The sequence below is a fragment of the Streptomyces sp. NPDC003393 genome, from assembly GCF_053589015.1.
Genome location: NZ_JBSFRB010000053.1, coordinates 1 through 52,780, shown reverse-complemented (window position 1 = coordinate 52,780; position 52,780 = coordinate 1). Strand labels below are relative to the sequence as shown.

The 52,780-nt window shown below is 68.6% G+C and carries 40 protein-coding genes and 6 pseudogenes; 28 read left to right on the top strand and 18 right to left on the bottom strand.

Translation table 11 applies throughout. The annotated features are described in order from the left end of the window. A pseudogene (locus ACWDUZ_RS34360) lies at window positions 1–88 on the bottom strand (IS5/IS1182 family transposase); the annotation flags it as partial. A gap of 494 nt (window positions 89–582) precedes the next feature. On the opposite strand from ACWDUZ_RS34360, the pseudogene ACWDUZ_RS34355 reads away from it, so the two are divergent. Beyond that, window positions 583–804: pseudogene (locus ACWDUZ_RS34355) on the top strand (hypothetical protein); the annotation flags it as partial. Between the two features lie 273 nt (window positions 805–1,077). On the opposite strand, the gene ACWDUZ_RS34350 reads toward ACWDUZ_RS34355, so the two are convergent. The 3 genes from ACWDUZ_RS34350 to ACWDUZ_RS34340 all read right to left on the bottom strand — a co-directional run bounded on the left by ACWDUZ_RS34350 (window position 1,078) and on the right by ACWDUZ_RS34340 (window position 3,464). Beyond that, a complete protein-coding gene (locus ACWDUZ_RS34350; RefSeq protein WP_451635734.1) occupies window positions 1,078–1,701 on the bottom strand; it encodes an NADPH-dependent F420 reductase in 624 nt (207 codons plus the stop codon). A gap of 87 nt (window positions 1,702–1,788) precedes the next feature. Next, window positions 1,789–2,307, bottom strand: a complete 519-nt coding sequence (locus ACWDUZ_RS34345; protein ID WP_451635733.1) for an SDR family oxidoreductase — start codon at window positions 2,305–2,307, stop codon at window positions 1,789–1,791. Window positions 2,308–2,849: 542 nt separating this feature from the next. Further along, window positions 2,850–3,464: a TetR/AcrR family transcriptional regulator gene (locus ACWDUZ_RS34340; protein ID WP_451635732.1), complete on the bottom strand. Its 615-nt coding sequence runs from the start codon at window positions 3,462–3,464 to the stop codon at window positions 2,850–2,852. Between the two features lie 89 nt (window positions 3,465–3,553). Between ACWDUZ_RS34340 and ACWDUZ_RS34335 the strand changes: the two genes are divergently transcribed. The 5 genes and pseudogenes from ACWDUZ_RS34335 to ACWDUZ_RS34315 form a co-directional block, all read left to right on the top strand. Next, the gene (locus ACWDUZ_RS34335) at window positions 3,554–4,780 is read left to right on the top strand and encodes an alpha/beta hydrolase family protein (RefSeq protein ID WP_451635731.1); all 1,227 of its coding nucleotides are present in this window, start codon (window positions 3,554–3,556) and stop codon (window positions 4,778–4,780) included. 337 nt (window positions 4,781–5,117) lie between these two features. Beyond that, entirely contained in the window at window positions 5,118–5,951 is an 834-nt protein-coding gene (locus ACWDUZ_RS34330) for a CPBP family glutamic-type intramembrane protease (RefSeq protein ID WP_451635730.1), read from the top strand. After that, window positions 5,948–7,102 carry a sensor histidine kinase gene (locus tag ACWDUZ_RS34325; RefSeq protein ID WP_451635729.1) on the top strand — a complete coding sequence of 385 codons (1,155 nt, stop codon included), beginning with the start codon at window positions 5,948–5,950 and terminating at the stop codon, window positions 7,100–7,102. The genes ACWDUZ_RS34330 and ACWDUZ_RS34325 overlap by 4 nt, the downstream gene beginning before the upstream one ends. Beyond that, window positions 7,099–7,761 (top strand): response regulator, encoded by a 663-nt coding sequence (locus tag ACWDUZ_RS34320; protein ID WP_451635728.1) that lies wholly within the window; start codon window positions 7,099–7,101, stop codon window positions 7,759–7,761. Before ACWDUZ_RS34325 ends, ACWDUZ_RS34320 begins: the two co-directional genes overlap by 4 nt. Window positions 7,762–7,938: 177 nt before the next feature. After that, a pseudogene (locus tag ACWDUZ_RS34315) lies at window positions 7,939–9,004 on the top strand (ISAs1 family transposase); the annotation flags it as partial. Between the two features lie 271 nt (window positions 9,005–9,275). Here the strand turns inward: ACWDUZ_RS34315 and ACWDUZ_RS34310 are convergent. Together ACWDUZ_RS34310 and ACWDUZ_RS34305 are read right to left on the bottom strand one after the other, a co-directional pair. Continuing rightward, the gene (locus tag ACWDUZ_RS34310; RefSeq protein WP_451635727.1) at window positions 9,276–9,662 is read right to left on the bottom strand and encodes a DUF6640 family protein; all 387 of its coding nucleotides are present in this window, start codon (window positions 9,660–9,662) and stop codon (window positions 9,276–9,278) included. A gap of 236 nt (window positions 9,663–9,898) precedes the next feature. Next, window positions 9,899–10,741, bottom strand: a complete 843-nt coding sequence (locus ACWDUZ_RS34305) for an NmrA family NAD(P)-binding protein (protein ID WP_451635726.1) — start codon at window positions 10,739–10,741, stop codon at window positions 9,899–9,901. Between the two features lie 139 nt (window positions 10,742–10,880). On the opposite strand from ACWDUZ_RS34305, the pseudogene ACWDUZ_RS34300 reads away from it, so the two are divergent. From ACWDUZ_RS34300 to ACWDUZ_RS34280, 5 genes and pseudogenes are all read left to right on the top strand, one after another. Further along, window positions 10,881–11,405, top strand: a pseudogene (locus ACWDUZ_RS34300) (ISAs1 family transposase); the annotation flags it as partial. Between the two features lie 38 nt (window positions 11,406–11,443). Continuing rightward, window positions 11,444–11,641 (top strand): fumarylacetoacetate hydrolase family protein, encoded by a 198-nt coding sequence (locus ACWDUZ_RS34295; protein ID WP_451635725.1) that lies wholly within the window; start codon window positions 11,444–11,446, stop codon window positions 11,639–11,641. A gap of 110 nt (window positions 11,642–11,751) precedes the next feature. Next, entirely contained in the window at window positions 11,752–12,180 is a 429-nt protein-coding gene (locus ACWDUZ_RS34290) for a nuclear transport factor 2 family protein (protein WP_451635724.1), read from the top strand. Window positions 12,181–12,229: 49 nt separating this feature from the next. After that, window positions 12,230–12,448, top strand: coding sequence for an SDR family NAD(P)-dependent oxidoreductase (locus ACWDUZ_RS34285; protein WP_451635723.1), 219 nt, complete (start codon window positions 12,230–12,232; stop codon window positions 12,446–12,448). 39 nt (window positions 12,449–12,487) lie between these two features. After that, window positions 12,488–12,697, top strand: coding sequence for a hypothetical protein (locus ACWDUZ_RS34280; protein ID WP_451635737.1), 210 nt, complete (start codon window positions 12,488–12,490; stop codon window positions 12,695–12,697). Here ACWDUZ_RS34280 and ACWDUZ_RS34275 read toward each other — a convergent pair. The 3 genes and pseudogenes from ACWDUZ_RS34275 to ACWDUZ_RS34265 all read right to left on the bottom strand — a co-directional run. Next, window positions 12,607–13,079: pseudogene (locus tag ACWDUZ_RS34275) on the bottom strand (IS701 family transposase); the annotation flags it as partial. The gene ACWDUZ_RS34280 and the pseudogene ACWDUZ_RS34275 overlap by 91 nt on opposite strands. 448 nt (window positions 13,080–13,527) lie before the next feature. Further along, window positions 13,528–13,671: pseudogene (locus ACWDUZ_RS34270) on the bottom strand (IS256 family transposase); the annotation flags it as partial. A 66-nt stretch (window positions 13,672–13,737) separates the two neighbouring features. Further along, the gene (locus ACWDUZ_RS34265) at window positions 13,738–15,387 is read right to left on the bottom strand and encodes a PucR family transcriptional regulator (RefSeq protein ID WP_451635722.1); all 1,650 of its coding nucleotides are present in this window, start codon (window positions 15,385–15,387) and stop codon (window positions 13,738–13,740) included. Window positions 15,388–15,607: 220 nt separating this feature from the next. Between ACWDUZ_RS34265 and ACWDUZ_RS34260 the strand changes: the two genes are divergently transcribed. From ACWDUZ_RS34260 to ACWDUZ_RS34215, 10 genes are all read left to right on the top strand, one after another. Then, window positions 15,608–17,194 carry an amidohydrolase family protein gene (locus ACWDUZ_RS34260; RefSeq protein ID WP_451635721.1) on the top strand — a complete coding sequence of 529 codons (1,587 nt, stop codon included), beginning with the start codon at window positions 15,608–15,610 and terminating at the stop codon, window positions 17,192–17,194. Beyond that, a complete protein-coding gene (locus ACWDUZ_RS34255) occupies window positions 17,191–18,357 on the top strand; it encodes a M20 family metallopeptidase (RefSeq protein ID WP_451635720.1) in 1,167 nt (388 codons plus the stop codon). Before ACWDUZ_RS34260 ends, ACWDUZ_RS34255 begins: the two co-directional genes overlap by 4 nt. Before the next feature lie 92 nt (window positions 18,358–18,449). Beyond that, on the top strand, window positions 18,450–19,286 hold the full coding sequence (locus tag ACWDUZ_RS34250; RefSeq protein WP_451635719.1) for a GNAT family N-acetyltransferase: 837 nt from the start codon (window positions 18,450–18,452) through the stop codon (window positions 19,284–19,286). A gap of 13 nt (window positions 19,287–19,299) precedes the next feature. Beyond that, window positions 19,300–20,406, top strand: coding sequence for an o-succinylbenzoate synthase (gene menC, locus ACWDUZ_RS34245; RefSeq protein ID WP_451635718.1), 1,107 nt, complete (start codon window positions 19,300–19,302; stop codon window positions 20,404–20,406). Between the two features lie 615 nt (window positions 20,407–21,021). Beyond that, window positions 21,022–21,912: a serine hydrolase gene (locus ACWDUZ_RS34240; protein ID WP_451635717.1), complete on the top strand. Its 891-nt coding sequence runs from the start codon at window positions 21,022–21,024 to the stop codon at window positions 21,910–21,912. Window positions 21,913–22,309: 397 nt separating this feature from the next. Then, window positions 22,310–23,959 (top strand): ABC transporter substrate-binding protein, encoded by a 1,650-nt coding sequence (locus tag ACWDUZ_RS34235; RefSeq protein WP_451635716.1) that lies wholly within the window; start codon window positions 22,310–22,312, stop codon window positions 23,957–23,959. Beyond that, a complete protein-coding gene (locus ACWDUZ_RS34230) occupies window positions 23,959–24,951 on the top strand; it encodes an ABC transporter permease (RefSeq protein ID WP_451635715.1) in 993 nt (330 codons plus the stop codon). Before ACWDUZ_RS34235 ends, ACWDUZ_RS34230 begins: the two co-directional genes overlap by 1 nt. After that, complete coding sequence (locus ACWDUZ_RS34225) at window positions 24,951–26,897, top strand: dipeptide/oligopeptide/nickel ABC transporter permease/ATP-binding protein (RefSeq protein ID WP_451635714.1); 1,947 nt, start codon at window positions 24,951–24,953, stop codon at window positions 26,895–26,897. Before ACWDUZ_RS34230 ends, ACWDUZ_RS34225 begins: the two co-directional genes overlap by 1 nt. Next, window positions 26,894–27,883: an ABC transporter ATP-binding protein gene (locus ACWDUZ_RS34220; protein ID WP_451635713.1), complete on the top strand. Its 990-nt coding sequence runs from the start codon at window positions 26,894–26,896 to the stop codon at window positions 27,881–27,883. Before ACWDUZ_RS34225 ends, ACWDUZ_RS34220 begins: the two co-directional genes overlap by 4 nt. Next, window positions 27,880–31,245, top strand: coding sequence for a serine hydrolase (locus ACWDUZ_RS34215; protein WP_451635712.1), 3,366 nt, complete (start codon window positions 27,880–27,882; stop codon window positions 31,243–31,245). Before ACWDUZ_RS34220 ends, ACWDUZ_RS34215 begins: the two co-directional genes overlap by 4 nt. A 323-nt stretch (window positions 31,246–31,568) precedes the next feature. Here the strand turns inward: ACWDUZ_RS34215 and ACWDUZ_RS34210 are convergent, their stop codons facing one another. Beyond that, window positions 31,569–32,549: a helix-turn-helix domain-containing protein gene (locus tag ACWDUZ_RS34210; RefSeq protein ID WP_451635711.1), complete on the bottom strand. Its 981-nt coding sequence runs from the start codon at window positions 32,547–32,549 to the stop codon at window positions 31,569–31,571. A 151-nt stretch (window positions 32,550–32,700) separates the two neighbouring features. Here ACWDUZ_RS34210 and ACWDUZ_RS34205 point away from each other — a divergent pair, with 151 nt between their 5' ends. Then, the gene (locus tag ACWDUZ_RS34205; RefSeq protein ID WP_451635710.1) at window positions 32,701–37,038 is read left to right on the top strand and encodes a carboxypeptidase regulatory-like domain-containing protein; all 4,338 of its coding nucleotides are present in this window, start codon (window positions 32,701–32,703) and stop codon (window positions 37,036–37,038) included. A gap of 227 nt (window positions 37,039–37,265) precedes the next feature. Here ACWDUZ_RS34205 and ACWDUZ_RS34200 read toward each other — a convergent pair whose 3' ends face one another. Further along, the gene (locus ACWDUZ_RS34200) at window positions 37,266–37,463 is read right to left on the bottom strand and encodes a hypothetical protein (RefSeq protein WP_451635709.1); all 198 of its coding nucleotides are present in this window, start codon (window positions 37,461–37,463) and stop codon (window positions 37,266–37,268) included. Window positions 37,464–37,706: 243 nt separating this feature from the next. On the opposite strand from ACWDUZ_RS34200, the gene ACWDUZ_RS34195 reads away from it, so the two are divergent. Further along, on the top strand, window positions 37,707–37,922 hold the full coding sequence (locus tag ACWDUZ_RS34195; RefSeq protein ID WP_451635708.1) for a hypothetical protein: 216 nt from the start codon (window positions 37,707–37,709) through the stop codon (window positions 37,920–37,922). A 59-nt stretch (window positions 37,923–37,981) separates the two neighbouring features. Continuing rightward, window positions 37,982–38,131: a hypothetical protein gene (locus ACWDUZ_RS34190; protein WP_451635707.1), complete on the top strand. Its 150-nt coding sequence runs from the start codon at window positions 37,982–37,984 to the stop codon at window positions 38,129–38,131. Window positions 38,132–38,782: 651 nt separating this feature from the next. Here ACWDUZ_RS34190 and ACWDUZ_RS34185 read toward each other — a convergent pair. From ACWDUZ_RS34185 to ACWDUZ_RS34160, 6 genes are all read right to left on the bottom strand, one after another. Next, window positions 38,783–40,234 (bottom strand): M1 family metallopeptidase, encoded by a 1,452-nt coding sequence (locus ACWDUZ_RS34185; RefSeq protein WP_451635706.1) that lies wholly within the window; start codon window positions 40,232–40,234, stop codon window positions 38,783–38,785. Between the two features lie 374 nt (window positions 40,235–40,608). Continuing rightward, a complete protein-coding gene (locus tag ACWDUZ_RS34180) occupies window positions 40,609–41,034 on the bottom strand; it encodes a serine hydrolase (protein WP_451635705.1) in 426 nt (141 codons plus the stop codon). A 534-nt stretch (window positions 41,035–41,568) separates the two neighbouring features. Beyond that, entirely contained in the window at window positions 41,569–42,360 is a 792-nt protein-coding gene (locus ACWDUZ_RS34175) for an SDR family NAD(P)-dependent oxidoreductase (protein WP_451635704.1), read from the bottom strand. Further along, on the bottom strand, window positions 42,357–43,241 hold the full coding sequence (locus ACWDUZ_RS34170; protein WP_451635703.1) for an alpha/beta hydrolase: 885 nt from the start codon (window positions 43,239–43,241) through the stop codon (window positions 42,357–42,359). The genes ACWDUZ_RS34175 and ACWDUZ_RS34170 overlap by 4 nt, the downstream gene beginning before the upstream one ends. Before the next feature lie 521 nt (window positions 43,242–43,762). Then, on the bottom strand, window positions 43,763–44,356 hold the full coding sequence (locus tag ACWDUZ_RS34165; protein WP_451635736.1) for a malonic semialdehyde reductase: 594 nt from the start codon (window positions 44,354–44,356) through the stop codon (window positions 43,763–43,765). A gap of 99 nt (window positions 44,357–44,455) precedes the next feature. Continuing rightward, the gene (locus tag ACWDUZ_RS34160; protein ID WP_451635702.1) at window positions 44,456–44,716 is read right to left on the bottom strand and encodes a hypothetical protein; all 261 of its coding nucleotides are present in this window, start codon (window positions 44,714–44,716) and stop codon (window positions 44,456–44,458) included. 14 nt (window positions 44,717–44,730) lie between these two features. Here ACWDUZ_RS34160 and ACWDUZ_RS34155 point away from each other — a divergent pair, with 14 nt between their 5' ends. After that, a complete protein-coding gene (locus ACWDUZ_RS34155; protein ID WP_451635701.1) occupies window positions 44,731–45,105 on the top strand; it encodes a hypothetical protein in 375 nt (124 codons plus the stop codon). Window positions 45,106–45,657: 552 nt separating this feature from the next. On the opposite strand, the gene ACWDUZ_RS34150 is transcribed toward ACWDUZ_RS34155, so the two are convergent. Further along, window positions 45,658–45,960, bottom strand: a complete 303-nt coding sequence (locus tag ACWDUZ_RS34150) for a hypothetical protein (protein WP_451635700.1) — start codon at window positions 45,958–45,960, stop codon at window positions 45,658–45,660. Window positions 45,961–46,147: 187 nt separating this feature from the next. Here ACWDUZ_RS34150 and ACWDUZ_RS34145 point away from each other — a divergent pair, with 187 nt between their 5' ends. From ACWDUZ_RS34145 to ACWDUZ_RS34135, 3 genes are all read left to right on the top strand, one after another. After that, complete coding sequence (locus tag ACWDUZ_RS34145) at window positions 46,148–47,416, top strand: IS701 family transposase (protein ID WP_451635735.1); 1,269 nt, start codon at window positions 46,148–46,150, stop codon at window positions 47,414–47,416. A 1,740-nt stretch (window positions 47,417–49,156) separates the two neighbouring features. Continuing rightward, window positions 49,157–50,995, top strand: coding sequence for an N-acetylmuramoyl-L-alanine amidase (locus tag ACWDUZ_RS34140; RefSeq protein ID WP_451635699.1), 1,839 nt, complete (start codon window positions 49,157–49,159; stop codon window positions 50,993–50,995). A 466-nt stretch (window positions 50,996–51,461) separates the two neighbouring features. Then, on the top strand, window positions 51,462–52,679 hold the full coding sequence (locus ACWDUZ_RS34135) for an IS110 family transposase (protein ID WP_451635698.1): 1,218 nt from the start codon (window positions 51,462–51,464) through the stop codon (window positions 52,677–52,679). Window positions 52,680–52,780 lie beyond the last annotated feature (101 nt).

Sequence of the window (52,780 nt, the reverse complement as noted above, 5' to 3'; positions counted from 1 at the left end):
CCGTGACCAGCTTCCCGAAGGCACGCGGGCTCAGCCCGGTGAACGGGGCTATCCAGGACGGCTCCGACGCCGTGATCACACCAGTCACACCAAGATCATCTCACTATGACCAGCAGTTACGGGACAGCCCTTAGACCCAGAACTCCCAGCCCAGACGCCGGCCGAAACGCAGCCGCCCGAGGGGGTTTCATGAGTGTTCGCCTGTGAAACACCGCCCCGCCACCGCTGTAGCCGCCGCGCATGCGGGCGGGGCTCGTTCCGCACGCCAGCCAGAGCCGACTTGAGTTCCCTCCCGTTCGGACACGGCCTCGACTGGTGGACTGGTGGGCTCGCATGTTGAGGTGTCGCGTATTCGCCAAGCGGCCGCAAGCTTCGATCACGCCCTGTGATGGTGGCGGTAGGTACAACGGAACAGCGGTTGGCGCTAAGCGACTTATCTTGTTCAGACCGGATTTCCGAGGCCGGTGACGCGGTTCTCGTACTCGCGCCGGGCTTTGCGCTGGGCCGGGACGGCAGGGACACCCTGGCCGCCATCGAACGGTTGGCAGCGAAGGCGTCCACGTCGGCCGTAAACGCGTTGAACGGCTCATGCGCCAGGCCGGCCTGGCCGGGATCGGCCCCCGGCGGAGCAAGGGCTTCACCCGACGTGACCCAGGCGCCGATCTGGCCCCTGACCTGGTGCAACGCGACTTCACCGCAAACGGGCCGAACCGGTTGTGGGTCACCGACCTGACCATGACGCGTTCTCCCGCCGGGTGGTGGCCTGGGAGACCTCCGCCCACGCGGACGCCAACCTTGTCCTGACCACGCTGGAGTATGCCCTGGCCAGCCAGTCAGCCGCCCCCACGCAGCGGGGGAACTTCAGGTCGTCGGGCAGGGTGCTGCCGGATGCGGTGCCGCGGGCATAGGAAGGCCGGGCGGAATCGGACACTTCTGTGGTGCTGATGCGACACCTCACGTTGACGTTTGCGGGGGGTGGTGGGTGGTTCGGGTGCGCATCAGCCCTTCTCGGCCCCATGCCAGGCCCCAGGCATGGCGCCTGGCATGGGCGAGGGCAGGTCGCGGGGGCGGGTGTGCTCAGGCGGACGTGTTGACGCCGAGGGTGAAGTTGAAGTTCCCTGCGCCGTGGCGGCCCAGGCCCATCATCAGCAGGCCTGTTCCCTCCAGCGAGCGCGCCATTTCCAGGGAGCCGGTGTCCAGCGGCCGCAGCCCGAGGCTCTCGATGAATGCCGCCACCGTTGCCTTGGCCTGGGCGTCGTCGCCGGCGACGAGTACGTCCAGCGGGCGGCCCTGGGCCAGGACGTGGCCGAAGACGGTGTTGAACGCCTTCACGACGTGCGCGCCGGCGGGGGCGACCTTGGCGATCTCCTGCGCGATGGAGGTGCCGAAACCGGTGGTCAGCCCGGTAGCGTCGGAGTTGAAGGCGTTGGTGATGTCGATGATGACCTTGCCTGCCAGCAGGTCGCCGTACTGGGCGACGACCGGCGCCGCGTTGCCGTGCGGCACGGCGAGTATGACGATGTCGCCAGCCGGTGCGGTGCCGAACGTCCCGGCCGTGGTGCCGCTGCCGAGGGCTTCGGCCAGCTTCTTGGCCCTGGCCGCGTCGCGGCCGATGACCTCGACAGTTTTGCCGCCTGCGACCGCCCGGGCGGCGATGGTGCGGGCCATGTTTCCCAGGCCGATGATGCTGATGTCGCTCATGATGTATCTCGGTCCTCAGTCGTGACAGATGTGGTGGGGACGCGATCTGCTTTGTCGCTCTTTCGCCTGTGCCGCTCGTGCCGGGGGTCAGGCCCAGCGCGCTCCGCCGTCGACGTGGAGGGTCTCGCCGGTGATGAAAGGGTTGGTCAGCAGCGCGCGGGCGGCGGCCGAGACGTCGGAGGGCTCCCCGACACGGCGCGCCGGCGCGGAAGCCGCGACACGCTGGAACAGCTCGTGCTTGTCGGGTACCGCGGTGTCCCACGCGCTGGTGGTGACCACTCCGGGCGAGATGGCGTTGACGCGCGTGGGCGCCAGTTCAACCGCGAGGGCGGATGCGAGCGCGCTGACGCTGCCGTTGGTGGCTGCCATCGCGACGCCTCCCGGTGACGGCCGCCACGCGCCCAGGCCGGAGAAGAACAGCAGCGATCCCTCTTCGGCGATCATCGGGGCGAAGTGCTTGGCCAGCAGGATGGGTCCGAGGACCTTGGCATCGAAGGCCGCGAGCAGCGCGCGGCGCTCGACGGAGACGACCGGCCCGCCGGCCCGCTCCGCGGCGACGCTGACGAGGTGGTCGAGCGCGCCGGCGGCCCTGACCTGATCTCGCATCAGTCGGCAGTTGAGGGGACGAAGCCGGGACCGCGCTCCTGGCCTGCGGACCGCCGCCGTGCGCGCCTGATTGCCGCCGGCCGTGCGGAGTTGCCCGGGCGCGCCGAGTTGCCCGGGCGCGCCGAGTCGTGGGACGGCGATGCCGTACGGCTCGTCTGCGTCGTCGGGCAGGGCGCCGGTGCGCCCTCCGGGCGGTCGCCGCAGCAACGCCGGCCCGTGCGGGCGTCGATGCGTCCAGGTCCGGCCTTCGCAGAGTCGATGGGTGCTGGCGCCGCCCCCCGCTGTCTGTCGCCGGCGAACGACCTGGTCGCCTACCGCCTCGGCGGCGATCCTTCAGGAGGACGGTCGCGCCTTGGCGGGAGTCGAGTTGTCCCCTCCGAGTTGAGTTCGCACGTCGCGGGGCACGTGCACGCCGTGCCTGCGCATGTTGGCGATGAACCGCGCGGCGAGCGGGTCGATTGTGGTGGAGGTGACCGCCACCAGTTGTCTGCGCGACAGTCCAGCGGCCCGACACTCCAGGAACTTCCGCGCAGTGGCACGGGTCAGGGCGAGTCCGGACGGCGGCGGAGGAGCGGGAGGAAGAGGTCGTCGACGATCGAGCGGATGCGGGCAGGCTGCACTGGTTTGAAGTGCATGAGCAGGTCGTGGCGCACCAGGTCGAACGGCATGGCGAGCACTGCGGAGGGCGTCCGTTCCAGGTCGATCTCACCGCGGTCGTGGGCGCGCTGGTAGACGGACCGGACGGGAGGAAGGGTCTGGGCGCCCATGATCTTGTCGCGTGCTTGCGCGGGGGTGAGGCCGGCCTCGCTCAGCAGTCCGGAGAAGGCGGCAGCCGCGGCGACGGCGAAGAAGGCGGCACGGGCCTCACTCATGATTGTCAGTTGGGCGAGCAGATCACCTCGCAGGGAACCGGTGTCGGGAACATCGACCGGGTGGCTGTTGCGGTAGTGCTCGATCGCGGCGAGCACGAGCTGGTCCTTGTTGGTCCAGCGCCGGTACAGCACGGCGACGCCAGTGCTGGCGCGGGCGGCGACGGACTCCATGGTGAGCTTCGCGAAGCCGACCTCGACCAGCTCGTCCCAGGCGGCTTGGAGCAATGCCGCCTCCAGCTCGGGCCCACGGCGCCGGCGAGAAGGTGTGTTGGCAGATGTGGTCACGCCCCCAGTATAGGGAAGGTTTGCGTTCCTTACGCGGGCGCCCTACTCTCACAGGAGATGAATTCAACTCTTATTTGGGAGACGGGACGATGAGCACCACAACAACGGCAGAAAACCGTGTCACCTTCTTCGTCGACCCCTCGATGAACTCGATGGCCCGGGCGATGCTGGGGCGTGTGTACACCGGTGCGGCGGATACCGGTGAGACGCTGGCGACGATCGAGCGCATCACCGACGGTGACCTCGCCTCGTGGGCACGCGAGTGGGAGGCAACGGCGGACCGCGTCGCCGAGATAGGCGAAAACTGTGTGCGGCGCGGCCACCGAGTGAGTGGCCGTAACGCACTGCTGCGTGCGGCGACGTACTACGCGTCGTGTGTTTTGGTGGTCGACGCGTGCGACGAGCCGGACGCCCTCAGGGCACGTACGTTCGCCGCCTATCGCCGGTGCTGGGAGCAGTACCTCGGCCTGCTGGACAACCCGCCCGAGCCGCTGGAGATCGCCTACGAGGGCACCACGATGCCCGGCTGGTTCTTCGCCGCACCCGGCGACGGCCTCAAGCCGACGCTGGTCATGGTCAACGGCGCTGACGGGGCGGCGAGCTACCTGTGGCCCGGCTACGGGTTCGAGGCGTCGGTGCGGGGCTACAACGTCGTGGTGTTCGACGGGCCAGGCCAGCAGCGCATGCTCTTCGAGCGAGGCGTCCATTTCCGGCCCGACTGGGAGCACGTCATCACGCCCGTCGTCGACGCGACACTGCGCCTGCCGGGCGTGGACCCGGAGCGGCTCGCCCTCTACGGCGTCAGCCAGGGCGGATACTGGACCCCGCGCGCTTTGGCGTTCGAGCACCGCTTCGCGGCCGCAGTGATCGACGACGGGGTGGTCAACGTGTCCGAAGCGTGGTATGCCATGCTGCCGCCCACGCTGAGGGGGCTGCTTGACAACGGCGAGCGTGAGGCGTTCAACGCTGCCATCGAGCTCCTCCCGTCCAACCTCAAGCGGATCTTCACTTGGCGGTCCACGCCGTTCGGCTGCCCGAGCTTCTTCGACACGTTCCTCGAGACCAGGCGCTACGAGATCACGCCGGAGCTGGCCGCACAGATCACGACCCCGGTGCTGATCGCCGATCCCGACGACGAAGCGTACTTCGTAGGCCAGCCCAGGCGGCTGTACGACATGATCCCGGGCGAGAAGGTGCATGCCCGCTTCACCGCAGCCGAAGGAGCTGCCGGACACTGCGAACCGACGGCCCGCGCCCTCGCCTCCCAGCGGTTCTTTGACTTCCTCGATGACCACGTCGGCATCACCGGCCCCTGATCTCCGGCCCGATACAACCCAGGGGCTGAACGGTGACGTAAGCGATCAGTCCAAGCTCGGGCGCCCGCTGCCCACCGTGATGCCTGGGCTCCACTGCCACACGGGCGGGGCAGGCTGCGCTTGCCAGTGATCCACTTCGGCCGATTGGTTCGCCCACCAACGCACAGCGTCTGGTTGGGGTGCCGGACCGTGTGGTCTGTCCCCCACCAGTGTGGTCTGTCCCCCGGGCGAGCTACACGCAAGTGTCCACTCTGTCGTGACGATTCCGGACCGCTGGATCCGTAGCGTTCGAGCTCAGCCTTGGTGCTCCGTCCGCGGGCCCGGCGAAGGAGTCTTCATGAGAGTCGTGTGGCAGTTGGTAGCCGTTGTCGTGGCCTTCGTGACGGGAAGCCTGGTCGTTGCCGCAGCGGATGGGCATCCGGGGCTCACGCTCGTCCTCGGCATCGTGACCTCGGTTCTCGCGGTACTTGTCTACAGGTGGGTGGTACAGCGGACCGAGCACCGCCCGGTCACGGAGGTGTCCGCGCAGGGCGCGGCGTCGGGTATCGGCCGGGGAACGCTGATGGGTGTCGGGCTGTTCGGGGCCGTCATCGCGATCATCGCCCTCCTTGGGGACTACAAGGTCAACGATCTGGGCTCGGTCACGGGCGCGGTGGGCTTGTTCGGCTTCATGGCCGCCGCCGCCGTGAGGGAGGAACTGTTGTTCCGCGGCTTTCTGTTCCGGATGCTGGAGGAACGAGCCGGCACGTGGATAGCGCTGGCACTGACCGGCGGGCTGTTCGGCCTGTCGCACCTGCTCAACCCGCACGCCAGCCTGTGGGGTGCCATCGCCATCGCCATCGAGGCCGGCGGTATGCTCGGCGCCGCGTACGCGGCCACCCGCAAACTGTGGGTTCCGATCGGCCTTCACTTCGGCTGGAACTTCGCCGCGTCCGGTATCTTCAGCACCGATGTCTCGGGTACCGACACCCAGCGGGGAATCCTGGACTCCACGATCTCGGGCTCGAATCTGGTCACCGGCGGTGAGTTCGGCCCGGAGGGAAGTGTGTATTCGGTACTGTTCGGCGTGGTGTTGACCATCGCGTTCATGTGGTTGGCTCGCCGGCGTGGCCACTTGGTACCCCGCCGCCGCGCAGACCGGGGCATGGCCACCCCTATACTCTCCCGATGATCAATTCTTGGCGGGTCCCGGGCCTGTGGCGCCGGTTCGACGTCACGGTCCGCGATCTGCCGCTCGGGCTGCTGTTCCTCGCCGCGTCGCTCCTCCTGCCGGTGTTCCACAAGCACGGGACGCAGCTCGGCGGCATACCGAACCGCCCCTTCGACGGCTTGGCCGCCGTGGCAGTCGCCCTCGAGTGTTTCCCGCTCGCCGTGCGTCGGCGGTGGCCAGTCGTCTGCGTCGCCCTGGTGTCGGTCGGCTTCGCCGTCGATCAGCTCCGCGGCTACCACCTGCTGGCGGCTGCCGCACTGCCCATCGCGCTGCTGAGCGGCGGGTTGCATCTGGAGCGGCACCGGCGCAGCACCGTACTCCTCCTCTCCGCGGCATACGTACCGCTGGCAGTCATGCTCTCCCGGCTCGGTTCGGGCGAACCGCCCGGCGAGTTCGTGACGTTCTACCTGCTGCTGGCCCTCGCCTGGGGCGCGGGGACGTGGCTCCGCGCCACTCGCGCCGCGGAGGCAGAACGCCGCCGCCGCGTCGCCGAGGAGACTCGCGTCACCGAACGCACCCGTATCGCCCGCGAGCTCCACGATGTCGTGACCCACCACGTGACGGCGATGGTCGTGCAGGTCGAGGCGGCACGCTATCTGACCGCCGCGCCCGATCGTCTGGACCAGACCCTGACCACCGTCGCCGATACCGGTCGCCGGGCCATCACCGACCTGCGCCACCTGCTCGACCTGCTCAACCCCGACCACAGCACCGAGGACAGGGCGCCGGCCGTCGGCAGGCTTCTCACGCTTGTGGAGCAGACCCGCCGCGCCGGGCAGTCGGTGGAGTTCACCGAGGAGGGCACGCCCGCAAAGTCGACCGGCAGCGCCGACCTCGTGGCCTACCGGGTCGTGCAGGAAGCCCTGACCAACGCACTCAAGTACGCCCACGGCAGCCGTACATCGGTCCAAGTGATGCACGGCGAAAGCGAGATCACTGTGGAGGTCAGCACGGACGGTTCCGGTTCGCACTCCGGGGTCCCGGGCGGAAGCGGGCGGGGCCTCGCCGGTCTCCGTGAGCGGGTCGACGTGCTGGGTGGCGACTTCAGCGCCGGCCGGCAGAGCGGCGGCGGTTTCGTTGTGCGGGCACGTATCCCCGGGGGCGCGTCGTGACCGAGCCGATCCGTGTCCTGCTCTGCGACGACCAGGTTCTGATCCGTACCGGGATGGCCACGATCATCGACGCCCAGCCCGACCTCGAGGTGGCGGGTCAGTGCGGGGACGGGCAGACCGGGGTCGACCTCGCCCAGCGGCTGCGCCCCGATGTCGTGGTGATGGACATCCGCATGCCGGTGCTCGACGGCATCGAGGCCACCCGCCTGCTGGCCGGTGCCGGGGTGGCACACCCCGGCAAGGTGCTCGTGGTGACCACGTTCAACCTGGACGAATACGTCTACGAGGCACTGCGCGCGGGGGCGAGCGGGTTCCTGCTCAAGGACGCACCTCCGGCCCAGCTGCTCCACGCAATCCGGACCGTGGCAACGGGCGCGGCACTGCTGGACCCCGAGGTGACACGCCGGCTCGTGGGCAGGTACGCCGCCCGGATCCAGCCCGCGACGGGCACCGCCGCGCCCGACGTACCGCTGACCCCCCGCGAACTGGAGGTCCTCCGCCTCATCTCGGACGGCCTCTCCAACAGCGAAATCGCCGGAGTCCTGCAGATCAGTCAGGAGACCGTCAAAACCTTCGTGTCGCGTATCCTCACCAAACTCGGCCTCCGCGACCGCGTCCAAGCAGTCATCTACGCCTTCCGCCAAGGCATGGTGACGTGAAACGCAGCGCAGAGGGCCATCCCTCTCCTCCTCCCCGCCTTCAGAGACAGGGCCCCGGCGTTTGCATGGATCGCTCCGGCCTGGCCTGGTTGATCATGCTGGCGGGCCCCGGAAGCAGATAAACGCGGCACCTGTGGATCATGGAGTTCTCCACGCTGCAAGATCCACGAAGGTGCCGTGTTGGTTCCTCCATCATTTCCTGCCGTCGTTCCCGTCTCTGCGGCGCCCCGCCTGGAGGCGCTCGGCTCGGATGCCGTGCGAGACCAAGTCCGCGGCCTGGTTGCCGAGTTCGAGTCGGTCACCGATCCTCGCGGGGCGTGCGGGGTGCGCTACCGGGTCTCCTCGCTGCTGGCCTTGGTGGTCTGTGCGATGACCCCGGCGGGCCATGACTCCATCACCGCGGCGGCGGAGTGGTGCAGACGCGCCGTGCCGGAGGAACTGGCCGCTTTCGGTCTGCCCTGGCATCCCGTTGCTCGGCCGCTACCGGATTCCGAGCGAGAAGACCTTGCGCACCGTTCTGGGGCGGCTCGATCCCGGTGAGGTCAGCGCGGCCGGCTACGACCACCTGCGGCCCCTGCTGTCCACGGTGTCCCACTCTTCCGAGCCGCTCATGCCCGACGGCGGCATCGAACGCGAACAGCGCCGCGTCCACCGGGCGGCCGCCCGCGCCGAACCGGTGCGCTTCCGGCGCCGGGCCATCGCGGTGGACGGCACGTGCCTGCGCAGTGCGAAGCGCCCGGACGCCAGCCAGGTCATGGGTGCTCTTTGCCGTCCGGCACGGCGACGGCATCACCCTCGCCTCCCGCGAGATCGGCGCGAAGACCAACGAAATCCCCGAGTGCCGACCCCTGCTCGACCAGCTCGACGACGCCGGTCTCAAGGGGGCCGTCGTCACCGCCGACGCCCTCCACGCCCCACGCGATCACGCCACCTGCCTGCACGAACGCGGCGCCCACTACCTGCTGGCCATCAAGAACAACCAGCGCAACCAGGCCCGTCAACTCCACGCCCGGCCCTGGAAGGAGATCCCCGTCATCCACCCCTGACGACGCCCGCGGCCACGGCCGCCACGAACAGCGGCTCGTCCAGGTCGTCACTGTCAAGGGCCTGCTCTTCCCCCACGCGGCCCAGGTCCTTGCGCATCCAGCGCAGACGCCTCTACGGAGCGAAGAAGTGGTCCAGTGAGACCGTCTATGCCATCACCGACCTGCCCGCCGAGGAGGCGAGTGCGGCCGAGATCGCTCGTCCAGCGGCGGACGCACCACGGATCCGGGTGGGCCGGCTCCTGGACGACGTGGCCGATCGCGAGAAGGTCTTCGTGTATCCGGCTGCCGCGCTCGACGGCATGACGGTGCGCCCCACTGCCCGGTGGACAACGACTTGTCGGTGCAGATCGACGCCAACTGACCCGGCCACCAGGCCGACGGTGCTGTGCGCGCGCTCAGCGGGGTGGATGAAGGGCGGATAACCGCATCGGCGGTGCCGGCCCCGCGGGGGCCGGCACCACCGGGACATCATTCAGCAGGCAGTTTCGCGGTACGCGTGCGTTCCAGGACATAGCCGAGTCCGATGAGTGCCAAGGACGGCAGTGCGAACTTTCCTTGGGGGAACTTGGCGGTGTCGGGCGGATCAACGGCGGCGGAGCCGGGGTAGGCGAGAGCGGAGATCTGGGTGATCCAGTAGAGGCTCGCACAGATCGCCGCGCTGTCGAGTCCTTCGCGGGTGGGTCCTTGTGCGGCCGGCCTCTTCCACAGGTGGTGGAGAGTTGTCGCGGCCAGAGACAGTCCGAGACTCATGGTCTGGGCGTTGTGGAACTTGGCGTGGGGCGGCCAGTCGGGGTTGTGGATGTGGGTCTTGTTCCAGTCGGCGATGTAGGGGCCGATGGCTGTGGTGAGGGCCACGGCAGAGATGAGGAGCCGACCGGCCCCGAAGTGTTTGCGTACATTCATGGCATCGTCGCTTTCCGCTCTCGGGAGTTCTGGCGTAGGCAGGAGGTCGCGTTGCTCCAGCGACGATTCCGAGCGTCGTCGGTCTCGCCGTACCGGGTTGGCGCCGGTGAGGTCAGCCGGTGAAGTCAGCCGGGGCGGTCCGGTGCAGCGGACGATGCGGCCCGGTGGGTGTCCCGACCGATGGCGCTTCAGGAGAACGCGGCCGTGTGATCGGTGATGAACTGCTGGTAAGTGCGGGCCTGCCGGCCAAGGACCGCCAGCACGTCATCGGACAGCCAGGCCCCCTCGCCCTCGGCGATCAGGCTGACCGCGTGGGCGTTCATCGCGGCTATCGGCTCCGGCACTCCGACGCTCACCATCGCTTGCTTATCCTCTTCGGCTGTGCGCTCGTCGAAGGCGACGGGGCGGCCGAGCACCGTTGTCAGCGTTGCCGCCACATCGGCGTAGGAAAGCAGTTCGGGCCCGGTGAGCAGGTATGTCCTGCTGATGTGAGGACCGGGGGAGGAAGCGATCTCCGCAGCCACTGCTGCGACGTCACGGGCATCGACGAAACCGACCTGCCCGGCACCGGCGGAGGACCCGAAACGGCCGGTCCGTGAAATGGCGGGTGCCAGCATGAGGAGGTTCTGCATATAGAAGTTGCTGCGCAGGAGGGTGTGGCCCAGCCCTGAGGCGATCAGACCGTTTTCGATTTCGACCTGTCCGCGTTGCCTGGCGATCGGTGACTCTGCCGATGCCTTGCTGGTGACCTTCACGACGTGGGCGACGTCGGCGCGGGTGGCGCTGGCGACCACGTTCAGTTCCTGCTCCGGTACAGCAGGGCTGACAAGCACCACGCTCGTCACGTTCCGCATGGCCGCGTCGATGGACGCCGGAACGTTGAGGTCACCTTCGGCCACGTCTACTCCGACCCGCTTCAGCGCGGCCGCCTTCGCCGGGTCTCGGGCCAGTACCCGAACGGCCTCGCCCCGCTCCGCGAGCAGACGCGCTGCTTCGGAGCCCACTTTGCCGGGTGTCGTGATGAGGATCATTGTCAGCACTTTCCTTCGACGGGTCGCTTCGTCCGCAGAGACGGACACGGGCCCTATGTTGGGGGCTCCAACGTTGGCTGGATCAACATAAGGCCTTATTGTTGGTGTGTCCAACGGATGGAATCGCGGGATGACGGCGCTCATGCCCGACGGCGGCATCGAACGCGAACAGCGCCGCGTCCACCGGGCGGCCGCCCGCGCCGAACCGGTGCGCTCCCGGTGCCGGCCATCGCGGTGGACGGCACGTGCCTGCGCAGTGCGAAGCGCCCGGACGCCAGCCAGGTTTTCGTGCTCTTTGCCGTCCGGCACGGCGACGGCATCACCCTCGCCTCCCGCGAGATCGGCGCGAAGACCAACGAAATCCCCGAGTGCCGACTGCTGCTCGATCAACTCGACGACGCCGGTCTCAAGGGGGCCGTCGTCACCGCCGACGCCCTCCACGCCCCACGCGATCACGCCACCTGCCTGCACGAACGCGGCGCCCACTACCTGCTGGCCATCAAGAACAACCAGCGCAACCAGGCCCGTCAACTCCACGTCCGGCCCTGGAAGGAGATCCCCGTCATCCACCGCTGACGACGCCCGCGGCCACGGCCGCCACGAACAGCGGCTCGTCCAGGTCGTCACTGTCAACGGCCTGCTCTTCCCCCACGCGGCCCAGGTGGCCGGGACATCCGCCTGGTGCATCCCGCGCACACCACGATGGACTGCGGCCACCCTGGCGACGTGATCTTGACCGGCACCCCGGGCGGCGTGGGGGTCTCGAGTGGTCGGTTCCTGCGAGCCGGTCAAGTCGTCGAGGTCGAACTCGAAGGCGTAGGCGTGCTGCGCAATCGCGTGGTTACGGCTACAACGGCGACGACATCCCCCCTCCGGCACAATGCGGGGAACCACTCTTAAGCAGAGACGGTGCGCCGGCCAGCTCCGTTGCTCGCCAATGTGCTGGGCAATCACCTCGATCCAATAGCACCTCATCGACACACCACACACGACAAGGACGACATAGGCCAATGAGCTACCGCACCGTAATTGAAAACGTCTACAACCGCCTCGCCGAGGGCGACTTCAAGCCGATTTTCGATATCCTCTCCGCCGATGCGCAGTGGATCGAGGCCGAGAACATTCCCCATTCGCCGGGAAATCCGCTGGTAGGCCACGACGCAGTGCAGAGGACCGTCTTCGACGAACTTGCAAAGGACTTCGCGGATTTCCACATCAACGTCAGTCGCATCGTTGCAGGTGGGACGACCGTTCTGGTCGAGGGGCGCTACGTCGGCACCACAAAAGCCGGAAAGGACATCGACGCAATCTTCGCGCACGTGTGGGACTTCGACGGAGACATGATCGTGCGATTCCAGCAGTACAGCGACACGTGGCAGTGGCGTCGTGTCCTCGGTGGACGCCTGACAGTCGGCTCTACGCGCGCCGAGCACGGCTGAACAGACCGTCCGCGCATACAGCCGCAGGGTCCGAGAAGGAGGAGCGATCATGGACTTGAAACTGGTAGGCAAGAGGGCCCTGATAACCGGCGGGAGCCGGGGGCTGGGGTTTGCCGTCGCAAGGGAACTCGGCGCCGAAGGGACCCGTGTTGCGCTTCTCGCACGGGACGCCGCCGCCGTTGAGGCTGCTGCCTCTCAGCTTCGCGCTCTGGGCCACGACGCCATCGGCGTGGTGGCTGAGGTTCCCCCGAGATGCGGGAAGTGGTGACAGAGGGTCAGATGGGTTTTTGCGAGAGGAGCCCAGACGATGCCTGCACCGAGGAAGTACCCGCTGGAGTTGCGTGAGCGTGCGGTCCGGATGTATCGGACCGCCGAGCCGAAGCCCGTGATCCGCCGCATGGCCGAGGAACTCGGTGTGCACCACGACGCGGCGCGGCAGCGGTCGCGGTCATCGGTCCAAGACTTGGGCAGATACAACTCCCGGTCCACCAGGGCGCGTCCGCGTGTGGTGGCGTAGGCGGCGAATACTCCGATCTGGCAGTTTTCGGTGCGGCCGGCGGTGCCGGAGTACTGGCGCTGCACGCCGGCCGAGGTGGTGCCCTTCTTGAGGAAGCCGGTGTCGTCGAGGATGAGAATTCCATCGGGCTCGCCGAGCCGTTCGGCTACGTAGTGCTGGAGGTCGTCGCGGAGCTCGTCGGCGTCCCAGCGGGCGCCGTTGAGGAGCCGTTGGAGACGGTCGGGTGTGGGATGTCCGGCGTATTCGGCCAGCTGCCAGCGTTTTTTCGGCCGACCGGGCCCAGCAGTCCCCGGATGTAGTCACGCATCCTGCGGCGCGGCTCGACGCGCCTGAAGCGGTGGCCGGTACGCAGGAACAGTTCCTCGAGTTCGTCGTTCCAGATCTCAACTGCACGCTCGTCGATCACGCCCGGAGGCTGCCCAGATCGCTGCCACTATCAGCGGCGGCTGCACACGATCGAGGGGCGGTCCGGGAAAGAGAACACGGGCCCGGAATCAGCCCACTACACTCACCCAAACCGCCCCTGAACAGGGAAAACGTCAAAGTGCTGCTGGAGTATTAGGGGCCCCTTACGGTACGCCCTGTTCGCGCCATCGACGGTATTCGTGATTCGAATACATGCGATGAGGATTGTGAATGGCTTTTCTTCGAGCGTTGGAGTGTCTTGTCGCGGTCGCCAGACTCCCCCTCTCTGTCAGGCTTGGGTGAGACTCCTGATTCGGCGGGCCGGCCTGAGTGGGCGTTAACCTCGATCTTTCGTGAGGGTCCGCCGACGGAGTCGGTGGACCCTTTCGCTTTCCGGAGCTGATGGCGGGCAGGCCGGCGGTATCGAAGGCGTTCAACACGGTCTTCCAACGCATGGTCCAGCGGGCCTGGCCCTTGCCGGTGGGGTCGAGCGACATGATCGCCATGTAGACGCGCTTCAGGGCGGCCTGCTCGTTCGGGAAGTGCCCGCGGGCCTTGACCGCTCGCCGGAGCAGCCCTCAACAGCATCACGCTTCCGAAATCAGTGACTCTCGGCACGCACCTCCGCGGTCCACTCAGCCCACGGCGAGCGCCCCCGACCCGCCGGCCGACTCGATGAGCCGCAACTGGAGCATGGCCGCGAACCGCTGCGCGGGGTCGTCCAAGTCCAGCCCGCTCACCTCCACGACGCGGCGTATGCGGTACCGGAAGGTGTTCTGGTGCACGAACATACGCGCCGACGCCTCGATCACATCCCCGAACGCATCCAGCCAGGCCCGCAGCGTCGCCACCAACTGCGAGTTGTGCTTCGTGTCGTACGCGACCAGACGCGCGATCGGGGCTGACAACTCGTCGCCGTGCGCCTGGGCTAGATCACGCATCTCCAGCAGCAATGCATCGACGTGTACATCGGCGATCGAGGCAATCTTGCGGCCACTGCGCTCGTGTGACAGCACTCGCAGCACTCGGTCCGCGTTCGTACGTGACCTGGCCAGGGCGGCAGGCTCCTGCGCTACCGACCCCACCCCCAGCAACACCTCGTGCCCGCCCACGCGGTGCAGGAAGTCAGTCCCGACCTGCATCGGCCTCTCGTGCGCCACGGCGGAGTCACTTCCTGTCGGCATGATCGCGTAAGCCACGTCCCCCAAGAGCGCCACCGCTGACCGGGGCTGGACCGCCGTCAGATGGACACCCAACGCGCTGGCCAACCGTTGCCGCTCGGCGGTCATGACGGCATGGTCGCTGTCCTCGTGCGAGGCCAGCGCGAGCGCCATCACCAGCGTCGGCTCCTGCGCGAGACCGAGCCGACGCAACGCCTCCGCCGCGCCGGCGCCTCCCTCCAGTGCGGTCGTCACCAGATCGGCCCGCAACCGGTTCTCGGCGTCGGCGCCCGCACGGGCCCGCAGCATGTGCAAGGCGACCAGCTTGGCGGCCTCCTTGAACGCCTCTTCCCGTTCCGGGCTCAACGGTTCGGCGACCGCCGCCCACATCGAACCGAGTAGTTCGTCCCCGGCCCTGACCGCGACCGCCACCCGGGGCAGTGCCGTCTCGCCCTCCTTGATCGTCGCCGGAGTGATGTGAACCAGTTCCGAACTGCGGTAGAGCTGCCGGAACACCCCCCGGCTCTCCAAAATCCGCACGTACCCGTCCGGCACCTGACGGGCGAGGATAGCGGCCACCCGAGAGGCGTCCGCCTCGTCCTGGCGGCCCGAGAACGCAAGAATCCGCTGACATCGGTCTTCGATCGTGATCGGCGCGTCAAGGAGCGTCGAGATCGCGTTGGCCAGGGCGAACAGGTCACCCGACGGCATCCCGCCCAGCGTCTTCTCGCTCGCCTCCCCGACATCTCCTTCCGCCAGCAGCATCCGTAGCATCGCGGCCAGTTGCGCCCACGACGCTCCCCGGGTCAGCGCGAGCAGCGCCACCCCCGTTTCGGCCACGACCCTGCCGAGCTCTTCCGCCTCGGCGACCGGGGCCCGCACCACCAGGGCGGCGGCGCGCTTCGTGGCCAGCAGCCGCAGCAGCCGCTCGATCTCCTCGCGGGCCTGTACCGACACGCCGAGTACGATCGCCCGCTCGGGAAAGACCTGCTCATCATGTGGGTCGAAGATCGCGACTCCGCCGATCTCGGGCACGGCCTCCACATCGCCGTGGACAAGGTTCAGCAGGGTCCGGCCGAAGTCGTCCAAGACCCGGCCCAGACTGTGGGCGGGATACATCGACATGTGTGGGATCACCTCCGCACACTAGTGCGGACATTCCGGTGCCTGGCCCGTGCCTGCAAAAGATGAGCCTTGATCTCACATGGCGGTCCGCCGCCGGAGCCGGTGGACCGTTTCGCCTTCTGTGTTGATGGCGGACATGCCGAGGGGTGGCGAACTGCGGGTCAGCCGCCGTCCGGGAGGAGAGTGAGCCCTTGCGGGCCGTCGGGGTTCGTCCGTGCGCATGGACAGGCAGCTGCGGATTCGTCGTCTTGGACGAACAGTGGGTCCGACTCCTCTCCTAGGGTCGCACTGGAGCTCAGCGGTTCCGTGCGTCATCGAGGGAGACGAACGCATGCAAACACTTTTGCGTGGTGGCCGTGTCATTGATCCGGGTACCGGATTCGATGCTGTGGCCGACGTGCTCGTGTCCGACGGCGTGGTCAGCGCCGTCGCCGTCGGGCTCGACGCGCCGCCGGGATGCACGGTACTCGACGTGCCCGGGCTGGTCGTCGGTCCGGGGTTCGTCGACCTGCACAGTCATGTGCACTCGATGGCTGGGCAGCGGCTGCAGGCCATGGACGGCGTGACGACGGCGCTCGACCTGGAAGCGGGGCTCATGCCGATCGGGCGGGCGTACGCCGAGGCCGCCGCGGCGGGGCGTCCGCTGAACTACGGCTTCTCGGCCTCGTGGGGTGCTGCCCGGGCGCAGGTGCTCGCCGGTATCCGGCCCGACGCGCGCGTGGCGAGCGTCCTGGCGGTGCTGGGAAACCCCTCGTGGCAACGTTCCTCTTCCGATCGTGAACTCGCCGAGTGGCTGGGTTTGATCGAGGGCGAGCTGGCCGCGGGAGCACTCGGCATCGGAGTTCTCCTCGGATACGCGCCCTACAGTGAGCCTGCCGAGTTCCTCGCTGTCGCCCGGCTTGCCGCGAAGGCCGGCGTGCCGACGTACACACACGTCCGCGAGCTGGTCGAGGTGGACCGCGGCACGCCGGCGGACGGCTCCGAAGAGATCGTCACAGCGGCGGCCGAGACTGGCGCCGCGATGCACCACTGCCACGTCAACAGCACTTCGGGCCACCACATCGACCGGGTCCTCGGGGCGTTGGACAGCTCACGGCGAGCGGGATCCCGCGTGACCGTCGAGGCATACCCGTACGGGGCGGGCAGCACGGCGATCGGAGCTGCCTTCCTCGACGCCGAGCGGCTGCGGATGAAGGGCCTGTCCCCGTCGAGCGTCGTGATGCTCGAGTCGGGGGAGCGCATTGCTGATGAAGGCCGCCTGCGGCAATTGCGCAGCAGTGACCCCGGGGCGCCCTGCATTCTGGAGTTCCTCGACGAGGGCGACCCGCGCCAGCTGGCGATGCTGCACCAGGCGCTCGCCTTCCCGGACGCGATCGTAGCCAGTGACGCGATGCCCGTCCTCTGGCGTGACGGCAGCGATGACAGCACCCGATGGCCGCTGCCGCCCGGGGGGACGACACACCCGCGCACAGCGGGGACGTTCGCCAAGACCTTGCGCGTGATGGTGCGGGAAAGTGGCGTCTGGGACTGGATGGAGGCGTTCCGGCGGTGTTCCCACCTGCCCGCCAGGGTCCTCGACGAGGTGGCGCCGGGTGCCCGGGCGAAGGGACATCTCGGGGTCGGTGCGGACGCCGACATCGTGGTCCTCGACCCCACGACGATCAGCGATGCGGCCACCTACTTCGACTCCGTCCGGCCGTCGGTCGGCGTGCGACACCTGTTCGTCGGAGGTGTTCCGGTGGTCAGTGGGGGAGAGCTGCAGGTCGACGCGCTCCCGGGCCAGCCGCTGCGGGGCGAGGCGCGATGACCGCGACACACGCCGGCGTGCCGGTACGGGAACTGCTCGCGGACATCGAAACCCTGGTGCGGTGCGAGTCGCCGTCGTCCGACCACCAAGCCGTCGCCCGCAGCGCGGACGCCGTGACCGAGTTGGGGCGCAGGCTGCTCGGTGCCGAACCGGACCGCGTCGTGGTCGACGGGGCGACGCACCTGCGGTGGCGGTTCGGTGAGGCGCCGCGGGTCCTGCTGCTCGGGCACCACGACACGGTGTGGCCCGCGGGATCCCTGAAGACCCATCCGTATTCCGTCCGGGACGGAGTGCTGCGCGGGCCCGGCTGCTTCGACATGAAGGCGGGCATCGTGATGGCACTGCACGCCGCGGCGGCCGCCAAGAGCCGGGCGGGCCTTTCGATCCTGATCACAGGGGACGAGGAGATCGGCTCTCCGTCGTCGAGGAGCCTGATCGAGGAAGAGGCCCGCGGCTGCGACGCGGTGTTCGTACTGGAGGCGTCAGCCGACGGCGGAGCGCTGAAGTGCCGCCGCAAAGGCGTGTCCTTGTATCGGATCGACGTGGACGGCCGGGCCGCGCACGCCGGGCTCGAATCGGAGAAGGGGGTGAACGCCGGGGTGGAGCTCGCCCATCAGATCCTCGCCGTGGCCGGTCTCGCCGACGTGGAACGCGGCACGACCGTGGTGCCGACCGTGCTCTCCGCCGGCACCACGGCCAACACCGTCCCCGCCACCGCAAGCGTGGCGGTCGACGTCAGAGTGTGGGACGCGGCGGAGCAGCAGCGGGTCGACCGTGCCATGCGAGACCTCCGACCGGTACTGGCAGACGCGCGGATCCGCGTCTCGGGCGGCGTCAACCGCCCGCCGCTGCAGGCGGATGCGTCCTCGCCGCTCTTCGACCTCGCAACCTCGCTGGCGGCAAAGCTCGGCCTTGGCCCGCTCACCGCCGCCGCCGTCGGCGGAGCGTCGGACGGGAACTACACCGCGGGCATGGGGATCCCCACCCTGGACGGCCTCGGCGCCGTGGGTGGCGGGGCACACGCGGACGACGAACACGTCATCGTCGCCGAACTGCCACGGCGCACCGCGTTGCTCACCGCACTGATCGACGCCGTACAGGTGAGGAGAACTCCGTGCGGTACGGCGAACGAGGCGGCCGATTCGTATGCGCCGCACCTGTGACGCCGTCCGCTGGGCCCGGAAAGGACGCTCCCGTGAAAGATCTTGCAAGGAATGCACCCGGCCTGGTTTCCGAGGCAGCCAGAGCAGCCGCCGTGGCAGCCGCGACCTCGGCTGCCGCCGCGGCGAAGGTGGAGATCAGGGACATGGTCGACGTTTCCGACCTGGCCGAGGCCTCCCGGCTCTTCGCCTCGATCTGGCAGCCAGGCCCTGGTGCCCGGCCGGTGACGACGGAGCTGCTGCGGGCCATGGCGACGACGGGCAACTATGTCGCGGGCGCATACGCAGAGGGAGAACTTCTGGGAGCCTGCATCGGCTTCTTCGCCGGCCCGGACAAGGCGGGCCTGCACAGCCACATCGCCGGGGTTGCGCCCCGCGGGCTGGGGAGGGGGATCGGGTTCGCCCTCAAACTGCACCAGCGCGCCTGGGCGTTGCTCCAGGACGTCTCGCTGGTCACCTGGACGTTCGATCCCTTGGTGCGGCGCAACGCGCATTTCAATCTGGCCAAGCTCGGAGCCCACCCGGTGCTGTATCTGCCCGACTTCTACGGGCCGATGAGCGACGGCATCAACGGACTGGGCGACACCGACCGGCTGAAGGTCGGCTGGGACCTCACCAGCCCTGCCGTGTCTGCTGCTTTGTGCGGTGTGCCCGTCCGCGTCGACGCCGCTGCGCTGAGGGAGCGCGGCGCGGTCCTGGCGCTGTCGGCCACCCCCGAGGGAAGGCCGCTGACCGGACCGACTGACGGCGACGTCGTACTGGTCGCCGTGCCGCCCGACATCGAAACACTCCGGCGCAGGGACCCGGAGCAGAGCCAGGCATGGCGGCTGGCGCTGCGGGAGGTCTTGGGGGAGCTGATGGCGGAGGGAGCCAGAGTCGTCGGATTCGATCGGGCCGGCTGGTACGTGGTCGCCAAGGAACAGTCCTCGTGAAGGAGCAGTCTTCGTGAAACTCGATGGTGTGGAACTTCTGCGTGTCCGGATGCCGTTGGTCGCGCCGTTCCGGACGTCGTTCGGCACGCAGAACGTACGTGAACTGCTGCTCGTACGCGTCGTCACGCCGACAGCCGAAGGCTGGGGCGAGTGCGTCGCGATGGGACAGCCGGTCTACTCCTCCGAGTACGTCGAGGGGGCCGAGCGCGTACTGCGTGACTTCCTGGTGCCGGCCCTGCGGGGCGCCGGCGAGATCACCGCGAGCAAGGTCACGCCCCTGCTGTCCAAGTACAAGGGGCACCGGATGGCGAAGGCCGCTTTGGAGATGGCCGTCCTCGACGCCGAACTTCGCACGCATGACGTGTCCTTCGCCACCGCGCTCGGGTCAACCCGTGACTCCGTGCCCTGCGGGGTCTCGGTCGGCATCATGGACTCCGTTCCGCAACTTCTGGACGTCGTCGGCGGCTATCTCGACGACGGCTACGTGCGGATCAAGTTGAAGATCGAACCCGGTTGGGACGTCGAGCCGGTCCGGGCGGTGCGGGAGCGCTTCGGCGACGACCTGATGTTGCAGGTCGATGCCAACACTGCCTACTCCCTGTCCGATGCGCCCCAACTCGCCCGTCTCGACCCGTTCGAGCTGCTCCTCATCGAACAACCGCTGGAGGAGGAGGACCTCCTCGGCCACGCCGAGCTGGCCCGTCGCATCAGTACGCCGGTCTGCCTCGACGAGTCCATCGTGTCCGCGCGGTCGGCCGCCGACGCGATCACTCTCGGCGCGTGCAGCATCGTCAACATCAAGCCCGGCCGGGTGGGTGGTTACCTTGAGGCGCGGCGGGTCCACGACGTCTGCGTCGCTCACGGGGTCCCCGTGTGGTGCGGCGGCATGATCGAGACCGGGCTCGGGCGGGCGGCCAACGTCGCTCTCGCATCGCTGCCGGGGTTCACGATGCCCGGCGACACCTCGGCGTCGGACCGGTTCTATCGGACCGACATCACCGAGCCGTTCGTCCTCCAGGAGGGCCGCCTGCCGGTGCCCCAGGGACCGGGCCTCGGCGTCGCCCCGATCCCCGAGTTGCTGGCGGCGGTCTCCGCCTCGAAGGTGTGGCTCGGTTCATAGCATCGGCCACGATGGCGCAGAGCACTCTTCGTCCGGTCACCGGTTCACCACGACCGCGGAGCTCGGCGGCTGTCGACGGGTCCGGCGTCGACCTGCTCGGACTCGCCCGGGGCGCCTCATGGTCGCAGATCGGCGCTCGCGGTGCGAAGGGGACGATCCGCGGTCGTCCAGGTCCTGCCCTTGGCCGGCGGCGCGGACGCCGCCCGCTCTACGCAGGACGGTGTACCCGGGCTCGTGGACGCCTCCGAGCCCAGCCGCTCGCGCCACGGCGCGGACCGGGCGCCGGGGGTGCTGACAACGGGGAGAAACCGCCCGGTAGCCCCGGCGGAGAGGATGTCCACTTCGATCCACGCATGGACCCCGCCGATCTGACCGCCTTGCGCTGGACCACCGCGACCGACCCGTCACGGCTGCTTGACTGCGGCACCGTGCACCGGTCGCAGCTCGTCCACACGCCGCGACGCCGGATGGACGTGGGGTTTCGGTCTCCTCGTCGTCACCACCCTGCTCACCGCGGTGATCGTGCCTGGGGTTCCCTAACGCGCCGCGCAATTCATCTTCCCTGCGGCCGGCAAGAAGCAGACAGCCATACCTGACGGACAGGAGAGTTCAACCATGGTTACCGAATCCGAGCTGGCCGAGGTGATCAACTCTCGCGCGGCAGAGTCCGGTGTCCGGGTCTGGCTGCATGCTGCCGACCTGGACGGCTCCCGGCAAGTAGGCATCGACTCCACAGAGCCGGTGGTCACCGCATCCGTGTTCAAGGTTCCCGTCGCACTCGAACTCGCTCGGCAGGCGGCTGTCGGTGACCTCGATCTCGCCGAGCGGGTCGTGGTGGCACCGGGAGATCCGAGCGCCGGCTCGTACGGCCTTGCGACGTTTCGCCAAGAGGTCACCATCTCCTGGCACGACTTGGCCGTATTGATGATCGGTGTCAGCGACAACATCGCCACCGACCTGATCCTCGGGAGGGTGGGGAAGGCCGCCGTCGCCGAGTCGCTGCAGCGGCTGAATCTCCCGCACACGGCCGTCCCGCACGACTGCGCGGAGCTGTTGCGCACGATCGGGGAGGACCTTGGGATCGATTATCAGGACGACGAGCGGATCCTGGCGACGTTGCCGGCCGACCGGTTCGCCAAGCTGCGCGCGTTGATTCCCGAAGAGACCTGCCGGAGCACCGCCGAGGAGAGCACCCGCTTGCTGGGCTTGATCTGGCGTGACGAGGCCGCACCCGCAGTGGCCTGCGCTGACGTCAGGCGCTGGATGGAGCTGCAGGTGTGGCCGCACAGGCTGCGCTCCGGCTTCGGTGACGAGGCCAAGGTCAGCGGCAAGACCGGAACACTTCCTTCGGTGCGCAACGAGATCGGGGTGGTGGAGCACCCCGACGGCGGCCGGTACGCGGTGGCCGTTTTCACCAAGGCTGTCGACACTCGTTCGAGAGTTCCCGAGCGTGACGCCTTCATCGGGTTCGCGGCTGCCCAGGCGGTGGACTGGCTTCGGCAGTGACCGCCGACCGGCGGCGGTTTCGTCAGCCGCCATGAAGGTCGCATCCGCTGGCTCTTCTACGTCCGGCCGGCTCCGTCGTCGGAGGACCCTGAAGATCTGGCGGCAGATGTTGCGTTTTAGGCATCGCAGCACGTCGCGGGGTTCTTGTCCTCCCCACGCCCACGTGGGCCCCCGACACCTTCAGGTGCCGACCGCAGCACGACGCGGGAGTCGTGCTGTGACTCCGGCTGGCTCTCCACCACGGTGAGTGAGGACGGCGCGGGACGCGACGACGGAGAGCTGTTCGTCCGCGGCTACCGAACACGGGCCGAAGGTGTGTGGAGCCCGACGAATCGGCGGTCGGCGCCTGATGTTCATGATGAGCCCTCACAGACGACGCAGCGATACGGAGGTACCGATGGCGGAGAGAACCGCGTCGTGGGCGGTCACAGAGGAGCGCACCTGGACATCGAGGCGGCGCAAGCGGACGGCGCTGATCACGATGCTCGGCGTGATGGCGCTGACAGTGAGTGCGTGCGGCGGAGGGTCCGTCGGGAATCGGTCCGCGGACGGGCGACTGGTGGAAGGCAAGACCTTCACACAGGCGATCGCCTCCGACCCCGGCAGCCTCGACCCGCACATGACGGCCCTCACGGTCGCCATCCAGACCGATCGCTACCTCTACGACTCGCTGCTCAACCTCAACTCCGCCGGAGAGCCGGAGGCGGGACTGGCGGAGAAATGGCACGCCACGACCACGAAGGCCACCTTCACCCTGCGAAGCGGGATCACTTGTGCCGACGGCTCGCCGCTGACGGCATCGGACGTCGCGGCGAACATCAACTTCGTGGGTGACCCGGCGAACAAATCCCCGCTCGCGGGGTTTGCCGTCGCTCCGCGAACGAAGGCGACCGGCGACAACGCGAACCGTACCGTCACTCTCACCAGCGGCGCTCCGGACGCGTTCCTGCTGCGCGACGTGGGCAGCCTGCCGATCGTGTGCGCCGCGGGCCTGCGGAACCGGTCGCTGCTCGCCAAGGGCAAAGCGGGCACCGGCATGTTCACCCTCACCGATGCTGTGCCCGGCGACCACTACACACTCACCCGGCGCAAGGACTACACGTGGGGGCCGGGGAAGTGGAAGGCGAAGCAGCCGGGGCTGCCCACCAAGGTGGTCGTGAAGGTGATTCCGAACCAGACGACCTCGGCGAACCTGCTTCTGTCGGGCCGCCTCAACGCCGCATCGATCTCCAGCCCCGACAAGCGGCGGCTCTCCGCCAAGAAGCTGTTCCACGCCGACGACCTCTCCCCGCTGGGGGAGTTGTTCTTCAATGAGGCCCCCGGCCGGGCCGGCCAGGACGAGAAGGTCCGCCGCGCCCTGGTTCAGGCGCTCGACCTGGCGCAGCTCGGAAAGGTGCTCACCAGCGGCACCGGCGCGGCGGCCAAAGGAATGATCACGATCCGGCCCGAGGCATGTACGGGCGACAGCGTGACGGGCCATCTGCCGGCGCACGACCTCGCCGCGGCGAAGAAGGCGCTGGACGCGGCGGGTTGGCGGGTGGGCCCGGACGGCGTGCGCATCAAGAAGGGCAAGCGCCTCGCCCTCACCGCGGTCTACCCGACGCAACTGGGGTCGACCATGGCCTCCACCGCCGAACTGGCGCAGCAGGTCTGGAAGGGCATCGGCGTCGACGTCACACTGAAGGGCGTCGACAGCCCCGGGATCAATCAGGTGCTGTTCAGCACCGGCGTGTGGGACATCTCCATGATCCCGTTCGGGTTCGGGCTGCCGAGCCAGGCCGTGCCGTTCGTGTCGGGGGAGGCACCGCCGAAGGGCACCAACTTCGGCCACATCGCGAACGCCGACTACGCCGCGCAGGTGCGCAAGGCGGCGGCGCTGGCCGGCAAAGCCAGCTGTCCCACGTGGCTCGGGGCCGAGACGTCGCTGATCGAACACGTCGACGTCGTGCCCTATTTCAACTCGGTCAGGCCGTTCTTCGGCAGTGGCGCGCGGTTCGAGCTCAGTGTGGGTTCGATCAGTCCGTCGTCGATCCGGATGTACGGCTGATGGCCGCCTCGGCCGCGGCTCCTGCCTCGACAGCCGGAGTCCGGGGCGGCCCGTGGCTGTCGTTCGCACGCCGCAGGCTGCGGCGGTTCCTCGTTTCGCTGTGGGTGCTGGTGACCATGGCGTTCCTGATGATCCATATGGTCCCGGGGGACCCGGTCCGGGCGGCGCTGGGTATGACCGCGCCCACCGAGCTGGTCAACGCCCGTCGCCAGTCTCTGGGCCTGAACGACCCGCTCTGGGTTCAGTACGGTCACTATCTCGGCGGCCTGTTCACCGGCGACCTCGGGATATCCATGACGAGCAACCAGCCGGTGTCGCAGGTGATCGGTGACCGCCTGCCCGCGACCCTCGAGCTGGCCGTGGCGGCGTTCGCGGTGGTCCTCGTCGTGGCGATCCCGCTCGGTGTGTTGTTCGCGGTGCTGACCAGGGGTGGTCGGCGGCGAGGCGGTGAGCTTGCGTTCACCTCGCTGAGCGTGCTCCTGGCCGCTGTCCCGGAGTTCCTGGTCGCGGTGGGCCTCGTGACGGTCTTCGCCGTGCGTCTTGGCTGGTTTCCAGTGGCCGGGAGGGGCGGCACGGGCGCGTTGGTGCTGCCGGTGGCCGCACTGGCGATCGGCCCGGCCGCGGTGCTGGCGCGGGTCGTGCGGGTGGAGTTGCTGTCGGTGCTGGGCAACGAGTTCGTCCGCACCGCACGGGCGAAACGGCTGCCCGCCCGGTTGGTGTACGTCCGGCACGCGCTGCCGAACGCGCTGACCGCCACGTTGACGCTGAGCGGGCTGATGCTGACGGCGATGGTCTCCGGGACCGTACTGGTGGAGAACGTCTTCGCCTGGCCCGGTCTCGGCTCGACGATCGTGCAGTCGATCATGGTGAAGGACTACCCGACGGTGCAGGGCATTGTGCTCGTCTACGGCCTCGGAGTCCTTCTGGTGAACTTGGCGGTCGACGCGCTGCTGGCCCGGCTCGACCCACGCTCCACGGTCCGGGAGAACTGATGACGACGACATCGAAGCTGAGAAGGCGCGCCTCGGCCTGGTCGACGGTCGTGCGTACCCCGCTGGGGGCATGCTCCGCGGCCCTGCTGCTCACGCTGGTGGCACTCGCCGTCCTGGGACCGGTGCTGTGGGGCGGGCAAGCCGCCGCAGTCGACACGAACGCCATCGCCCAGGGTCCGTCCGGGGCGCATGTGCTGGGCACCGACTCTCTTGGCCGCGACATTCTCTACCGGACGCTTGTGGCCACCCGGTTCTCGACCGAGCTGGCGGTGATCGCGACGGCTGTCGGCGTTGCGGTCGGCCTCGTGCTGGGCATCTTGCCATCGGTGCTCCCGCGCTGGGCCGGCAGACTGGTGATCTCCGCAGTGGACATCGCGGTGGCGTTCCCCGGACTGCTGCTGGCATTGTTCTTCGCGGTCATCTTCGGCGCGGGTACCCGCGGCGCGGTGCTGGCGATCGCGTTCGCGACGGCACCCGGGTTCGCGCGGCTGGTGCGAACGCTCGCCGCTTCGGTGGTGGGCCGCGACGTCGTGTCGGCGGCGCGGGTCGCCGGCGTCGGCAGGACCCGATTGCTGGCCCGACACGTGCTCCCCAACATCGGGGAGCCCCTGGTGGTGAACGTGACCATCAGCGCGGGCGTGGCCCTGCTCGCATTCGCCTCGCTCTCGTTCCTCGGCATCGGCGTACAGGCCCCCGACTACGACTGGGGGCGGCTCCTCGGTGAGGGACTGGACGGCATCTATGTGAACCCGGCCGCGGCACTCGCTCCCGGGGTGGCGGTGGTGCTTGCCGGGTTGGCGTTCAACCTGTTCGGTGAGACCGTCGCCGCGGTGGTCGGCGTGCGCATCCCGCCCGCGCGGATTCGCGCCCGGCCGGTGCCGCCGGTCCGTGCCGCACCGGCCGGGGAACCCGGCGAGGAACCGGTGCTGGTGGTGGAGAACCTTCAGGTGGCGTTCCCGCGTGCGGACGGGTGGACGGTGCCGGTCCGAGGGGTGACTTTCACCGTGCACGCCGGCGACATGATCGGCGTGGTCGGGGAGTCCGGGTCGGGCAAGAGCCTGACCGGGCTGGCGGTGTCCAGGCTTGTCGAGAGTCCGGGCGTGGTGAGCGCGGATCGGCTGGAGTTCCTCGGGACTCCGGTGCTGACGACCCCCGAGCGGGAGCTGCGCAAGCTGCTCGGCACGTCGCTGGCCATGGTCTTCCAGGATCCGATGACCTCGTTCAACCCGACCCAGCGGATCGGCCGCCAGCTGGCGGAGGTGTCCGAGCAGCACCACGGGCTCTCCCGGCGCGAAGCGTTCGCCAGGGCCGTGGACCGGTTGGGAGCGGTACGGATCGCCGCCGCGGAACGACGTGCGCGGCAGTACCCGCACGAGTTCTCCGGCGGGATGCGGCAGCGCGCGATGATCGGCATGGGTCTGATGGGCGAGCCGAAGCTGATCGTCGCGGACGAGCCGACGACGGCGTTGGACGTCACCGTCCAACGTCAGGTGCTGGGCCTGCTGGCCCGAACCAGGGAGAGCGAGAAGGCGGCGATCCTCCTCATCAGTCACGACATCGCGGTCATCTCGCAGACCTGCGACCGGGTGCTGGTCATGTACGCCGGGCGAGTCGTGGAGGAGCTGCCCACCGCCGATCTGGCGTCCGCGTCGCGACATCCGTACACCCGGGCATTGTTGGCCGCGACGCTGGCGCTGGACACCGATCGTGACGAGCCGCTGGCGGTCATCCCCGGCCGGCCGCCCGAACCGGATCAGGTGCCCGTGGGGTGCGCGTTCGCCGCCCGCTGCCCGCGGGCCACGGACCGGTGCCTGGCCGAGGACCCGGTGCCGGAGCGGGTCGGACGGGCGCACCGGGTCGCCTGCTGGCATCCGTACGAAGAGACCGGGTCCGAGACCGGGTCCGAGACCGGCTGGGAAACCGCCGCTGCTGGAGGTGCCGAATGACCGAGTTGGTGTTCGACGCAGTGAGCGTGCGTTACGGCGGGCGGCGCGCCGGTCTGACCGCTGTCGACCAGGTCAGCCTGACCGTCCCGGCCGGTCAGGTGGTCGGGCTGGTCGGGGAGTCGGGGTCGGGCAAGTCGACACTGGCACGGGCCGCGGTGGGGCTGGTGCCGGTCAGCGCGGGCCGCGTCCTGCTCGGCGGAGTGGACGTGCGGCGCCTGCCTCGACGACGTCCCCTGCAGATGGTGTTCCAGGACCCCTACTCCTCGTTGAACCCGCGGATGAGTATCGGTGAGTCCATCACCGAGGCCATGCCGCGGGATGCCTTCGGCGGGGCGGCGGCCAGACGCGCCGAGGTGGCCAGGCTGCTGGAACTTGTCAATCTGGACCCGGGCCGGGCGGACATGCTGCCGAAGCACCTGTCCGGCGGGCAGCGGCAACGTGTCGCGCTGGCCCGCGCGCTGGCCGGCCGACCGAAGGTGCTGATCGCCGACGAGATCACCTCCGCGCTCGACGTGTCGGTGCAGGGTGCTGTGCTCAACCTGGTGCGCACAGCACAGCGGCAGCTGGACCTGTCGATGCTCTTCATCTCACACAATCTTGCCGTGGTGCGTTACGTCAGCGATGTGATCGCCGTGATGTACCTCGGCCGGATCGTCGAGGTGGGCCCTACCGAGTCGGTTCTCACCGACCCGCAGCACCCCTACACGCGCGACCTGCTCGCTGCCGCGCCGTCCGCCGGCGCCGCCCTGTTCGACGGTCCGGGTGAGCTCGGTGACATCGAACCGGCGGACCCGCTCCACCCGCCCACCGGCTGCCGCTATCACCCCCGGTGCCCGATCGGTCCGCTCGCTCACGCGGAGCGCACCGTCTGCCTCAGCTCGGACCCGGCCGCTGACGCGGCGAACCGCCGCCACTGGGCGGCCTGCCACTTCACCACGAGCGGCAGCGAACAACCCGCGATCGCCCAAGGACGCACCCTGCGATGACCCGACGCCTTGACATCGAAGACACGTACGAGTTGATGCTTCCGGAGCAGCCGAGTGTCTCGGCGGACGGCAGCCGGATCGTGTACGTGTTGCGTTCCGCCGACCGCGAAGCCGACCGGGACGTACGCTCGCTCTGGCAGGTCGCCACCGCAGACGGCGAGGCACGGCAGCTCACTCAGGGCACCGCCGACACGGCGCCGACGTGGTCACCGGACGGCACACGGATCGCGTTCCTGCGCGCCCGGGACTCGGCCCCGCAGCTGTGGATCCTGCCGGCGACCGGGGGAGAGGCCGAGCAGGTGACCAACCTTCCGCTGGGCGCCGGCGCTCCGGTCTGGAGCCCGGACGGCAGCAAGATCGCCTTTGCCGCGCCGGTCGACCTCGCCGCGGTGGACGGCGAGGACGATGCCGCCCGCGCGCGCCGGACGCATGCCCCAGTGGTGGCGGACCGGCTGGACTTCAAGGCCGACGGCAAGGGGCTGCTGCGTACCGTGCGCGGGCACCTGCACGTCCTCGACGTCGGCGAGCGGGAGATCCGGCAGGTCACGTCGGGGGACTGGCACGCTGGTGATCCCGCCTGGTCACCGGACGGCACCCGGCTGGCATTCCCCGGGACCGCCGGCGCCGATGCCGACCTCACGCTGCGGTCCGCCGCCTACGTTCTCGATCTCTCCGAGCACGCCGCTGAGCCACGGCCGACGGGTTCCGGCGACGGCACGGCCACCACGGTCACCTGGGCCGACGACGGCCGGGCGCTGCTCGTCGTCGGGCGTGCAGACACCGAGGCCGGGCACGCCGGGTTGCTGCTCGTGCCGCTGGACGGCGGTGACACCATCGACCTGACGGCCGCCCTCGACCGGAACGTGATGCCGGGCGCCGCCGGCTACCCCGGCGCGCAGCCGCGGATGACCGAGGACGGCCGTGTGCTGTTCTGCGTCCGAGAGCGCGGCTGCACCCACCTGTACGCAGTCGGTCTCGATGGCGGCGCACCGCGGCCCGTCGTGAGTGGCGAGGGGAACAACGTCGGCGGACTGGACGTCGCGGGGGGTACGGCGGCGATCCTGTACAGCACGCCGACCTCGTTCGGCGAGATCGCGACGGTCGACCTTGTCGACGGAACGGTCGAGGTGCGCACGCGGCACGGCGCCGGCGTCGCCGATGTCGAGCTGTTCCCCCGTCAGGAGCGGGAGTTCAGGATCTCCGACGGCACCGTGGTACACGGCTGGCTGCTGCGCGACCCGGCCAGGACCGGTCCTGCGCCGCTGTTGCTGGACATCCACGGCGGCCCGCACAACGCGTGGAACGGCACGGCCGACGCCACCCATCTCTACCACCAAGTACTCGCCGCGCGCGGCTGGGCGGTGCTTCTGCTCAATCCGCGCGGCAGCGACGGCTACGGCGAGGAGTTCTTCACCGCGGCACTCGGCAAGTGGGGCCAGGGCGACGCCATCGACCTCCTCGAACCGCTCGACCAGCTCATCGCCGAGGGAGTCGCCGACGAGCAGCGGCTGGCTGTGTCCGGCTACAGCTACGGCGGCTTCATGACCTGCTACCTGACCAGCCGCGACAACCGCTTCGCCGCGGCCGTCGCCGGGGGAGTGGTCAGCGACCCGACGAGCATGGCGGGCACGTCCGACGCCGCGCGTTACATCGGGGTCCGCGAACTCGGCGGCGAACCGTGGACGGCAACGGCGCGCTATCCGGCGCAGTCACCGCTCGCCCAGGTCGAGCAGGTGCGCACGCCCACCTTGATCCTGCAGGGCGCCGACGACGTGCGTTGTCCCGTCGGTCAGGCCGAGCAGTGGTTCACAGCGCTACGCCAGCGAGGCGTGCCGACCCGGTTGGTGCTCTACCCCGGCAGTTCGCACCTGTTCATCCTCGACGGCACGGTGTCGCATCGCGTGGATTTCAACCGGCGCCTGGTCGATTGGGTGGAGCGTCACGCGGGTCGACGCGGGAGCGCGACCCGGGCACCCATCGAGGCAGCGCACTGGCAGCGGCGGCTGGCCGAGCTCGCTCGCACACACCGCGTTCCCGGTGCGGTACTGGGCATCCTGCGGCTCGGCGCCGACGGTTCTGACAGCGGCGACGAACTCGTGCGGGTCGGCTACGGCGTCCTGAACAGGAACACCGGCGTCGAGGTCACCGACGACTCGCTGTTCCAGATCGGCTCGATCACCAAGGTGTGGACGACCACGGTGGTGATGCAACTGGTCGACGAGGGCCTGCTCGACCTCGACGCGCCGATCGTGGACGTCCTGCCCGAGCTGCGACTGGCAGACCCGAACGTGGTCAAGGAGCTGACCATGCGGCATCTGCTGACTCACACCAGCGGCATCGACGGCGACGTCTTCACCGACACCGGCCGCGGCGACGACTGTCTGGAGCGTTACGTTGCGCTGCTCGAGGGCGTCGCGCAGAGCCACCCGCTGGGCGCGACCTTCTCGTACTGCAATTCGGGATTCATCCTCGCCGGCCGGGTGATCGAGAAGCTGACCGGCAAGAGCTGGGACGCCGCCCTGCGCGAGCGGCTGTTCACCCCTCTCGGCCTGAACCACACGGTCACGCTTCCGGAGGAGGCCCTGCTGTTCCGCGCCGCGGTCGGGCACCTCCCGTCCGACGGCGAGCCGGAACCCGCCCCCGTCTGGGCGCTGCCGCGTTCGGCAGGGCCGGCCGGTCTGGTCACCGCGGCGACGGCGGACGTCCTCGCCTTCGCCCGGCTGCACCTGACCGGCGGCCTTGCCGCCGGCGGCGAGCGGGTGCTCTCGCAGGCATCGGTGGACGCAATGGCCGACAAACAGGCCGACCTGCCCGACAAGCACGGCCTCGGCCACTCGTGGGGCCTGGGCTGGATACGTTTCGAATGGGACGGCCACCAGGTCATCGGCCACGACGGCAACACGATCGGCCAGAGCGCGTTCCTGCGACTGCTCCCCGAACAGGGCCTGGCGGTGGTGCTGCTCACCAACGGCGGGAGCCCGCGCGACCTGTACCAGACGCTGTACCGGGAGATCTTCGCCGAACTCGCCGGGGTGGCCATGCCGCTCCCGCTCGAGCCTGGCGGTGAACCCCCTGTCGTCGATGCGGAACGGCACATCGGCGTGTATGAGCGGGCGTCGGTGCGTATGGAGATACTTCCCTTCGCGCAAGGGCAGGGCCTGCGCCTCCGCGAGACTTTCTCAGGCCCGATGGGCGAGCTCAGAGAGGAGCCGACCCAGGAGTATGACCTGGTGCCGGTCTCCGACACGCTCTTCGCGCTCCGGGTGCCGGGATCGCAGTTCTGGACGCCGGTGACCTTCTACTCCTTGCCGACCGGAGAGCCCTACCTCTACTTCGGGGCGCGGGCCGCCCCCAAGGTCTGACAGTGATGATTGCTGTGGCTCCGCTCGGCGGTCTGACCCCAGGTCTGACTGACGCTTCGGCTGTCCTTGGCCGGATTCGTCGGCCATCCGGGCCGCGAGCGGCCCAGGCCCTCACCTCCTGCACCACCTCCACCAGCCGGGCGAGCAGGCTCCGCCATGCTGTTTCGCCCTGGTGTTCTGCGGAGCCCACCGAGATGCACGGGCCTCAGGATGGGGAAGGATCCGGGCGAAGGCTCCCCCTGGCGATCCGCCGGCCGTCCTGGCGGAACGACGAAGTCGGTCGGCTCGGGCGGACGATCCCGGGCCGGCCGAACGACGTCGGGTCACAGCCAGCCGCGGCGCACCGCTTCCATGCCGATCTGGAAGCGCGTCCGGGCGCCCACCTGCTGCATCAGCTCGTGGACGTGCCGTTGCACGGTGCGGATGCTCCAGCCGAAGGTGCGGGCGATGACCGCGTCGGTGGCGCCGCTGGCGAGCAGGCCCAGCAACTGCCGGTCGAGAGGGCTCATCGATGCTTCGGTCTCGGTGGATCCGGACCTGTTGAGCGGGACCGCGCGAGCCCAGACGGCCTCGAAGAGCGCGGCGGTCATGTCCAGCAGCGACGACGCGCGGATGAGGTAGGCGACGCTGTTCTGGTAGTCGGCAGCCGAGCTCACGATCGCCAGTGTGTCGTCGCTCAGTACGAGCTTTGCCGGCAGGGACGTACCGACCTTGGCGCGTTCGCCGCGCCTGATGCCCTCCCAGATATTCTCCAGCCGACCGGGGACGGCCACCGACTCCTGGTCGTAGACGACGCGGTAGCTGACGCTGCCGGCCTCCAGCGAACGTCGTTCGTCGAGGTTGGGGCCCTCGTCGCCGTGCTCGCCCGCGGCGACGAAGTACGGAGGCTTGTCGAACGCCCTGACCTGGTGCTGAGCGCAGCGCTGTACCCGGACGAACGTGCGCCAGATCTTCGGTGCCCCTTTGATCACCTCGATGTGCTCGGCGGGATTGTGTGCCGAGGTCTCCGCGTGGAATGTCTCGTCGAGCTTGTTCAAGTGCTGCTGGAGCCGACGCAGTTCGTGTTCGCGTCTGGCGATCAGGACGGAGCCGGCCAGTGACGGCTCCACGGCGGAGTACCGGGCCGGCCTGCCGGGTATCCGGGTCACCAGGCCGCGCTGGATCAGGGCCGCGAGCGCGCGTGTGGTCCTTGCCACCGTGACATTGACACGACTTGACAGTACGTCAGCTGTCGTGTGTCCCAGCGGTATGAGCGCCTCGTACACGCGCGCCTCGGTCTCCGGTATACCGACGGTTTCCCACATGAAAACTCCCTGGCATGTTTGCGACAGCCGTCATGTACCCGAAGCCATCGAGCACTTGTGAGCGATGGCACTACTACGCCAGCGTCATACCACAGGACTTGGCGGGCCGCCCCCGGCCCACCGTTCCCTGAGGTTGTAAAGGGAGACAACGATGAAGAGCACTTCCCTGCTACGAAGACTCATGACCCCCCTGATAGTCGGAGTCGTCGTCGCGGGTATGTCCCTTACCGCCGCGACCACCGCCCGGGCCGTACCGTCCGAGCCCGCGTCGCCCAGCACGCAGTCCGCATCCAAGTCGCCCGCAACGCCGGCCAGGGCACCGGCCAAGAAGTCCACGTCGCCCACGACGACGGGCTCACAGGCTGCCGATGCCGAGCCCGCGTGTCAGCCCTCGCCCACCCGCAAGTACACCTGCTTCGCGCTGATGCGCACCGACGTCCGGAACAGGACGATGGCGGTGGGCGACACACCCGCCGGCTACGGGCCGAGCGACATCCAGGACGCCTACGACCTGCCGGCCTCGTCGAACTCGCCGACGGTGGCCATCGTCGACGCCTTCGACGATCCTCAGGCCGAGTCCGACCTCGCCGTCTACCGTGCCCAGTACGGTCTCCCGCCGTGCACCACGGACAACGGCTGCTTCACCAAGGTGGCCCAGGACGGCAGCAAGAACTACCCCCCCACGCCGCCGCCCGGTGACAACTGGGCCGGCGAGATAGCGCTCGACCTCGACGCCGTGTCGGCGGCCTGTCCTTCCTGCCACATCCTGCTCGTCGAGGCAACCACCGACCAGAATTTCGACAGCCTGCCCACGGCGGTCGAGACCGCCCGCAAAATGGGTGCGAAGTACATCTCGATGAGCTGGGGTGCCAAGGAAGACGGCACCGAGAACTCCTACGAGGACGAGTACTTCAACCACCGGGGCGTCGTGTACACCGCCTCCAGCGGTGACGGCGGCTACCAGGCCGCGAGGATCTACCCCTCCACATCGAGGTACGTGACCTCCGTCGGTGGCACGACGCTGCGCCGGAATCCGGACACCGCCAGCGGCTGGTCGGAATCGGCGTGGAGCCTCGCCGGCAGCGGTTGCTCGATGGCGGTGACCAAGCCTGCCTGGCAGAAGGACAACACGGCGTGCACCACCCGCGCGGACACTGACATATCCGCCGTCGCCGACCTGAACACCGGCCTCGCGACCTACAACACGCACGGCGGCCACGGCTGGGAGGTCGTCGGTGGCACCAGCCTGTCCGCACCGCTTGTCGCCGCGATGTACGCCCTGGCCGGTACCCCGGCAGCGGGTACCTACCCGGTGACCTACCCGTACGACGACCCGGCCCGGGCCGACGACCTCAACGACGTGACATCGGGCTCGAACGGCACGTGCACGCCGAAGGTGCTGTGCACCGCCGGCCCCGGCTGGGACGGCCCGACCGGCCTCGGTACGCCGCACGGCGTGGGCGCGCTGACCACCGGCCCGCACGGCAACGTCGAGGGCACCGTGACCGACACCGCCACCGGTGAACCGGTCGCCGGCGTCCGGGTGTCCACCTCGGACGGCAGGCACACCTCCAGCACTGATGCCGACGGAAGCTACGACCTGGTGGTGCCGCCCGGCACCTACGACCTGACGGCGACCAAGTACGGCTACGTCGACAAGAGCATCACCGGTGTGGCGGTCGCCACCGACGCGTCGGTGACCGAGAACTTCGCGATGACCGCAAAGCCCCTGCACACCGTGTCCGGCACCGTCAGCGACGGGTCGGGCCACGGCTGGGCGATGCGGGCGAAGATCACCGTCGACGGCTACCCTGACGGCCCCGTCTACTCCGACCCCTACACCGGCCACTACTCGGTGAGCCTGCCCGCCGGGGCCAGTTACAAGCTGCACGTCTCCGCCGCGGACCTGACCGGCTACACCGGCCAGAACCTCACCGTGGCCGTGGCCGACTCCGACGTGTCGAAGGACATCGGGCTCAAGGTCGACACGAGCACCTGCACCGCAACCGGCTATGCCTTCCAGCAGGCCGGCACCACCGAGGCGTTCACCGGCTGGTCCGGCAAGACCCCGAAGGACGGCTGGACCATCACCGACGCCATCGGCAACGGCCAGACCTGGAGCTTCGACAACCCCGGCAGCTGGCTGACACCCCCCGGCGGTGACGAGTACTTCGCCAACGTCAACTCCGAGGACTACGGCAAGGACGGTAAACAGGACACCTCGCTGGTCTCTCCGGTGATCGACCTGACCGGCAAGGACAAACCCGAGATCGGCTTCGACAGCGCATACATCCCCTTCCCCGACGGCTCTGCCGCCACCATCGATCTCAGCCTGGACGGCGGCAGCACCTGGTCCAACGTCTGGAAGCCCTCGGGCGGCGTCATCAAACACGTCGACGTCCCGATCCCGCAGGCGGCCGGAAAGTCTGCCGTGCGGGTCCGCTTCCACTACACCGGAAGCAACAGCCGGAGCTGGAACGTCGACAACGTACTCATCGGCACCCGCACCTGCACCCCGCAGGCCGGCGGGCTGGTGGCCGGCATCGTGACCGACGCCAACACCGGCACCCCGCTGATCGGTGCGACGGTCACCAGCGACGTCAGTGCCACACAGTCCGGCGGGACCACCGCCACCCCGGACGACCCGGGTCTGGGCGACGGCTACTACTGGCTCTTCAGCTCGCACACCGGCAGCACCGGGTTCTCCGTGAAGCAGGGCAGATACACACCCACCCGGGCGAAGGTCACGGTGCCGGCCGACGGCGTCCGGCACCGGAACTTCAAGCTCAAAGCAGGCCACCTCACCATCACACAGCAGAAAGTCTCGACGAGCCTGGTGCTCGGCGCGGCCAAGTCCAAGTCCGTGAGTTTCGGCAACGACGGCACCTCATCGGTGCACGTGAACCTCCATGACGAGGACGCGGGCTACGCCGCGATGGGCACGGCGTCCGGGGCCACCGTATCCTCGGGCGCACCGATCACGGTGACCAAGACCAAGACCAGCCTCGCGGCGCCGCCCCAGAAGACCGCGGCGCCCCGGACCGGCCCGGTCGTGCGCCCGGCAGGCACCCCGGAGGTCGGGCCCTGGACCGGTGCCGCGGACTACCCGGAGCCCATCCAGGACGCCGTGGTCGCCGGCCACGACGGCAAGGTCTACGTGGCAGGTGGCTACAACGGCACCTACGCGGTCCAGGACGCCAACGTCTACGACCCCGGCACCGAGACCTGGAGCCCGATCGCGAGTCTGCCCGAGCGTCTTGAGGCATCGGCCTCGGGATTCATCGGCGACACGCTCTACATCGCCGGCGGATTCAACGACGGCAGCGGCACCAGCACCCACACCTACGCCTACCACCCGGACACCGACAAGTGGACCCAGCTGGCCGACATGCCGGCAGGTGCCGCCGGAGCCGGCAGCGCGGTGGTCGACGGTCAGCTCTACGTCATCGGCGGCTGCACCGACGGCAGAACGTGCAGCCCCACGTCGTCCGTCGAGAGCTACGACCCGGGCAGCAACACCTGGACCAAGGCCCCTGACTACCCGACCGCCCTCACCTTCGCCGCCTGCGGAGGTGTCAACGCGGAGGTCGTGTGCGCGGGCGGCTCCGGTTTCACCTCGCTGACCAGTACCTACGCCTACTCCCCCGGAGCAGGTGGCTGGACCGCGAAGGCCGACATGCCCGTCGACGCCTGGGGCGCGGCGTCCACCACGGCCAACGGCAAGCTGGAGGTCATGGGCGGCGCCATCAACGACGGGACCGAGGTGACCAACCAGGGCTTCGCCTACGACCCCGACACCAACACCTGGTCGCCGCTGCCCAACTCCAACAGCGCCGGATACCGCGGTGGCGCGGCATGCGGCATCTACAAGGTCGGCGGCTCCGGACCCAGCGGAACCTCTTCACTGGTCGAGCACCTGCCCGGTTACGACCAGTGCGCCACTGCCGTGGGCTGGATGTCGGAGAACACCACGAGCTTTGACGTGGCACCCGGCCAGACCGTCACCGTCCGGATCACCACGGACTCCTCCACCCTCTCCCAGCCCGGCACCTACCAGGGAGTACTGGTCGTCGGCACCGACACACCGTACGGCAACGCCCAGCCGGTCGGGGTGACGATGAACGTCAAGCCGCCCAAGACCTGGGGCAAGGTCACCGGAACCGTCTCCGACAGCAGCGGTGCTCCGGTCGCCGGTGCCACGGTGGCGATCTGCACCATGTATGTCCCCGGCACCGGAAGGTGCGGACCGACGACGTACACCCTGAAGACCGACGGGCACGGCGCCTATCAGCTGTGGCTGGACAAGGGCTTCGACCCGCTGCAGATCATCGCCGCCAAGGACGGCTACACCCCGCTGATGAAGATCGCCCGCATCCGGAAGGGAGCAACCACCACGGTCGACTTCACGATGGTCGAGAACGGCGCCTTCACCCAGACGAAGACGCAGAAGTTCCTGACCGCCCACATGCACAGCAGATCGGCCGAATAACGTCAACGGGTGTCGCGCCGGGTGCCCTGCACCACCCGGCGCGACACCCGGCGTCGTCAGCACGGAGGCCGGGTCAGGACCAGGCCGGGCGGCGAGCAGACGCGCTTCGCGCCCCCGGAGTCTGGGCATTCGTGTGTGCCGGAGGCGCTTCCCATGGGCGGCCGTTCGTCGAAGCGGCCGCAGGCGCCGCGGGGATGCTGTGTGCCGGCCCGCGAACTTCGGCACCCTCAAGTGATCAATGCACCATCCGCGTCAGCACCGGGACTGACCGCCACGGACTCCTGGTGGGTGCGGACCGAGCCGGGACCAAAGGCGGTGCCGTGGCAGATGCCCTCCTCGACGTTGTCGGCAAGTCGCCGAGCATTGTCGATCTGCCCGGTGGCAGCATGCGCGTCCTTGGCCCGCGCGGGGATGACCGCCCTCATGTGCGGCGCCCCGCAGGTGGCTCGTTCCGCTTCCGTCACCGGCCTCGGCGCCACGTCGATGGCCTGCTGCAGAGTCCGCAGGCCTGCGGCATGTGCGCGCGACGAAGAAGGTCTGTGTTCGGACGTAGGCGGGCAGCAGCGGGTCGCCGGACTCGGCTGCGGCCCGGCGCATGAGTTCGACCAGGCGGGCCGACAGGTCGTGCGCCCGACAGCTTGTGGGCTGCCGCGTCTGTGGAGCGGCAGGTGCTGCACCAGGAGACGGGCCGGTTCGATGCGTTCGGCGCCCGCGGCTCCTTCGAAGGCCCGGGTCAGCGTGGTGAGCAGGCCGGGCACCGGGCGATGTGCGTGTACTGCGAGCTGAGTCTCCAACGCTCCGAACTGCCCACTTCGGTGGGCAGTTCGGCCATCGGGCGCACCGCTGCCGTCGTCGGGACAGTCGTAGTGGGTGATGGCAGCTGACAGCGCCAAAAGCCCCTCCCGCGCACGCGATTGACCGGGAACGCGGTCGTGTCGCAGGCGTGGCGGACCCCGAGATCGAGGAGCCGCCGATCCGGTTCTCCGCCGAGCGGAGCCTGATTCCCGCCCAGGGGCAGAACCCGGGACTTGAGGCCACCGTCGACCGGGAGGAGCAACCGGGGCAGGCGCGCGGCGCTCACCCGAAGCCGTAGGAGCACCGGGCCTGCCCTGATGCTGCCCTCGTCGCGTATGTGCCTGAGCGGGACCGGATCACCGGTGGCAGCGGCGGGCCAGTCACGGGCGAAGACCGGAGGCTTTCGTCTCCGCCTTTCGCCGACGCGAGTTCGATGAGACGGTGCCGCCCGCCGGGGAGAAAGCGCCCGAGTCCGCCGCACAGGATGCTCTGACGGCCCCTCGCGCACAAGGCCGACGAGCGTGAGGAGTCACCGCTCGGCGCGGGTGCGCACGCCGCGAAGGAGACGCACAGTCCCTGGGTGAGCGCCCCCGTCGACGACCCGCCGGGCGAGGAGGACACCGGGTCTCTGCCACGACATGGCCTCGTACCGGCGATACTGCTCGATGCATGGATGTGATGACCACCGTCCTGCGCGCTGAGGTGCTGCGCGACCGGTACCGCAGTCGGTTGCCCGAGCGTCTTGAGGAGCTGGCCGGACCGGGCGGGGGCACCGTCGACCTGCGGCAGACACCTGGACATCCGCCGGTGATACCGACTCGGCGGAACCTTCCACCCGTACCAACACGCCACCTGACCAGGCCGGAAGATGAAGCGGCACCCACAGTGCCCGCGGCACGGTTGAGGCGTGTGCTTCCGCGGTGGACCCGGCTCGGCCGGTCGGCGTCGGTCAGGTCGCAGGGGTGGTGTGCCAGTCGGGGTGACCGGGCATGGGTGGGGTGGTCGGGGAGTAGAGCCAGGCGTCGAGGAAGCCGGAGAGGTCACGGCCGGCCACATGGGAGGCGAGGCGGACGAAGTCGGCTGTGGTGGCCGAACCGTCCCGGTGCTTCAGCACCCAGTCGTGTTCGACGCGCTGGAATGCGTGGTCGCCGATCTCCTCGCGCAGCGCGTAGAGGACCAACGCTCCCCCGTCGTAGATGCCGGGGCGGAAGAGGCTGAGCCCGACGCCCGGGGTCGGCGCCTTGGGCGCCGCCGGTGGGCCGTCCGCGGCCCGCACCGTGTCCGAGTTCTGGTAGGCGGCCAGCATGCGATCGTCCAGCGCGGGGCCGCCCTGCTGCTCACCGTAGACGGTCTCGTACCAGGTGGCATGGCCCTCGTTGAGCCAAACGTCCGCCCAGCGGTCAGGGGAGACGCTGTCGCCGAACCACTGGTGGGACAGTTCGTGGACCATCAACGACTGGACGTACCATGCGGGCAGGTCGGTTCGGGTGAAGAGGTTCTCTTCGAAGATCGGCAGGGTCTGGGTCTCCAGCTCCGCGCCGATGTGGGTGCCGGTGATCAGCAGCCCGTAGGTCTCGAAGGGGAAGGCAACGCCGAGTTGTTTCTCCATCCAGCTGATCTGGCCCGGTGTCTTCTCCAGCCAGGGTTCGAGTGCCGCGACGTCCGATGACGGTACGACGTCACGCATCGGCAGACCGTGCGGACCCTGCCGGTGCAGGATCTTCGAGTCACCGAGGGAGATCTGCATGAGGTCGGTGGCCATGGGGTGTTCGCCTCGGTACACCGATGTAGTGGTCGCGCCGTGTCGGGTGTGGGAAATGAGTACACCGTTGGCGACCGCCGTGACACCGGCGGGCGCGGTGATCCGGTAGGTGAAGTAGGCCTTGTCCGATGGGTGATCGTTGCTGGGGATCACGCGGTGCGCGGCATCGGGTTCGTTGAGTAGTTCGAGCCCGTCCGGATTGGGGATCCAGCCCCCTGTCATGCTGTTGCCCGTCGGGTCGTTCGAGTGGCTGATGGTGATCCGCAGATGCCGACCGGCCCTTACGCGATGGGCGAGGGTGAGCACCAGGTCTTCGCCGACCGATGCGAAGGGCACACGCCGGCCGTTGACCTTCACCCAGTGAACCGTGCCGTGGGCGTAGTCGAGGTTGATGGTGTCCAACCGGGAGGTCGTCGTAGCGTCGATCCTCGTGACGGTGTCGACGGGGCTGGTGTTGTCCCCACTGTAGGTGAGGGAGATGTCATACGAGCGGACGTCGTAGCCAGGGTTGCCCAGGTCGGGGAAGAGAGGGTCGCCGATTCCGGCTGCCTGGGGAGACGGGGGCAGGCCTGCGGCGATGAGCGCGGTGGAAGCGGCCGCGAGCAGCCCGAGTTGTCCGCGACGCAATATGGTTCGCATGCTCGGAGTGTGACAGCGGTATCGCAGTCGGGCTTGTCCCTCAACACAAAATATCGGGCGGTTATTCGTTCACGGGAACGGGGGCAGTACACGTCGGGGAGAGGTGGGGAACACCGCGGCGCTCGGGCATGTCGTGGCGCCACCGCGCTCCGTCCCCTCTGAACACCCGGAGTGACAGACGATCTTCGGGCTCCGGGACTCCGAAGAACAGGCCTTCGTACGTCGCCACTTCTCCCGCCGTTGGTGAGGAGCACCACGCCGAGCCCCTGCCCGGGCAGCAACCGCTGGAACGAGACCTGGCCGATGGCTTGCGGTCATCTCCTCCGCTGACGCCTGAGTGGACAGCCGCTTTCCGTCGGCGGTGAGGCCGCCCGTCAGATGCCGCCGGGCGAAGGCCATACGTCCTCAGCCGGCGCTGTCACCAAGCCGGCCGGGCCCATCGAGCGCGGCAGTACCCAGACGGGGGCCGGTCCCGGTTCTCCATCGCCGGATGAGCGGTGGCCGACCGCCGCGCGGTGCGGCAGTGCCTCCTCGGGCAGGGTGACCGTGTGGTCCAGGCCGAGCGGGGTGAGCGGCGGCTCACGCAGGGCCGTGTCCCAGCTCTTGCCGGTGAGTTTCTCGATCACCGACCTGCCACGATGAAGCCCGAGTTGCAGTGCGAGAAGGTCACGCCCAGCGGGTGGTTCTGCCCGACGTCCTTGAGCAGGTCGACGTACCGCTCCAGGCAGTCGCCGCCGCGGCCGGTATCGGTGAAACACGTCGCCGCTGATGCCGCTGGCGTGGGTCAGCAGATGACGCATGGTCACTTCCTTGGCCACGTCGGCGTCGGGTTGCCGCAGTTCGGGCAGTACGTCGGACGGCGACGAGCCCCGCCGCGTTCTTCCGGCCGAGGCAGTGCAGGTGTCGCCACGCGTCTGACGGACCGCAACACCTTCGGTCTCAGGTCAGGACCGGTGCGCTCACAAGTGTTGCGGCAACACCCGCATCACCCACGGACATGGCGTTGGCGTCTTGGCCCGCTTCCACCACCGATGAAGCCACAGACTGTTCGCGGCACAACGGTGTCCGTCGTGATAGACCAAGTGAGCAGGCCGCTGTCATCGCCGCTGGCGCGGCAGCCGTCGAGGAGCATGGTGATCAGCTCGTCACGCCGACCAGGCAGTGCGGTCATTCGCCCGTAGACGCTGGCCATGTCCCCGCTGGACACGCGGCCGCCCTTCGCCTGATCCATCCCCATGTGAGCCAGTCTGCGAGTTCGCCCTCTCGAAGGCGGCTCCTGCACGAACGAGTGCAACCAGGCGTGGGGTGTTGGCGGCAGGCGGCAGGGATGAACCCTACGGGCGCGGCGGCCGCCGGTATCGGAGAGCGAGTTCGGCGCGGTTACCCTGGTGGAGCAGGGTGGGTTCGGTGTCCGTCCAGTGCTGGATGTCCTCGGGGTTGTCGATGCCGGGGATGCACAGCGTTTCGCCGTGCTGGTGGGCTGTGAACAGGGCTTGGGCGACGTCGGCGGCGGGCATGGCGCGCGGATCGTTGTGATTGATGCCGCTGGACCATTCGGTGTCGACCAGGCCTGGGCACACGACGGTGGCTTTCACTCCGGTCCCGTCCAGTTCGCCTGCGAGACTTCGGGTGAAGGCCACGACGGCGGACTTCGCGGCCACGTACAGGGTGCGCGGGAATCCCATGTCGAGGCCGGCACTGAAGGCGAGCAGCGAGGCGACGGTGATGATGCCGCCCGACCCGGCGTGCAGCATCGCGGGGAGCACGGCGCGGGTGAGGGTGATGTGCGCTGTGGCGTTGAGCCTCCACAGCTGGTCGACGTCGTCGGGGGTGAGGTCGGCCAGTGCCGTGTAGCCGCCGGTGCCGGCGTTGGAGACCAGCAGGTCCACCGGGCCGGTCTGGGCGCGGTCCACCACCGTGCGCAGGCCCTGGCCGCATGCCAGGTCGGCGGGCAGGATCTCCACCCGGCTTCCCTGGCGGTGCAAGGAGTCGGCCTCGCCGGTCAGCCGGTCTTCGCGGCGGGCCACCAGGATCAGGTCGTAGCCTTCCCCGGCGAGCAGCCGGGCCGTGGCGAGGCCGATGCCGCTGCTGGCTCCGGTGACCAGCGCGGTGGGCCGGCGGGTCATGCCGGGACCTGCGCCTTCGCGGCGGCCGGGTGCAGGCGGTCGTTCAGGAAGGCCGCGGCGCGGTCGAGGGCGGCGGCGGCCTCGTCCAGGACGGCGGCGAACGCCTGGAAGACGTGCGGTGCCCCGGCCACGACATCAAGGGTGACGTCGAGGTCGCAGTCGGCGGCGCGCGCGGCCAGGCGCACCGCGTCGTCGAGCAGGACCTCGTGGCTGCCGACCTGGATGAGCAGTGGCGCAAGGCCGCGCAGGTCGGCCAGGGCGGGGCTGGCCAGTTCGCCGCGGGGGTCGGCGCCACCCAGGTAGTCCGCGGCCCGCACGCGCAGCGCGTGGGCTGTCATCGACGGGTCGGCCTCGGCCTTGGACTCAAGGCTGCGGCCCGATTGGGTCAGGTCGACCCAGGGGGACAGCAGCAGTCCTGCGGCGGGCTGCGGCAGACCTGCGTGGTGGGCGGCCAGCAGGGTCGCCATCGCCAACCCGGCCCCGGCCGACTCCCCCGCGACCGCGATCCGTTCCGGGCCGCCTTCGGTGTCCAGCAGTGAGCGGTAGGCGGTGAGGGCGTCATCGACAGCGGCCGGGTAGCGGTGCTCGGGAGCGAGCCGGTAGTCGACCGAGATCACCTCGGCACCGGTGTGGCGGGCGAGGCCGGCAACCAGGTTCAGGCTGGTCTCCGGGGCACCGACGGCGTAGCAGCCGCCGTGGAAGTGCACAATGGTGGCGGCCGGGGTCACCCCGTCGATGCGCACCCGCAAGGCGGGGACGCCGCCGAGCGCGGTTGGGTCGGTCCGCACGTCAGAGGGCACGGGGGCGGCGGTGAGCATGGCGCGGTACAGCGGGCGCATCTCCAGCGGATCGTGCAGGGGCGCACTGTCCGGTGCGGTCATCGTGCTGATCTCCTTCGAAGACTTGGTCGTCTTGAAAGATCAGCCGGTGGCCGTTCGTCTATGCGGGCCTCACCCCGACGCCGGAGCAAGCCCCCGGATCAGGTCGAACCCGTACACCACTTCTTCAATGTCATCTGCTGGTGGTCCTGGGGGCTCGCTCCACCACTTCCTGCCCGGCCTCACGGCCGTGGCCTGGTCCCCTTGTGCGGCTCGCGGGACCGCACCGGTCGTTGTGGCTTGATAGGCGCACGACAAAGGCAGATTGAGGCGTGCCCACCGGCCGGTCCCGACACCAATCGACAACGAGAGGACGCAACCCGGACCGGACGGGGTGACTTCACCCCGTCCGGTCATGAAGACAACGTCGTCGCCCTCCGCAGGAGCGGGTGAGATGAAGTCAGCGGGGCCCGGGACGGCACGTCAGCGTGGAACTCCGCCGCATACTGGCAGTGCACCACGGGTGCCGTCTCTTCCTCTGGATCCATGAGATCGCCCCGGATCTGTCGTTCAAGCGACGTGGCTCATATGTAGCGGACGACCTCGTCGTAGGCCAGGCGGGGCAGGCGGGGGAACCAGGCATCAGGGCCGGGGTTTCCGATGTTCACCACGAGATGCGACTGCCAGGTGGTGCGGGTGAAGAACTCGGCGTCGACGGCGGCGGCGTCGAAGCCGATCATCGGCCCGGCGGCGAGGCCGACGGCTCGGACGGCGAAGAAGAAGTAAGCGGCTTGCAGCGCACCGTTGTAGCGGGCCGAGTCATCGCGCAGCGCCTTGTTCCCGGCGAATATCTCGCGCAGCTCAGGCTTGAAGGGGAACAGTTCAGGGATCCGCTCATGGAACGCCTGGTCGTTGGCCAGAACGGCAACGACCGGAGCCGTGGCCGTCTTGGCACGGTTGCCCTCGTTCATGAGCGGCAGCAGGCGGTCACGCCCCTCGCCCGGCCGCGTGAACAGGATCCGCAGGGGATTGATGTTCGCCGAGGTCGGGCCGAACTTCGCCAGCTCGTAGATTTCTGCGAGCTGCTCATCGGTCACCGGTTCGTCGGTGAAGGTGTTCGCGGTTCGCGCCTCCGTGAACATCAGACGGCGGCCGTGGTCGTCGAGCGTGAGAAGGATAGTCATGGGTGATGAGGTCGTTGACATTGCGGGATGCTACGGCAAGTCATACCCGGGATTCAGCCCGATCGGCCCACCCGGTTGGCCTTCGCTGCCGGGCTACACGCCGCTCGCGTACGGGCCCTGGCTCGTCGTCCTGGGCTGCGCGCTCGCCGGCCGCTGGGTCGCCACCCGGGCCGCCGCCGTCCTGGCGCTGCTCGGCGCGGCCGTCTCGCTGCCGCTGGTGCGCTGGATGGACGGTCCAGCGGGGCTGGCGGAGAATCTGCCGACCGCCGTCGGGCTGGGCGCGGCCGCCCTGGTCGTGCTCGCCGCGCCGCCAGATCTGCCGCCGACCGGCGGTGCCGCGCGGCGGGCGATCAAGGTGTCACCCGATCGTGCAGCAGACCCGACGCCACATCGAAGCCGGCCACAGCCCGGCCACGCTGCACCGCGGCACAGTGATCGACGAGGTGAAGGTCGGAAGCTGGCTGCATCGCCAGCTCACCGCCTGGGACCGCCTCGCCCCCAGCCAACGCGCCCTCCTCACCCGCCTGCAGCTGCCCCCCGCCGAGCCGACGAAGCGAGTCCGCCGCTCCTTCGAACAGAACGCGCAGATTCTGCGGCTCTTCGTCGAGCACCGGCACCGCCCGCCCGGCGCACGGGAATGGATCGACGTCGACGGAGAACGCATCATGATCGGGCCATGGCTGTGCAAGGCCCGCACCCGGCGCGGCACGGGTCAACTCACCGAGAGCAGGACGCCTTGCTAGCGCAGATCCTCCAGGCAGACTGGACTTCTCCGGCACCGGAGTAACGGCACCGGCGTCACACGCGGACAGACACTCTCCAGTCGGCGGGGCAGTGATCTGCATGTTGGCACTGCCCAGCCGCCAACGGCCAGATACAGCCTGGTGGAAGGCAGGGAAACGGTGCAGCAGCCGCTCCAGCCCGTCCAATTGCCGCCGGTACGGCACCCGCACCGGTGCTGGGAGCGCGGCGAGAATCTCGGTACGGCATCGGCCTACGGGCACGAGCGAGCAGCCGGGCGACCTGCGACAGCACGCCATCAGTGAAGCGCCTGACACACCATCAAGTTTCGCTGCACAAAGGCAACCTGAACGACTGTGCGTGGGGGTAGGGGGCTTCAACTTTGCCAGACAGGCGCAAGCACCCCGGTTGCATGGATTGAGGCCAAGCCTACCCAGGATGATCAGCCCATGAAGCGGAGAGGGGAGGCGCAGATACTTGTGAACGCGTGGGGTTTTTTGCTTCCTAATACTCCGGTGTGACTTCGTAGTTCCATGTCGCGTCGCGTGTGGTGGCTACTGGGCGGTGGACTGCCCGATCACACGGAGGACGTCGGCGAGCCAGACCAGGTGGTGACCCACAGCCCGGTTCGGGTCGGCGAGGAGGTCCTCAAGGTGCTGCCATGACTCGGAGAGTTGCCCGATGGTGATCGTTTTCGGTTCGTTGGGGACGTCATAGAGTTCGTCGCCCGGAACAGACCAGAAGTAGTCGTGTTCGAGCGCCACCGCGCTGCCGGCTGACGCTTCGATGTGTTGCAGTGCCAGCTCGAAGGCGTGCCGCAGCTGATCAAGCGGGATCTGCAGAGGTTCGCTGTCCATGTGCTCATTTTGTCGATCAGGGGCAGTCGGACCGAAGCCAGGGAGTTCGGCACTGGCCAGGACCCGGCCTGGAGCGAGAGCGGCCACCGCGTGATCATCGGGGGTTGTGTGGACTCCTGAAGATCGTGCGGTGGCCGCGAGCCATAGCGTAGACCCTGTCCGGTGGCGGGCGTTGTTCGAGCAGGCCATGGCCCGGATCGCGGGCCGGTTCCGCCGGGTGGAACCGCGGGCGACTGCCCGCGCGTACTTGCTCGGGCTGCTGTCTGGCGTCGAGCGCAAGAACTGCTGGCGGCTGGCAGAACAGGCTGGTCATGCCCGTCCCGGACCGATGCAGCGTCTGCTGCGAAGCGCCCGCTGGGACGCTGATTCCGTCCGCGACGAAGTCCGCGCTTACGCCGTCGACCACCTCGGTGGCGATGGTGGCGTGCTGGTCGTCGACGAGACCGGCTTCTTGAAAAAGGGCCGGTCCTCGGCGGGCGTGCAACGGCAGTACACCGGCACCGCCGGGCGCATCGAGAACAGCCAGGTCGGTGTCTTCCTCGCCTACGCAACCAGCCGGGGGCGGGCACTGATCGACCGTCGGCTATACCTGCCTGAGCATTCCTGGTGCACTGATTCCGAGCGCCGTCAGGCTGCCGGGATACCCGACGAGGTGCAGTTCGCGACCAAACCCCGCCTGGCCTGGGAGATGATCGCCGCCGCACTGGACGCCGGGGTGGAAGCTCCGTGGGTGACCGGCGACGAAGCATACGGGCAGGACCCGCAGCTTCGTGCCGCGCTGGAGGCACGCGGGACCGGCTACGTTCTGGCGGTTGCCTGCTCCATCCGGGGCCGGATCAACTCCGGCCGCACACCGATTCGCGCGGACACGGTCGCCGACCGCCTGCCCGAGGCTGCCTGGCACCGGCAAAGCGCCGGCAACGGTGCGAAGGGCCTGCGCTATTACGACTGGGCCTGGATCCATATCGGCACCGGCGAACACCGCCACCTGCTGATCCGCCGCAACCCTGCCACGAGGGAACTCGCCTTCTACCTGTGCTGGTCACCCACCGCAGTGCCCCTGGCCGAACTCGTCCGCGTGGCCAGCAGCCGCTGGAGCGTCGAAGAGTGCTTCCAGGCCGCCAAAGGCCAAGTCGGCCTGGATCACTACCAAGTGAGGAACTGGACCTCATGGCACCGGCACGTCACGCTCGCCATGCTCGCGCTGGCCTTCCTCGCCACCGTCGCTGCCGATGCAGCCCCCGACCGGCCAGCCGACCCACATCACCACACCCGGGGCAGCAACCCGATCTCGCTGACCGTTCCAGAGATCCGCCACCTCTTCACCGCCGTCCTCAACCCACCAGTCGTGTCCCTGGCCAGACTGCTGCACTGGTCGAACTGGCGCAGACGCCACCAGGCAACAGCCCGTCGCAGCCACTACCGACGACGCTCAGCCCACGAAACCAGCGGATAGATCACGAAACCGCACTGGAGTACTAAGAAGACGACCTGAGACCCCGTGACCACGGCGGGACACCGAGCCGAGCTCCCGGATGCGTAGCCAGCTTGAGGGGTGCCCGCGGAGCGGGCAGCCTCTTGAACAACCGTCATCAGGTTTCAGCTGAAGGGAATTGGCAAGGTGAGGCGTGATGGGAATCCGCTCGCGGAGCGAGCGGATTCCCATCACGCCGGTTCACCAGCGTGCTCCACGGAGTGGCCGACGGCTTGCGGAGCAGGCCGTCTCCTGCCGCGTAGCGGCGGCGTCGTCGTGTCTGCGGAGCAAGGAGTGTGACGTGGAGTGGGTCGGGGACGCTCGGCTGGAAGCCGGGCCTGAGGCCACCTGGTACCTGGAGACGGCTTTCATGCCTGGCGCCCAACTGGAGGCGGTGTACGACGATCCGACAACGCCCGTTGTGGTGAGAGGGGTCGAGGAGCTGACCTTCATGCGCATGCCCAGCGGCCGTCTTGTCGTCGATGCGCCGTGGGACGACGGCGTGTGGAGGTACGAGCGAGGGCTCTCTGGGGCGGAGAGGCAGGGGGATGGCCCGGGGGGAACTGCCATGCATCGCTGTTGGTAGCCGGGCGGCGCGTTCTCGTGCTGGCCCATCGGTGTGTGGCGGGTTTCCGTCCGCGCATCGGGAGGTGTATGAGAAGAGGTCAGTGGGGGGCGCAGTCCGCAGGGGAGGCTCCAGGTGAGCATTTTCGGGCCTGGTGGATCAGTCTTGGTAGATCGGGTTCTCGGTGTGGTGTCGGGTGAGACCGGTTTGCACGGTCCTCGTTGTCAGGAGCTGCGGCAAGCCCTGAGGCTTTTCTTACAGGTCACCGCCTGCGGCTCACCGCGCCGAGTTTTTTTGGTCCGATGACAACTTCCGGCATGGCTCACTTCGTCAGTACGGTATGAAGCGATTTCCACAGTGCACCATTGCGGTGGCGGGCGGCGCATGCCTGTGAGCCGGCAGTCGGACCACGCGGGCCTTGTTGAGGTCGGTACGGTCGGCAGGCGATTGCCTGGTCGTCGAGGAGTTCGAGCGAAACCTGCCGGCGTACCTGCGCCGTGCTGCGGATCTGCTGTGCGGTACGGGAACGTGCCCAAGCATCTGAGGCAGGCGGCGGCGAAGCCGTACGCGGCATGGCGGGCGTGCATGGACTCTCCCGACAGCTGCGCCCAGGAAGTGCTGTTGCGGACTTCCGTGGAGGATACCCGGCGGCGGCACCGGGCAGGGAACCGTCACTCGCGCACAACCTTGCCGGGGCGATTTGCCGCCCCGAAGGCTCGATGAGTTTCTGTGCCCGCGCGCTGAAGGACCCGCTAAAGGACTCCTGCGTCTCCGTGGCCCGGCTCTGCCCTGCCCGCGACCAGTTTGAACCGCTTTCCGCCGGGTGCCGCAGTGCCCTTCCCCTGAGCCGCTTCGTCCGCCGGGAGCCGCGTGCCGTGCCTCCCGCGTGCGAGCCCGGGACGGCATCCGAGGGCCGCCGCCCGCCCCGTCAGCGGACACCCCCATTGACACGCCCTTGGGCCGTGAGGAACCGGACCCAGCGATTCCCTGCCCCGGGAAGATCCGCGCGAGCTGCGAGAACCGGCGGCGCAGTGGCAGTCGGCGACATGTACGGATGGAGACGTGGAGTGGGACGGAGACGGAAGAAAGGCAAGGGCGCCAGGCTGAGGACCGTCGGGCTTGCCCTGAGCGGAATACTGGTTGTCGCAGCGGGTGCGTTGACGACGTTCGCTCTGGACGACAAGACCCCGGCGAACGCAGCCTCGGCGCCCCGGCCGGATGCCGGTTCCGGAGGTTCACCGGTCGAGCAGCGGCACTTTGCTGCGGCGGCGCACGAGTTCATGGTGCCGGAGTCAGTACTGCTGGGTGTCTCCTACCAGGAGTCCCTGTGGGATGCCCACCGAGGAGAGCACAACACCATCGGCGGGTACGGGCCGATGGGCCTGACGGATCTGACGGCGTCCATGGCCCATGGTTCGGCTCTGGCATCGTTGTCCTCGGATGCTTCACTGCACACCCTCACCGAGGCAGCCGCGCTGACCGGGGCGCCCGCGGACCGAGTGCGTGCGGACGTACGGGAGAACATACGGGCCGGGGCGGCGCTGCTGGCGTCGTACGAGAAGCAGCTGACAGGGGGCACACCGTCCGACCCGGACGAATGGTTCGGCGCGGTGGCCCGTTACAGCGGCTCACCGAACGAGACCGCGGCCGGGCATTTCGCCAGGCATGTGTTCGAACGAATGAGAACGGGCGTGGAGCGCACGACGGCCGACGGGCAGTGGGTGCGCCTGGCGGCGCAGCCCTCGCTGCGGGCGAACACCGGACAGCTGGCCATGCTGCATCTGAAAAAGACCTCGTCCGCCGGCACCGAGTGCCCCCCGGACATGGACTGCCGATTGGCGCTCGCGACGACGACGGCCTACCAGGTGGCTGACCGGCCGACGGACGGGATGGAGATCAAGTACATCGTCATCCACGATGCTGAGTCCTCCTACCAGAACGCCATCGCGGCGGCGAGGGCACCAGGGAGCAAAAGCGCGGCGAACTACGTGATGCGGGCTTTCGACGGTGCGGTGACGCAGACAGTGGCCGACAAGAACCTGGCGCTCCACGCCAACAACTTCTGGTTCGGCATGCACTCGATCGGCATCGAGCACGAGGGCTTCGCGGCGCGCGGTGCCACCTGGTACACGCAGGCGCAATACCAGAACACCGCTGATCTGGTGCGGTACCTGGCGCGGAAGTACGGCATTCCGCTCGATCGCCAGCACATACTGGGCCACGACAACGTCCCCGGTCCGCTGGACGCGTATGTGGCGGGCATGCACTGGGATCCAGGGCCGTACTGGGACTGGGATCGGTTCATGATGCTGGCGGGGGCGAAGACAGAGCGGGGGAAGCACGGTGTCGGGCCCGTCGGTACGGCTGTGACGATCGCGCCGGACTTCGCGCACAACGAGCAGACGGTGAAGGTCTGCGCCAACGACGACCCGACGGGGGCCACCACCGCGTGCACGGAGGCATCGGCTCCGTCGAACCTCCTGTATGTGAGGACTGCGCCGAGCGCGAGCGCGCCACTGGCCGGTGATCCGTATGTGCACCATGACGGTTCCGCGGGCACGAAGGCGATCAGCGATTGGAGCAGCACTGTCTGCGCGGGGCAGCAGTTCGTCGTCGCTGACCGCGAGGGAGACTGGACGGGCATCTGGTACGGCGGCCGGAAGGTTTGGTTCGACAACCCGAAGGGCAGGAACACGATTCCGGCAGAGCATGTCAAGATCGTCAGACCTGCCGGCGGAAGCGGCGCGTCGGTGTTCGGCATGGTGTATCCCGATGCGTCCGAATACCCCTCCGACCTGGAGCCGGGCGTGGCGCCTCCGTTGAACAGGTACACCCTGCCCACAGGGCAGGCGTATGTGGCAACGCAACCGCCCGTCCACCCTGACGACTTCATCTCAGCCGATGACCGCTACGTACGCGGCGCCGGAGAGGTGTACACGATCCAGTACAACCACCGGGTCGCGCTCGTGCGCGCGACTGAGATCTCCGTGTCCTGACACCAGTCAGACACCCTGCTCGGCACAGGAGTCGCCGTTTTGCCCACTTCGGCTCGGCCTGCTGGCACGACCTGGTTACCGAGAGGTGAGTTCGGGGCTCGCCGAGGCGTCCGGCCGGTCCAGTGCCTGCTCGGCCCAGATAGATTTGCCCATGGAGGTGTACCGCGCGCCCCACCGATCGGAGTGAATCGCCCCGGGTTCGGTGGAGATCTCAGGTTGTGGTGATGACCTGGGGTTTTGTGAATTCGGTGTAGTAAGGGCTGTCCTACCTTCACGACGTGGGTCTGGTCCGGTCATTCGTAGGATCGGAGGACTCGGGGGTTCCGGGTATGGCTGTAAAGGCTGAGCCGCTGGATGGCTTACGGGACTTGGCCGCCCGGAGCCCCGCGACGACTCGACCGCTGATTGGGAGACGCGACTCGATCGCTGCTGTAGGACAACGTCGGCGAGGTCGTCTGCGGGATCGATGTGCGACGAGTTGACGGAGGGGAATGTGCCCGAGATCTGGGCCGGGGTGGACATCGGCAAGACGCATCACCATGTCGTGGTGATCAACGCAGAGGGCGAGCGGCTGCTGTCGCGCCGGATCCAGAACGACGAGAGCGAGCTGCTCGTACTGCTCGGCGACGTACTGGCGGTATCCCACGACGTGCTGTGGGCCGTCGACCTGAACCATGGCGGTGCCGCTCTGCTCATCGGCCTGCTCACTGCCCATGATCAGCCTGTCGCCTACCTCACCGGTCTGGCAGTGCACCGGGCCTCGGCCACCTACCGGGGTGAGGGGAAAACCGACGCGAAGGACGCTTTCGTCATCGCCGACCAGGCCCGCATCCGCCGGGACCTGGGGCTACTCAGGCCTGGTGACGAGATCGCCGTCGACCTGCGCATCCTGACCACCCGGCGCCTGGATCTGGTCTTCGACCGCACCCGGCAGATCAATCGTCTCCGGGCTCAACTGCTGGAAATCTTTCCGGCCTTGGAGCGGTCGCTGGACTTGACCAACAAGGGCCCAGTCATGTTCTTGACCGGCTACCAAACGCCGGCAGCGATCCGCCGCACAGGGGCGAAACGAATCGAGACCTGGCTGAAGAACCGCAAGGTGAAAGACGCCGCCGCACTCGCCCGCACTGCTGTGGACGCCGCGCAGGCCCAGCACACTGCGTTGCCCGGGGAGAGACTGGCCGCCGCTATGGTGGTCCGCCTCGCGAAGGGTGTGATGGCCCTCGACGAGGAGATCGCTGAACTCGACGCTCTCATCGAGGACCGGTTTCGCGAGCATCCGCACGCCGAGGTGATACGCAGCCTGCCCGGCATGGGCGCCCGGCTCGGCGCCGAGTTCATTGCCGCCACGGGCGGGGACATGGACGCCTTCGACAGTGCTGACCGCCTGGCCGGCTTCGCCGGCCTGGCCCCGCAGCCCCGCGATTCCGGCCGCGTCAGTGGCAATCTGCACAGACCCCGCCGCTATCACCGCGGGCTGCTGCGGGCGATGTACTTGTCTGCGCTGGCAAGCCTCAAGTGCTGCCCTGCCTCCAAGGCGTACTACCAGCGAAAGCGGAGCGAGGGGAAGGGACATAAGCAGGCCCTCCTCGCCCTTGCCCGCCGACGCGTCAACGTTCTGTGGGCGATGATCCGTGACAGACAGTGCTACAACGCTGCACTCCACGTGGCAGTCGCCGCTTGACATCAGCTGTGAGTCTTTTGGGTGGCTGGTCCGGGACCGGCTGGCAGGGTTGACGTCGGTCGCTTCACCGCAGTCGTGACTCGTGACAACAGTGGCCCTCA

What these genes read in the sequence shown, in the direction of transcription:
- ACWDUZ_RS34150 (WP_451635700.1), bottom strand. Translation starts at nt 45,960, where the DNA reads ATGGACAGCGAACCTCTGCAGATCCCGCTTGATCAGCTGCGGCACGCC.
- ACWDUZ_RS34235 (WP_451635716.1), top strand. Translation starts at nt 22,310, where the DNA reads ATGGCGGAGAGAACCGCGTCGTGGGCGGTCACAGAGGAGCGCACCTGG.
- ACWDUZ_RS34260 (WP_451635721.1), top strand. Translation starts at nt 15,608, where the DNA reads ATGGACAGGCAGCTGCGGATTCGTCGTCTTGGACGAACAGTGGGTCCG.
- ACWDUZ_RS34240 (WP_451635717.1), top strand. Translation starts at nt 21,022, where the DNA reads ATGGTTACCGAATCCGAGCTGGCCGAGGTGATCAACTCTCGCGCGGCA.
- ACWDUZ_RS34305 (WP_451635726.1), bottom strand. Translation starts at nt 10,741, where the DNA reads ATGATCCTCATCACGACACCCGGCAAAGTGGGCTCCGAAGCAGCGCGT.
- ACWDUZ_RS34285 (WP_451635723.1), top strand. Translation starts at nt 12,230, where the DNA reads ATGGACTTGAAACTGGTAGGCAAGAGGGCCCTGATAACCGGCGGGAGC.
- ACWDUZ_RS34280 (WP_451635737.1), top strand. Translation starts at nt 12,488, where the DNA reads ATGCCTGCACCGAGGAAGTACCCGCTGGAGTTGCGTGAGCGTGCGGTC.
- ACWDUZ_RS34175 (WP_451635704.1), bottom strand. Translation starts at nt 42,360, where the DNA reads ATGACCCGCCGGCCCACCGCGCTGGTCACCGGAGCCAGCAGCGGCATC.
- ACWDUZ_RS34225 (WP_451635714.1), top strand. Translation starts at nt 24,951, where the DNA reads ATGACGACGACATCGAAGCTGAGAAGGCGCGCCTCGGCCTGGTCGACG.
- ACWDUZ_RS34330 (WP_451635730.1), top strand. Translation starts at nt 5,118, where the DNA reads ATGAGAGTCGTGTGGCAGTTGGTAGCCGTTGTCGTGGCCTTCGTGACG.
- ACWDUZ_RS34230 (WP_451635715.1), top strand. Translation starts at nt 23,959, where the DNA reads ATGGCCGCCTCGGCCGCGGCTCCTGCCTCGACAGCCGGAGTCCGGGGC.
- ACWDUZ_RS34170 (WP_451635703.1), bottom strand. Translation starts at nt 43,241, where the DNA reads ATGACCGCACCGGACAGTGCGCCCCTGCACGATCCGCTGGAGATGCGC.
- ACWDUZ_RS34290 (WP_451635724.1), top strand. Translation starts at nt 11,752, where the DNA reads ATGAGCTACCGCACCGTAATTGAAAACGTCTACAACCGCCTCGCCGAG.
- ACWDUZ_RS34145 (WP_451635735.1), top strand. Translation starts at nt 46,148, where the DNA reads ATGGCCCGGATCGCGGGCCGGTTCCGCCGGGTGGAACCGCGGGCGACT.
- ACWDUZ_RS34350 (WP_451635734.1), bottom strand. Translation starts at nt 1,701, where the DNA reads ATGAGCGACATCAGCATCATCGGCCTGGGAAACATGGCCCGCACCATC.
- ACWDUZ_RS34265 (WP_451635722.1), bottom strand. Translation starts at nt 15,387, where the DNA reads ATGTCGATGTATCCCGCCCACAGTCTGGGCCGGGTCTTGGACGACTTC.
- ACWDUZ_RS34215 (WP_451635712.1), top strand. Translation starts at nt 27,880, where the DNA reads ATGACCCGACGCCTTGACATCGAAGACACGTACGAGTTGATGCTTCCG.
- ACWDUZ_RS34135 (WP_451635698.1), top strand. Translation starts at nt 51,462, where the DNA reads ATGTGCGACGAGTTGACGGAGGGGAATGTGCCCGAGATCTGGGCCGGG.
- ACWDUZ_RS34255 (WP_451635720.1), top strand. Translation starts at nt 17,191, where the DNA reads ATGACCGCGACACACGCCGGCGTGCCGGTACGGGAACTGCTCGCGGAC.
- ACWDUZ_RS34180 (WP_451635705.1), bottom strand. Translation starts at nt 41,034, where the DNA reads ATGCGTCATCTGCTGACCCACGCCAGCGGCATCAGCGGCGACGTGTTT.
- ACWDUZ_RS34345 (WP_451635733.1), bottom strand. Translation starts at nt 2,307, where the DNA reads ATGCGAGATCAGGTCAGGGCCGCCGGCGCGCTCGACCACCTCGTCAGC.
- ACWDUZ_RS34205 (WP_451635710.1), top strand. Translation starts at nt 32,701, where the DNA reads ATGAAGAGCACTTCCCTGCTACGAAGACTCATGACCCCCCTGATAGTC.
- ACWDUZ_RS34200 (WP_451635709.1), bottom strand. Translation starts at nt 37,463, where the DNA reads ATGAGGGCGGTCATCCCCGCGCGGGCCAAGGACGCGCATGCTGCCACC.
- ACWDUZ_RS34325 (WP_451635729.1), top strand. Translation starts at nt 5,948, where the DNA reads ATGATCAATTCTTGGCGGGTCCCGGGCCTGTGGCGCCGGTTCGACGTC.
- ACWDUZ_RS34295 (WP_451635725.1), top strand. Translation starts at nt 11,444, where the DNA reads ATGGACTGCGGCCACCCTGGCGACGTGATCTTGACCGGCACCCCGGGC.
- ACWDUZ_RS34335 (WP_451635731.1), top strand. Translation starts at nt 3,554, where the DNA reads ATGAGCACCACAACAACGGCAGAAAACCGTGTCACCTTCTTCGTCGAC.
- ACWDUZ_RS34210 (WP_451635711.1), bottom strand. Translation starts at nt 32,549, where the DNA reads ATGTGGGAAACCGTCGGTATACCGGAGACCGAGGCGCGCGTGTACGAG.
- ACWDUZ_RS34220 (WP_451635713.1), top strand. Translation starts at nt 26,894, where the DNA reads ATGACCGAGTTGGTGTTCGACGCAGTGAGCGTGCGTTACGGCGGGCGG.
- ACWDUZ_RS34185 (WP_451635706.1), bottom strand. Translation starts at nt 40,234, where the DNA reads ATGCGAACCATATTGCGTCGCGGACAACTCGGGCTGCTCGCGGCCGCT.